The following is a 57,671-nucleotide window of genomic DNA, read 5'->3' as shown; positions in this document are numbered from 1 at the left end:
CAGGCGCAGCGTGCCCTGGTAGCCGAACGCCGGATTGTCCGGGGAGCGTTCCCAGGACGCGTACAAGTGGCGCTGGTACGGCGTCATCGCGTGGCGGCGGACGGCGCCGGGGGCCGGTGCGGGCGGCGCTTCGGCGCGGACGGGCGGGGTGGCGGGGGTCAGCAGCGGGGCGATGTCGCGCGGGGTCTGGCCGATCAGGATGTCCCGCAGCGCGACCCGGTACCCCGCGGCCCGCAGGTGCGCCGCGACCCGCATCCCGCGCAGTGAATCGCCGCCGAGCCGGACGAAGGACTCGTCCCGGCCCACCTCGCGCAGCCGCAGCGCCCCGGCCATCGCCGCCGCGACGGCGCGCTCGGGGGCGTCGACCGGGGCGTTGTAAGGCTGCCGGTCGGAGGCGGCTTCCGGGGCGGGCAGCGCCTCGTAGGCGACCTTGCCGTTCTGGTTCACCGGGATCTCCGGGAGGGTGACGAAGGCGCCCGGCACCATGGCGGCGGGGAGCCGACGGGCGCAGTGCGCCGTCAGTTCGGCGGGCAGCGGGCGGGCGGCGTCACCGCAGACGTAGGCCACGATCCGCGGTGCCGGGGACTCGCCCGTCAGCGCCGTCTCGCGGCCGATCAGCATCGCCTCGCCGCCCGGCCGCCACACGCGCACCGCGCACGCGGTCACCGCCGGGTGCGCGCGCACCACCGCCTCGATCTCCCCGAGTTCGACGCGGACGCCGCCGATCTTCACCTGCCGGTCGACCCGGCCCAGGTACTCCAGGCCGTCGTCCGGCGTGCGGCGCGCCCGGTCGCCGGTCCGGTACAGCCGCCCGTGGCCGGACGGGGCGGCCGGATGCCGGTCGTCCGAGGTGGATGGGCCCCGGCCATCCACGGCGAACGGGTCCCGGCCATCCACGGCGAATGGGTCTCGGTCGTCCGAGGTCAACGGGTCCCGGCGGTCCGGCGTGAACGGGTCCCGGAAGAAGGCGTCGCGGGTCCGTTCCGGGTCGCGCAGGTAGCCGCGGCCGACCCCGGCGCCGCCCACGAACAGTTCGCCGGGCTCTCCTGGCTCGCAGGCACGCCAGCCCTCTCCGTCCCGGGCCAGGACGTAGAGGGTGGTGTGCGCCACCGGGGAGCCGATGGGCAGGCGGAGGCCGGTGGTGTCCTCGGGGCGGACGATGTGGTGGGTGACGTCGTCGGAGCACTCGGTGGGCCCGTACGCGTTCATCAGGCGGCAGGTGGGCACCGCGGCGAGCCACCGGCGGGCGGTCGCCGGGGACAGTTCCTCGCCGGTGGCCAGCATCCAGCGCAGGGACGGGAGCCGGGGGGCCGTCCCCGTCAGTTCCTCGGCCATGAGTTGGAGGAGGGTGGGCACGGTCTCGGCGACGGTGATCTCCCGCCGGGCCAGTTCCTCGGCCAGCCGCACCGGGTCCCGGCTCACGTCGTCGGGGAACACCTCGGCGACGCCGCCCACGACGAGCGGGGCGAGCATCTGCCACACGGAGATGTCGAAGGCCAGGGGCGCGGTCTGGGCGACCCGGTCGGCGCGGGTGAGGGCGAGGTCCTCGATCTTGGCCCAGAGGTGGTTGAGCATCCCGCCCTGCTCGATGACGGCGCCTTTCGGGGCGCCGGTGGAGCCGGAGGTGTAGATGACGTAGCGGGGGTGGTGGGGGGTGGTCGGGGCGGTGGGGCGCCGCGTACCGGTCTCCGGATGCCCGGCGGCCGGGGCCACAGGAGCGAGAGCGGAGGGAACGGGGGCGGGGGTTCCGGGCCGGTCGTCGGTCCCCGCCGGGAAGCCGGCCGCGTCGGACCACGTCCGCAGCGGGCACCCCAACGCGTTCGCCGCCCGCGCCACCGGCGAACCCGTCCGCTGCGCGTCCGAGGTCAGGACGACGGCCGGGTCCGCCCGCCGCAGCACATCGCGCAGCCGCAGCTCCGGCCAGAGGTGGTCCAGAGGCAGGTAGACAGCGTCTACCAGCTCGCAGGCGAGGAAGGCGGCCAGGACGTCGGCGCCCCGCGGCGCGGCCACGGCGACCAGCTCTCCCCCGGCACCGGCGCCGTCGAGCAGCGCGGCCAGCCGTCCGGCCCGGTCCAGCAGGTCGGCGTACGACAACGGCCCCTGGTCATCGCGTACGGCCGGCCGGTCGGGGTCGGCGGCGGCATGCCGCCGGACCCAGGCCACGACGGGGACGGAGAGGTCGCGGCCGGGGAGCGGGACAGAGGCCGGTGTCGTTGCGGCGGCTGGTGCCGCACCCTGGGCCGGTTCCGCGCCGCGCAGGGCGAGCGCCGCGGCCCGGTCGCGTTCCCGGGCGGTGAGGGGCAGCTCGGGGAAGGCGTCGACGTCGAGCAGGGCGCCTGACAGCGACAGCGACACCTTGCGCTTGGGCTCCTCACCGTCCGGAGGCGCACGCCGCTCGTCCTGGGCGTTCCCGGCGCCGCCGTCGCTCCCGATGCCGCCCGCGTTCCCGAAGGCGTCCGCGCTCCCGACGTCGCCCGCGTTCCCGATGCCGCCGTCGTTCATCGTTTCCCCCTCGGTGTGTTCGGGTTGTGGGCCGCGCCGCCCGACCCGCGCCCCCTGGTGCGGGTCCGGCGCCGGTGACGGGCCGCCCAGGCGGGGCGGACGGGCGGGGCAGTGAGAGCGAGCGAGCCCCGGCTGCGTACGGCCGGAAGCGGAAGCGGATGACCCCCCGCGTGGGCCCCGGCCCCGCCGCCCCGAGAACGGCGATACGAAGGCCCCCGCCAAGCGCCACGAAGCGCTGCGCCCCGAGCACGGCGGCCCGCCTCCGCCCCGACGCGCACCCGCGTCACCCCGCGGCCGCGTCCTCCCCCGCCCCGTCCACGGCCTGCGGAAAGTGCTCCGCCACCCATGAATCCGAGTAGACGGTGTCCGTATAGCGGTCGCCCAGGTCCGGCGAGATGGCGACCATGCGGCTGCCCTCCGACAGCGAGGCGCCCGCGCGCTCCGCCGCGACCAGCACGGTGCCCGTCGAACCACCGACCAGCACCCCGTAGCGCCGGGCGACGCGGCGGCACATGCGGACCGTCTCCGCCTCGCCCACCACGACCTTCTCGAAGGTCCACGAGCTGTCGAGGATCTCCGGCGTCCGGCTCGCCCCGATCCCCGGGATGTACCGGGGCGCGGGCGGGCCGCCGAACAGGACCGAGCCCTCCGCGTCCGCGGCGATGATGCGGGTCGCCGGGCTGTGGGCGGCGAAGTACTCGACGCAGCCCATCAGCGTGCCGGCCGTGCCCACCCCGACCACCAGCGCGTCCGGCGAGCCCACCTCCTTGTAAAGGTGCTCGGCGGTGCCGTCCCGGTGGGCCGTGACATTGGCACGGTTCGCGTACTGGTTGAGCCAGATCAGCCGCGGATCGCAGGCGATCCGCCGGCGGATGTAGTCGATGCGGGTCTTGAGATAGCCGCCGTTGGAATCCCGGCGGGTCACTTTCACCACGTCCGTGCCCAGGGCCCGCATCATCTTCTCCGCCTGGGGGCTGACGTTCGGATCGGTGACGATGGTGAGCGGGTGGCCTTTCTGTGCGCAGACCATGCCCAGGGCGATGCCCAGATTGCCGGAGGAGGATTCGATGAGCCGGGCACCATCCCACAGCAGCCCGTCGGATTCCAGACTCTCGACGAGCCCGGACGCGGTCTTCATCTTGATCGATCCGGCCGGATTGACCCCTTCGATTTTCAGCAGCAACTGAATGCCAGGGACGAATCCTGGTAACTCCAGGAACACATCCTCCAGCACAATGTCCTGCACCTTGCGGTAAATCACACCAGCTCCCCCGTGGAGCTCGTCTCATCAGGGTTGTTACGCCTCGCCGTCCCGCGTCGGCGCGCCCGGCCGCGAAAGTCCCGTCACGCAGATCCCGTACGTACATCCCGTACGCCAGGGTTCCCGCTGCGTGCTGTCGTCCGTGTCGCCCGATGACACATGACCGACCCTCCGCCGCCGGTTCGAGCGGCGACCCGGCGGCGAGTACGAAATGCGGCTATTCCTTATATGGAAGCGTCGATTTCGGTAACGTAACACGACGTCCAATAAGTGGTCAATAGATGAATGAACAGGGCGTACAGGAACGCACGCGGAATGCCGAATGGGGCGCGAGAAACCCACGGGGAAGAATGGGAAACGAATCGACGACAGGTGTCCGATGCCGACGAAAAACAACGAAAAAGCCCCGCGTATCCCCTTCTCGGGAGACACGCGGGGCTTCTGCGAGCCTCACGCCCGGAACAGCTTCACGCCCGGTACGGCTTCACGCCCGGCATGGCTTCACATTCGGTATCCGGCGCCGACCGCGCTCACGGCTCCGACGCCGATCGCCGCACCCGCGACGCGCGTCGCACTCACTGCCGCGGCCGGTCCGCAATCATCCGCGGGCGGCCGGTCCGCAGTCACCCGCGGCAGCCGGTCCGCACTCACCGCGGCGGCCGGTCCGTCCTCAGCGCTGCCAGCTGCCCGCGCTCTGGAACCCGCGGACGCGCTCCAGGCGCCGCCAGCGGGCGGCCGTGGCGCGCGGCGCGGACGGGACCGCGGCCGGCTGGTGGGCGGCGCGGGCCAGGAGGACGGCGGTCAGGGCGGCCAGCTCCTCTTCGCTGGCCAGCCCCTTTTCCACGCGGATGGCGTCGGTGCGGACGGGGTTCACGGATGGTCTCCCTTACTGCGGCGGGTCGCCGGACGGTGGGTTGCTGGGACGGGTGCCGGACTGACGGGTCTCCGGGGCGGGGCCCCGGCTCCGGTCACTGCGGCGGGTTGCCGTGCTTGCGGGCGGGCAGGTCGGCGTGCTTGGCGCGGAGCATGGCCAGCGAGCGGATGAGCACCTGGCGGGTCTCGGTCGGGTCGATGACGTCGTCCACCAGGCCGCGCTCGGCGGCGTAGTAGGGGTGCATCAGCTCGGCCTTGTACTCCTTGACCATCGCCGCGCGCATCGCCTCGGGGTCGTCCGCCTCGGCGATCTGCTTGCGGAAGATGACGTTGGCCGCGCCCTCGGCGCCCATGACGGCGATCTCGTTGGTGGGCCAGGCGTAGGTCAGGTCGGCGCCGATGGACTGGGAGTCCATGACGATGTACGCGCCGCCGTACGCCTTGCGCAGCACGACCGAGATCCGCGGGACGGTGGCGTTGCAGTACGCGTAGAGCAGCTTGGCGCCGTGCCGGATGATGCCGCCGTGCTCCTGGTCGACGCCGGGCAGGAAGCCGGGGACGTCCAGCAGCGTGATGATCGGGATGTTGAACGCGTCGCACATCTGGACGAAGCGGGCGGCCTTCTCGGACGCCTCGATGTCCAGCACGCCGGCCAGCGACTGCGGCTGGTTGGCGACGATGCCCACGACCTGGCCGTCGAGCCGGGACAGCGCGCAGATGATGTTGGTGGCCCAGCGCTCGTGGACCTCCAGGTACTCGCCGTCGTCGACGATCTCCTCGATGACCTTGCGCATGTCGTACGGGCGGTTGCCGTCGGCCGGGACCAGGTCCAGCAGGACGTCGCCGGTGCGCTCCGCCGGGTCGTCGCACGGCACCGTCGGCGGGTTCTCGCGGTTGTTCTGCGGCAGCAGCGACAGCAGGTAGCGGACCTCTTCGAGGCAGGTCTGCTCGTCGTCGTAGGCGAAGTGGGCCACGCCGGAGGTCTCGGCGTGCACGTCGGCGCCGCCCAGGCCGTTCTGGGTGATCTCCTCGCCGGTCACCGCGCGGACCACGTCCGGGCCGGTGATGAACATCTGCGAGGTCTCGCGGACCATGAAGACGAAGTCGGTCAGCGCGGGGCTGTACGCGGCGCCGCCGGCGCACGGGCCCAGCATCACGGAGATCTGCGGGATGACCCCGGACGCCTTGGTGTTGCGCTGGAAGATGCCGCCGTAACCGGCGAGCGCCGAGACGCCCTCCTGGATGCGGGCGCCCGCGCCGTCGTTCAGGGAGACCAGCGGCGCACCGGCCTGGATGGCCATGTCCATGATCTTGTGGATCTTGGTGGCGTGCGCCTCGCCGAGCGCGCCGCCGAAGATCCGGAAGTCATGGGCGTACACGAAGACGGTGCGTCCGTGGACCGTGCCCCAGCCGGTGATCACGCCGTCCGTGTAGGGCTTCTTGTTCTCCAGCCCGAATCCGGTGGCGCGGTGCCGACGCAGCGGCTCGACCTCGTTGAAGGACCCCTCGTCCAGCAGCAGGTCGATCCGCTCGCGAGCGGTGAGCTTGCCCTTGGCGCGCTGCGCTTCGGTGGCCCGCTCGCTGGGGCCCCGCCGGGCCTGCTCGCGGATGGCGTGCAACTCGGCGACGCGCCCGCGGGCGTCGTTCGCCTCAGCGGGCGCATCTTCGACAGTGGTCATACATCGACGGTACGTGGATCAGCCCCCCGAAACCGATGTCGGTTCCGTACAACGTCGGAAGCGATTTGGTGGGCAGGCAAGACAGAACCGTCCAGCAAAATGCCAGTCCCCGCGCGTTCCACCGGGTGGCAGTGCGGTAGCGGTCTGTAGGGGCTCGACAAAGGAGACCCGGGTGATGTTGTCGCGGGTCGATGCTTGACCGTGCCCGCCGGCCGCGAGTTCCGGCCATCCCGCGACCTGCCACGCACCCCGGCGCTCCACGATACCCGCCGGTCAGAGGCTCCCCGCCGGGCCGTTCCGGACGTCGCGCACGCGCCCGTTCCGGACCATCCACGCGCCCGTTCCGGTCCGTCCGCGCACCCGTCCCGGACCGTCCGCGCGGACATTCCGAGCGATCCCGACGGAAAGGTTGAATATTGAACAAGATCTCGTTACGCTCGAACTCGTTGAAGGTTGAACGAATACCTCAACGGCACCACACGTCCCCAAGGAGCAGTCATGCCTCTGTTCACCCGCAAGCGCGCCGAAGCCCCGGTCACCACTCCCGCCACCCCGGCGATCGACCCCGCCCTCGCCGCGCTCACCGGCGACTACACCATCGACCCGGCGCACACCCAGATCGGCTTCACCGTCCGGCACGCCATGGTCACCAACGTCCGCGGCATCTTCGGTGACTTCGAGGGCACGCTGCACCTGGACGGCACCGAGCCGTCCCGGTCCACCGCCTCCCTCGACATCCGGATCGCCTCGGTCGACACCGGCGTGGCGGACCGGGACGCGCACCTGCGCAGCGCGGACTTCTTCGACGCCGCAGCCTTCCCCCTGATGTCCTTCCGCTCCACCTCCGCCGAGCGCGTGGGCGCGGACACCTACCGGATGACCGGCAGCCTGACCATCAAGGACGTCACCAAGCCGCTCACCATCGACCTGGAGTTCCTCGGCTCGGCCACCGACGTGTACGGCGCCGAGCGCGTCGGCTTCGCCGGCAGCGCCGAGATCCAGCGCTCGGAGTGGGGCATCACCTGGAACGCGGCGCTGGAGGCCGGCGGCGTGATGGTCAGCGACAAGGTGAAGCTCGGCTTCGACATCTCGGCGGTCAAGGCCGCCCCGCAGGGCTGACAGCACGCAGGGCCGACGACGCGCCCCGCGCGGCACGCCCGCCGTTCCTTACCGCGCCGCGACCCCGGTCGGGCCCTTGCGAGGGCCCGCGCCGAGGTCGCGGCGCATGTGTATGGGGGACGGGCGGCGGGTGCACGGGCCTTCCCCAAGGCCGACCGGCCCGCCCCGGGTCCTGCGAGTCCTACGAGACTTGCAAGACCTACGAGACCTGTAAGTCCTGCGAGACCCGCGAGTCCTGCAAGACCTACGAGACCTACGCGTCCTGTGAGCCCTGCGGCTCCTGCGGCTGAACCCCCGCCCGCATCAGCCCGTACACATACGCGTCGTCCAGCGCCTGCCAGGAGGCGGCGATCACGTTCTCCGCGACGCCGACCGTCGACCACTCGCCCTGCCCGTCGCTGGTGGACACCAGGACGCGCGTGATCGAGCCGGTGCCGAGCCGGCCCTCCAGGATGCGGACCTTGTAGTCCACCAGCTCCATCCCGGCGAGCTGTGGGTAGATCCGCTCCAGGCCCACCCGCAGCGCCCGGTCCAGCGCGTTGACCGGGCCGTTGCCCTCGGCGGTGGCGAGGATCCGCTCGCCCTTGGCCCACAGCTTCACGGTGGCCTCGTTGGCGTGCGTGCCGTCCGGGCGGTCCTCGACGATGGCCCGCCAGGACTCCACGCGGAAGTACCGCAGCGGCCGGCCCGCCGCCTCCTCGCGCAGCAGCAGTTCGAAGGACGCGTCGGCGGCCTCGTACGTGTAGCCCGCCAGCTCGCGTTCCTTGACGCGCTCCACGACCCGGCCGACGAGCTCGCGGTCGCCGCCGAGGTCGATGCCCAGCTCCCGGGCCTTGAGCTCGATCGAGGCGCGGCCGGCCATGTCGGAGACCAGCATCCGCATGCTGTTGCCGACCAGCGCCGGGTCGATGTGCTGGTAGAGGTCGGGGTCGACCTTGATCGCGGAGGCGTGCAGCCCCGCCTTGTGGGCGAACGCCGAGACGCCGACGTACGGCTGGTGGGTGGACGGGATGAGGTTGACGACCTCGGCGATGGCGTGCGAGATCCGGGTGGTCTCGGCGAGCTTGCCCTCGGGCAGCACCCGCCGCCCGTACTTCAGCTCCAGCGCGGCCACGACGGGGAAGAGGTTGGCGTTGCCCACCCGCTCCCCGTAGCCGTTGGCGGTGCACTGGACGTGCGTGGCGCCCGCGTCGACGGCGGCGAGGGTGTTGGCGACGGCGCACCCGGTGTCGTCCTGGGCGTGCACGCCCAGCCGGGCGCCGGTGTCGGCCAGCACGGTCCGCACGACGGCGGTGATCTGGGCGGGCACCATGCCGCCGTTGGTGTCGCACAGCACGACCACGTCGGCGCCGGCCTCGCTCGCGGTGCGCACCACGCGCTTGGCGTAGTCCGCGTCCAGGGCGTAGCCGTCGAAGAAGTGCTCGCAGTCCAGGAAGACGCGGCGGCCGTGCGCGCGCAGGTGGGCGACGGTGTCGCGGACCATCGCCAGGTTCTCCTCGGGCGTGGTGCGCAGCGCCAGTTCGACGTGCCGGACGTGGGACTTGGCCACGAGCGTGATCACCGGGGCGCCGGACTCCAGCAGCGCCGCGACCTGCGGGTCCTCCTCGACCCGTACACCGGCCTTGCGGGTGGCGCCGAACGCGACGAGCCGGGCGTGCCGCAGGTCCAGTTCGTCGCGGGCCCGCTGGAAGAACTCGGTGTCGCGGGGGTTGGCGCCGGGCCAGCCGCCCTCGATGAAGCCGACGCCGTAGTCGTCCAGGTGCCGGGCGATGGTGAGCTTGTCGGCGACGGTGAGGTTGATGCCCTCGCGCTGCGCGCCGTCGCGCAGCGTCGTGTCGAAGACGTGGAAGGCGTCGTCGGGGAAGCCGTCGCCGGGGAAGCTGTCGTCGGATGCGTCCGTCATGCTGGTCTGACTCCTGTCGGGATCTCGGTCTCCGGATGACCGGCTCCGCCGTCCCTCCATGATCCCCCGCGCTCCGCTCCCCGCATGGGGTGGGCCGGAAAACGAAAAGACCCCTCGCGGGTAGCGAGAGGTCTGCGCGCGGGTCTGGACGACGGTGGCCACGCCGTACTCGGTCGGTACGGGGCGGTCACTGCGGACCGGCGCGCCTGTTGCCAATAATCGTGGCGAACGAGTGCACGGGCGCAGTCTTCCACGCCGCCGTGCGCGGGGCGAACCGGTCTCACGATACGAACCCGCGCACGGCGCGAACCGGCCGCGCGGCGACGCCTCCTCAGGCACCCACCCCCGAAGCCGCCCGCCCCTCGTCCCGTCCGGAAGACCCGGACGTGCCCGCCGCGTCCTTGCCGATCCGGTTCAGGTCCAGCGACCGGGTCTCCCGCATCGTCACGTACACCACCAGGGAGACGGCGGCGCACCCCGCCACGTACCAGTAGTAGCCGGACTCGATGCCGCCGTTCTTGAACCACAGCGCCACGTACTCGGCGGTGCCGCCGAACAGCGCGTTGGCGATGGCGTACGGCAGCGCCACGCCCAGCGCGCGGACGCCGGTCGGGAACAGCTCGGCCTTCACGCACGCGTTGATCGAGGTGTAGCCGGTGACGACGACCAGCGCGAGCAGCGCGAGGCCGAACGCGGGCCAGAAGCTGCCGGCGTGCCGCAGCAGCGTCATGATCGGCACGGTGAGGAAGGTGGAGCCCACCGCGAAGGTGATCAGCAGCGGTCGGCGGCCGATCCGGTCCGACAGCTTTCCGGCCAGCGGCTGAAGGCACATGAACACGAACAGGGCACAGAAGCTCACCAGCGAGGCCGTGGACTTCGGCAGCCCGACGGTGTTCGACAGGTACTTCGTCAGGTAGGTCGTGTACGTGTAGTACGCCACCGTGCCGCCCATGGTGAGCGCGATGACCAGCAGCGCCTCGCGCTTGTGCGCCAGCAGCGCCTTGATGGTGCCGCGCGCCGGGTCGGTCTGCGCCGCGTCGTCCGCCGCGTACACCTCGGTCTCCAGCATGTTGCGGCGCAGGTAGAAGACGACGGCGGCGCCGCACGCGCCGATGATGAACGGGATGCGCCAGGCCCAGCTGTGCAGCGCGTCCTCGCTCATGGTGCGCTGGAGGACGATCTGCAGGCCCAGGCCCAGCAACTGGCCCGCCGTCATGGACACGTACTGGAAGCTGGAGGCGAACCCGCGCTGCCCGGGGGCGGACGCCTCCGTCAGGTACGTCGCGCTGGCCGCGTACTCACCGCCGACCGACAGTCCTTGCAGCATGCGGGCGATCAGCAGCACCGCGACGCCGCCGTAGCCCGCGACCGCGTAGGTGGGGGCGATCGCGATGAGGATCGCCGAGGCGGACATCAGCGTGACGGTGAGGGTGAGCGCCGCCTTGCGGCCCTTGCGGTCCCCGACGCGACCGAGCAGCCAGCCGCCGACCGGGCGCATGAAGAAACCGACGGCGAAGATCCCCATGGTGTTCATGAGGTTCGCGGTGTCGTTCCCCTTCGGGAAGAAGGAGTCCGCGAAATAGACGGCGAAACTGGCGTAAACGAACCAGTCGAACCACTCGACCATATTGCCGGCCGAGCCGACCCATATCTTCTTCCACTGCTGTCGTTCCATAGCCGATCACGGTCGCCGACGATCGGTCTGCGGACAAGGCCCGACGGACAACGATCGTGCGTCACTCGGACCGGTGCGGCCCGGACGGCGCGTCCGCGTGCGCCGGGATCGACGGCGTGCGCCCCCGCCCCGCCCCGTCAGCCCTCCCCCGCATCCGGAAGGACCGCCCCCACCGACTCGTCCAAGAACTCCCGCACGTGCTCCCGCACCCGCTCCCGATCGGTGCCCGGCAGCCCGACGACCAAATGGGTGCCGAACCCGTCCAGCAGCGCGCGCAACCGAGTGGCGAACCGTTCCGCGTCCACCGCCCGCAGCTCACCCCGCGACGCGCCCTCGACCAGCAGCGCCACCAGGTCGCGGTGCCAGGCCAGCTCCAGTTCGAGCTGGCGCTCGCGGGCGGGCGGCCCGGCGGACTGCGAGCGGTTCCACACCTCCAGCCACAGCGTCCAGCGCGGGTCGCGCGGCCCGTCGGGCAGGTAGAGGTCCACCAGGGCGTCCAGCCGCGCGCGCACCGGCAGCGGGCGCGCCAGCGCGGCCCGCCGCTCGGCGCCGAGCTGCTCCTCGCTCCACTGGAGGGTCTGGAGCAGCAGTTCGTCCTTCGTCCCGAAGTAGTACAGGAGGTGGCCGCTGCTCATGCCGACCTCCCGGCCCAGCCCGGCCATGGTCAGCCGCTCCAGGCCCGCTTCGGCGATGGTGGCCATCGCGGCGGCGAGCACCTGCTCGCGCGGCGCGGCGGGCCGCCGCCGGGGGCGGCGGGCGGGAGGGGACACGGGGACCTCCGGGGGCGGGCGGCGCCTGGCGAAAAGGCGGGCCGCCGATTCAGACGGTGGGCTGCTGCTGGGTGACGCAGTGGATGCCGCCACCCGCTGCGAAGATCGTACGGGCGTCCACCAGCGTCACCGTGCGGTCGGGGAAGAGCCGGCGGAAGATCCCGGCGGCGCGCTCGTCGCGCGGGTCGCCGAACGCGCACAGCACGACGCCCCGGTTGCACAGGTAGTGGTTGATGTAGGAGTAGTCGACCAGCTCGCCGTCCACCTCCGTGACGGTGGGCGCGGGCACCTCCACCACCTCCAGCCGCCGCCCGCGCGCGTCGGTGGCGGCGCGCAGCAGCTCGGCGATCTCCGCGCACACGGCGTGGTCCGGGTGCCCGGGGTCGGGCTGGGTGTGGACGAGGACGGTGCCGGGCCGGGCGAACGCGGCGACGATGTCCACGTGCCCGCGCGTGCCGAACTCCCCGTAGTCGGCGGTGAGCCCGCGCGGCAGCCAGATCGCCTTGGTGGTGCCCAGGTGCGCGTGCACCTCCGCCTCCACCTCCGCGCGGGTGAGCCCGGGGTTGCGGCCCGGGTCGAGCTGGACGGTCTCGGTGAGCAGGACGGTGCCCTGCCCGTCCACGTGCAACCCGCCGCCCTCGTTGACCAGCGACGACGCGTACGTACGGGCCCCGGCCAGCCCGGAGACGTAACGGCCGATCCGCGCGTCCCGCTCCCAGCGCGCCCACTCCTGACCACCCCACCCGTTGAACACCCAGTCGGCGGCGGCCAGTTCCCCGTTCCCGTCGGTGAGGAAGGTGGGCCCGATGTCCCGCATCCAGGCGTCGTCCAGCGGCTGCTCCACCACCTCGACGTCCGGCCCGAGCAGGGCGCGCGCCCCCTCCGCCTGCCCGGGAGAGGCGACGACGGTGACGGGCTCGAAGCGGCGCACCGCGCGCGCGACACCGGCCCAGGCCTGCCGGGCCGCCGCCAGCCGCGGGCCGCCCTCCTCGCCGAAGGTGGCGTTGGGGCCCGGCCACGCCATCCAGGTCCGGTCGTGCGGCGCCCACTCGGGGGGCATGCGGAAGCCGTCGGCGGCGGGGGTGCGGGGGGCGGGGGTGGTCATGGCGGGTCGGGTTTTCCTTTGCGGGGACGGGCGGAAAGAGGGGGAACATCGCGGGAACGGGCGGACGGAGGGCGGGCACAGGCCCACCCGGTCCGGATGAAAAGCCAGGTCACAGGAAGTACAACCGGGACAGCGACACCGAATCGGCCGGTTCGGAGCGCATCGGGTCGCCGTCCAGCGTCACCAGGCCGCTGTGCGCGTCCACCTGCACGTCGCCGATGCGGCTGTTGCGTACGAGGTCGGCGGGCCCGATGCCGCGCGTGCCGCGCACGGCGACCCGGCGCCGGCGGGTCGGCAGCCCGTCCCCGCCCGCCTCGACGGCGGCCCGCGCCACGAAGGCCACCGAGAGGTCGGCGGGTGCCGCGCCGTACCCGCCGAACTGCGGGCCGAGGACCAGCGGTTCGCAGGTGTCGGTGGCGGCGTTCGGGTCGCCGGTCACGCCGTACGCCGGGAAGCCCGACTTCAGGACGAGCTGCGGCTTGGCCCCGAAGAAGCGCGGCAGCCACAGCACGATGTCGGCCATCTTGCCGACCTCGATCGACCCGATCTCGTGCGCGAGGCCGTGGGCGATGGCGGGGTTGATGGTCAGCTTGGCGATGTAGCGCAGCACGCGGCCGTTGTCGTCGTGCGGGCCGTCGCCCTCGGTGGGGCCCAGCTCGGCCTTCATCTTCCCGGCCATCGCGAACGTGCGGCGCACGGTCTCGCCGGCCCGGCCCATCCCCTGCGCGTCCGAGGAGGTGATGCCGATCGCGCCCAGGTCATGCAGCACGTCCTCGGCGCCCATCGTCCCGGCGCGGATGCGGTCGCGCGCCATGGCGGCGTCACCGGGCAGGTCGGTCTTCAGGTCGTGGACGGAGACGATCATGCCGTAGTGCTCGGCGACCGCGTCCCGGCCGAAGGGCAGCGTGGGGTTGGTGGAGGACCCGATGACGTTCGGGACGCCCGCCATCTTCAGCACGTTCGGGACGTGGCCGCCGCCGCACCCCTCGATGTGGAAGGCGTGGATCGTCCTGCCGTCCAGGACGCGCAGGGTGTCCTCGACCGACAGGCACTCGTTCAGCCCGTCGCTGTGCAGCGCCACCTGCACGTCGTGCTCCTCGGCGACGCGCAGCGCGGTGTCCAGCGCGCGGGTGTGCGCGCCCATGTCCTCGTGCACCTTGAACCCGCAGGCCCCGCCCTCCGCCAGCGCCTCCACCAGGGGCGCGGACGAGGACGAGGAACCCCGCCCCAGGAACCCGATGTTCACCGGCCACGCGTCGAACGCCCCGAAGGCGTGCCCCAGCGCCCACGGCGAGTTGACCCCGACCCCCCACACCGGCCCGAACTCCTGCCCGATGATGGTCGTCACCCCGGACGCGAGCGACGCCTCCATCACCCGGGGCGAGAGCAGGTGCACGTGCGTGTCCACGGCACCGGCCGTCGCGATCATCCCCTCCCCGGAGACGATCGTCGTCCCCGTCCCGACGACCACGTCCACCCCGTCCAGCGTGTCCGGGTTCCCGGCCCGCCCGATGCCGCTGATCCGGCCCTCCCGGATGCCGATGGACACCTTCCGGATGCCCTGGATCGCGTCGATCACCAGGACGTTGCTGATGACCAGGTCACAGGTCTCGCGGACCGCCGCGGCCTTGAGGTGCAGCCCGTCCCTGGCCGTCTTCCCGAAGCCCGCCAGGAACTCGTCCCCCGGCTTCTGCGCGTCCGACTCCACCCGCACCACGAGCCCGGAGTCCCCCAGCACCACCCGGTCCCCGGCCCGCGGGCCGTGCACGGAGGCGTATTCCCGGGGATCGATGCTCGCGCTGCTCATGAGTGGGCCTCCTCTTCGGCGGGGTGGGGTGTGGTGACGGGGGCTTCGTCCGGAGCCGGGGGCCGCCGCGCGTCCGGGAACGGGCGGCTCCGCGCCTCCGCCCCCAGATATCCGCACGCCACCGCCCGCCGCAGCGCCTCCTCCTTGGCCCCGGGCGCGTCCAGCGGCCCGTCCACCAGCCCGGCGAACCCGATGGCGACCCGCTCACCGCCGATCGGCAGCAGCCCGACCACCACCTCCCCACCCGGATCGAACCGCACCGACGACCCGGCCGGCACGCACAGCCGCATCCCATAGGCAGCGGCCCGGTCGAACTCCAGCCGCGGATTGGCCTCGAAGAAGTGGAAGTGCGAGGTGACGCTGACCGGCACGGCGGCGGTGTTGCGCACCCGCAGCGTCAGCGCGGGCTCCGGCTCCCGGTCGGCCGGGCCGGGCAGCACCGCCCCGGGCGCCCGCTCCCCCAGCGACCCGCCCCGGATCGGCTCCGGGACCACCGCCAGCCGCGAGCCGTCCTCGAAGACGGCCTCGACGTGCACCTCGGTGACCACGTCGGCCACCCCCGGCAGCACGTCGTCCGGCCCCAGCACCGCCCGGGCCGCCTCGATGGCGGAAGCGAGGCGGCCCCCGTCCCGGGCCACCTCGCAGACCGTGTCCGCGATGATCGCGGTTGCCTCGGGCACGTTCAGCTTCAGCCCGCGCGCCCGGCGCGCCCGCGCCAGCTCGGCCGCGCCGAACAACAGCAGCCGGTCACGTTCGGTGGGGGTCAGCCGCATCCCGTGTTACCTCCCGGTCGGTTTTGAGTGGCACTCTAACCATGGGAGGCATGTAAACGGAAGCATTGACTTCCCGATCCGGCACACGCTATTGAGCAGCACTCAAACCGACGGGCCGACGAAAGGCGCGCACGCAAACGGCCCGCCCCCAAGACCTCGAAAGATCTCGGCGGCGGGCCGTGGTGCGAGCGGGAGCCGGTGAGCCCGGCCCCGCCCGAAGAACGGGGAGAGCGCGGGCTCAGCCCAGCGGGTGCATCCACCCGTGCGTGTCCTGCGCCGCACCGGTCTGGATGTCCAGGAGGGCCTTGCGGAGCTTCATCGTCACCTCACCCGGCTGGCCGTCGGCGACCGTCCAGTTGGCGCGGGTGGACTTCACCGAGCCGACCGGGGTGATGACGGCGGCGGTGCCGCAGGCGAAGACCTCGGTCAGGGAGCCGTCCTCGGTGGCGGCCTTCCAGTCCTCGACCGAGATGCGGCCCTCGGCGACCTCGTAGCCCATGTCGGCGGCGATGGACAGCAGCGAGTCACGGGTGATGCCGGGCAGCAGGGAGCCGCTCAGCTCGGGGGTGACGATGCGGTTGCCGTACACGAAGTACAGGTTCATGCCGCCCATCTCCTCGATCCAGCGGCGCTCGATGGCGTCCAGCCAGACGACCTGGTCGCAGCCGTGCTCGATGGCCTGGGCCTGGGCGACCAGGGAGGCGGCGTAGTTGCCGCCGGTCTTGGCGGCGCCGGTGCCGCCGGGGCAGGCGCGCACGTACTCCTCGGAGAGCCAGACCGAGACCGGCTTGACGCCGCCGGAGAAGTACGCGCCGACCGGGGAGGCGATGACGACGAAGAGGTACTCGTTCGCCGGGCGCACGCCGAGGCCGACCTCAGTGGCGATCATGAAGGGGCGCAGGTAGAGGGACTCCTCGCCGGTCTGCGGGACCCAGTCCTTGTCCTGCTTGACCAGCGCGTCGCAGGCCGCGATGAACATCTCGACGGGCAGCTCGGGCATGCTCAGCCGGCGGGCGGACGCCTGGAAGCGGCGGGCGTTGGCGTCCGGGCGGAAGGTGGCGACCGTGCCGTCGGGCTGGCGGTACGCCTTCAGGCCCTCGAAGATCGTCTGCGCGTAGTGCAGCGTCATGTTCGCCGGGTCCATCGACAGCGGCGCGTACGGCGTCAGCTCCGCGTCGTGCCACCCGCGGCCCTCGGTCCACTTGATCGTCACCATGTGGTCGGTGAAGTGCCGTCCGAAACCCGGCCGGGTCAGGATGCGCTCCCGCTCCGCGGCGGCCGTCGGGTTCGAGGAGGGCTTGAGCTCGATCGTGGGCGTCGTCATGACTGCGTCCTTCACTACGTGTTCCGGCACCGGTGGCCACCGGGCCGGCGTCCGGCCGGGGACCGGGGCCGCCTTGGAAGGCGCGGTACCGGGGGTGTTCCGGTGGCCGCGTTCACGAGGTCCCTGTCGGTGCAGAACGCCTGCGGAATTTCCCTGTTCACGACGGCCCCACGTTCGATTATCGCTCCCGTGTGACCGAATAGGGAACCGTCGATACGGCGGTCAGAGGTCGATGGTCGCACCCAACCGGGCGGTAGCCCAGCCGCGGGAAGGGAGGGAACGCGCCGGCGGAAGGGCGGAAACACGCCACCGGCACCGCTGGAACGGTCCCCGCCCCACCCCCGGAAAACCGCCCGGCGTGAGAACGCGCACAGCGCCGGATCGGTGACCCGGCGCCGCACGTACGGGAACCCTCGGTGACGAATCCGGGCCCTCAGGCCCCCGCCACCCGGGCCGCCAGCGCGTCCCCGATCTCGTCCGTCGTGCGCGCGGTGTCGCCGCGCGCCTCCAGGTCCGCCGCCACGGCCTCCTCGACGCGCGCGGCCTCCGCCTCCAGGCCGAGGTGGCGCAGCATGAGGGCGACCGAGAGGACGGTGGCCGTGGGATCGGCCTTGCCGGTGCCGGCGATGTCCGGGGCCGAGCCGTGCACCGGCTCGAACATGGACGGGAAGGCGCCGGAGGGGTTGATGTTGCCGGAGGCCGCCAGACCGATGCCGCCGGTCACCGCCGCGGCGAGGTCGGTGAGGATGTCGCCGAAGAGGTTGTCGGTGACGATGACATCGAACCGCTCCGGCTGCGTGACGAAGAAGATCGTCGCGGCGTCGACGTGCAGGTAGTCGGTGGTGACCTCGGGGTATTCCGTGCCCACCGCGTCGAAGATGCGCTTCCACATGTGGCCGGCGTGCACCAGCACGTTGTTCTTGTGCACCAGCGTGAGCTTCTTGCGCGGCCGGGCCTTGGCCCGCTCGTACGCGTCCCGCACCACCCGCTCGACGCCGTAGGCGGTGTTCACGCTGACCTCGGTGGCGACCTCCGCCGGAGTGCCGGTCCGCAGCGCGCCGCCGTTGCCGGTGTACGGTCCTTCGGTGCCCTCGCGGACGACGACGAAGTCGATGTCGGGGCGGCCGGCCAGCGGCGACGCGGTGCGCGGGAACAGCTTGGCCGGGCGCAGGTTGACGTAGTGGTCGAAGGCGAACCGGAGCTTGAGCAGCAGCCCGCGCTCCAGGACGCCGGAGGGCACGGAGGGGTCGCCGATGGCCCCGAGCAGGATCGCGTCGTGCTCCTTGAGCGCGTCGAGTTCCGCGTCGGGCAGCGTCTCGCCGGTGGCGTGCCACCGCCTGGCGCCGAGGTCGTACTCCTTGGCTTCGAGCTTGACGTCCTGCGGGAGGACGGCGCCGAGGACCTTGAGCCCTTGGGCCACGACCTCCTGGCCGATGCCGTCACCGGGGATCACTGCGAGGCGAATGCTGCGAGACATGAGGGGACCCTACTGCGCGTCCCACGCCATGACACCGGGGGTCCGGCATACGGACACATGGGCAGCCGGTCAACCGGAGTTCACCTGCCATCCCCCCTCCCGTCGTCTGCCGCTGGGAACTTCGGCCGCATGACAGCTCTTCCCCCTGGTTCCGCCCCCGGTTCGTCCGACCTCCCCCGCGTCGGGATACCGGAACGGCTCGCGAGCCGGATGAGCATGGCCGAGCAGCACGAGTACCTGCGCGCCAAGTTCACCCGCCGCGGCCTGCTGCGCACCTCCGCCGTCACCGCGGGCGCCGTCGCGGCCGGCGGCCTGCTGCCGGGCGCCGCCCAGGCCGCCTCCGCCTCCCCCACCCTGCTGACCTCGCACGCGACCACGCGGGTGGACGGTTCCCTCGTCGCGCCCTTCGGCCGCCACCTCGCCTTCGGCGCCGACCCGCGCACACAGATGCGCGTCTCCTGGCAGGTGCCCCTCCCCGTCAGGCGGCCCTTCCTGCGGATCGGCCGCACGCCGTGGGACCTCAGCCACCGCATCCCGGCGGAGGTCCGCGACCTGCACACACCCGCGCTGACGGCCAAACTCCCGGCCGTCGACCAGTACTACCTGCACGCCGCGCTGGACGGGCTGCGCCCGGGCACCACGTACTACTACGGCGTCGGCCACGACGGCTTCGACCCGGCCGACGCCCGCCACGTCTCCACCATCGGCTCGTTCCGCACCGCCCCGGCCCGCCCGGAGAGCTTCGTCTTCACCGCCTTCGGCGACCAGGGCGTCAGCTACCACGCCCTCGCCAACGACCAGCTCATCCTGGGCCAGAACCCCTCCTTCCACCTGCACGCCGGCGACATCTGCTACGCCGACCCCAGCGGCACGGGCTCCACGCAGGACGCGTACGACGCACGCGTATGGGACCAGTTCCTGGCGCAGACGGAATCGGTGGCCAAGTCCGTCCCGTGGATGGTGACCACCGGCAACCACGACATGGAGGCCTGGTACTCCCCCAACGGCTACGGCGGCCAGAACGCCCGCTGGACGCTGCCCGAGACCGGCCCGGACGCGAAGAACGCCCCCGGCGTCTACTCCTTCACCTACGGCAACGTCGGCGTCGTCGCCCTGGACGCCAACGACGTCTCGTACGAGATCCCCGCCAACCAGGGCTACACCGACGGCGCCCAGACCCGATGGCTGGACCGCCGCCTCGGCGAACTGCGCGCCTCCCGGGACATCGACTTCGTCGTCGTCTTCTTCCACCACTGCGCCTTCTCCACCACCAACGCCCACGCCTCCGAAGGCGGGGTCCGCGACGCCTGGGTCCCGCTGTTCGAGAAGCACCAGGTGGACCTGGTGATCAACGGCCACAACCACGTCTATGAGCGGACCGACGCCCTCAAGGGCGGCCGGGTCGGCAAGAAGATGCCGATCGGCCAGACCGTGGACGCCGCCCGCGAGGGAATCGTGTACGTCACGGCCGGCGGCGCGGGCCGCGCGCTGTACGACTTCCCGGTACCGGACAGCTACGAGGGCCACGTCCACGACCTCGACGAGGTCTCCACCTACCACTGGACGAAGGAGCGCGGGAAGGCGCCCGAGAAGGTCGAGTGGTCCCGGGTGCGCTACACCGGCTTCTCCTTCCTCGCCGTGGAGGTAAGCGCCGGGCACCGGCCGCGCATGAAGGTGACCGCGCTGGCCGAGTCGGGCGAGCGGATCGACCACTTCGAGGTGACGCGGTCCCGGAAGCGCTGAGAGGGGACGGGGACGGGCCCCTCACTCCTGCGGCAGGATCACCGCCCGCCCCTTGACCTTCCCGGCGTGCAGCCGCTCGTACGCCTTGGGCGCCTCGTCGATGCCGTACGTCTCCACGTGCACCTCGACCGCGCCCGCGTGCGCCAGTGCCAGCACCTCACCCAGCTCCGCCCGGCTCCCCCAGTACGGCGCGGTGACGGTGGCCTCGTACGCCAGGGAACCGAAACCCACCGGCAGCGCGCCACCGCCGATGCCCACGATGGTGACGTCCGCCTCGACCGCCGCCATGGCACCCGCGAGGGCCACCGTGGGCTTCGCGCCGACGAAGTCCAGCACCAGCTCGGCACCCACGCCACCGGTCATCCTCCGGACGGCCTCGGGCGCCTCGTCGTTCGACAGCACGGCATGGTGCGCGCCGACCTGGCGGGCCAGCTCCAGTTTCTCCTCGCTGACGTCGAGGGCCACCACCCGGGCGGCGGTCATCGCCCGCAGGATCTGGATCGCCACGTGCCCCAAACCACCGGTGCCGATGACGACCGCGGTGGAGCCGGGCAACAGCTTGGGCAGCGAGCGTTTGACGGCGTGGTACGGCGTCAAACCGGCGTCCGTCAGCGGAACCGTCCGCACCGGATCGAGGTCACCCAGCGGCACCAGGTGGCGCGGGTCGTCCACGACCATGTACGGGGCCATCGCGCCCGGAGCACCGAGGCCCGGCGGAAAGATGCCGAGCCGGGAGGCGCGCAGGCAGTAGTTCTCCTTGCCCTCCGCGCACTTGGCACACGCCCCGCAGCCCCAGGGCCCGTACACGGCGACCGCGTCACCCACCTCGAACCCGGTGGTACCGGCACCCAGCTCGGCCACGACGCCGACGCCCTCATGGCCGAGCGTGAGCGGCAGCGGAAAACGGAGCTGCTCGGCAGGCATGCTCATGACGGCGAAGTCGGAGTGGCAAACACCCGCCGCGGTCACCTTCAGCAGAACCTCACCCGGCCCCACCTCGGGCTCCGGGATGCCGACAACCTCGGGAGCCGCACCGACCTCCCGATACTGGACTGCCTTCATGGCCCTGCTCCCTTCCGTCCCCGGGTCACCGCCCCGGGCCCGTACCCGTAAGCGTCACCCAAGGCGAGAAACCCCCACCGGCGATCAGCCGCCAAACGGACGAAAGGGGACGTCCCGGGGTGCCCCCGCAGCGGACTGGGGCGCGGCGGCCGGTGACTACATCGCGTCGTGCGAGGCGGCGAACCCCCACCGGCGATCAGCCGCCAAACCGACGAAAGGGGACGTCCCGGGGTGCCCCCGCAGCGGACTGGGGCGCGGCGGCCGGTGACCTACATCGCGTCGGGGAGGCGCAACTGCCGCGAGGAGGTATCCCGGGGCGGCCCCGACCCCGTAAAAACAGAAGGCGTACGACCCACCGTGCAGCACCCGCGACAGACACCGCCCCCGCACGAAAGCCAAGGCGCACACAACGCCGGTGCAACCGCACTCCCATCGTCCCCCGGCAGCCCCCGAACCGCATCGGGAACGAACCGGAGGGACGAACCGGGAGCGTACGGACCGGAAGCGCACGCGGACCGCCCCCGGAAAGAGCGAGGACCGGGACTCAGTGCCCCGTCGCGCCCCCGTTGTCCCGCCGGTCCAGCGCCCGCTGGAGCGCGGCGGCGGCCTTCTTGCGGGTGGCGTCCTTGCCGGCCTCGGCGGTACGGGAGGAGTGACGGGTCCTGCGGACAGCGGTAACGGCCATGATGCACGTCTCCAATACGGAAGCCCCGATAGGAAGGATTCGTCGGTGCGCGAACGACCGGGATCGGCGGGGGCCGGGATGCCGCAGGGATCACCTGCGCTCGCGCACCGGGCCTTCGTCCGCCATCGCTGGTGGAACGGTACGTTCAGCTCCTACAAACGTAGACCCGTTACGCCGTGATGTCTGCACAACTACTTGGGCTTCCTACTATCTGAGACGGCCGCGCCCCCACCTCGCCAAAACGGCGGACCGCCCCTGGCCGCGATGGCCAGGGGCGGTCCGCCGTTCACGCGGGCGTGCGCGGAGGTCAGCCCATGTGCGGGTAGCGGTAGTCCGTCGGCGGGACCAGCGTCTCCTTGATGGAGCGGGTGGAGGTCCAGCGCATCAGGTTCTGCTTGGCGCCCGCCTTGTCGTTGGTGCCGGACGCGCGGCCACCGCCGAAGGGCTGCTGGCCGACGACGGCGCCGGTGGGCTTGTCGTTGATGTAGAAGTTGCCGGCCGCGAAGCGCAGCTTCTCGCAGGTGCGGGCGGCGGCGGCACGGTCCTGCGCGATGACGCAACCGGTCAGGCCGTAGGCCGAGGCCGACTCCATCTGGTCCAGCATCGCCTCGTACTCGTCGTCCTCGTACACGAAGACGCCCAGGATGGGACCGAAGTACTCGTCCTTGAAGATCTCGTTCTCCGGGTCGGTGGAGACCAGGACCGTCGGACGGACGAAGTAGCCCTCGCTGTCGTCGTAGGTGCCACCGGCCACGACCTCTATGGTCGGGTCGTTCTTGGCGCGGTCGATCGCGGCCTTGTTCTTGGCGAAGGAGCGCTCGTCGATGACGGCGGACATGAAGTTGTCCAGGTTCGTCACGTCGCCCATGGACAGGCCCTCGACCTCGGCCGCGAACTCCTCCTTGAAACCGGAGTTCCAGATGGAGGCCGGGATGTAGGCGCGCGAGGCGGCGGAACACTTCTGACCCTGGAACTCGAAGGCGCCACGGGTCATCGCCGTCTTCAGGACCGCGCGGTCCGCCGACGGGTGGGCGACGATGAAGTCCTTGCCGCCGGTCTCGCCGACCAGACGCGGGTAGGTCTTGTACTTCTCGATGTTCATGCCGACCGTCTTCCACAGGTACTGGAAGGTCTTGGTCGAACCCGTGAAGTGGATGCCCGCCAGGTCGGGGTGGTTCAGCGCGACCTCGGAGACGTCCTTGCCGTCACCGGTCACCAGGTTGATGACGCCCTTGGGCAGCCCGGCCTCCTCCAGGAGCTGCATCAGCAGCACGGCGGAGAACGTCTGCGTCGGGGACGGCTTCCAGACCACGACGTTGCCCATCAGCGCCGGGGCGGTGGGCAGGTTGCCCGCGATGGCCGTGAAGTTGAACGGCGTGATCGCGTAGACGAAGCCCTCCAGCGGGCGGTGGTCCGAGCGGTTCCACACGCCGGGGGCGTTGACCGGCGGCTGCTCCGCCAGGATCTGCCGCGCGAAGTGCACGTTGAACCGCCAGAAGTCGACCAGCTCGCACGGCGTGTCGATCTCGGCCTGCTGCGCGGTCTTGGACTGGCCGAGCATGGTCGCGGCGGCCATCGTCTCGCGCCACGGGCCGGCGAGCAGGTCCGCGGCCTTCAGGATGATCGCGGCGCGGTCGTCGAAGGACATCGCGCGCCACGCCGGGGCGGCGGCGAGCGCGGCGTCCACCGCGTCCTGCGCGTCCTGGACGGTGGCGTTGGCGTACGTGCCGAGCTTGGCCGAGTGACGGTGCGGCTGCACGACGTCGAACCGCTCGCCGCCGCCCATGCGGCGCTCGCCGCCGATGGTCATCGGCAGGTCGATCGGGTTCTCGGCAAGCTCCTTGAGCTTGGCCTCCAGGCGGGCGCGCTCCGGGGTGCCGGGGGCGTAGGTGTGAACCGGCTCGTTAACCGGCACGGGGACCTGGGTCACAGCATCCATGGTGGCCGTGTCTCCTTCGATCGTCGGTGCGTACGGGAAGTGGTGGGGGGCCGGCCGGGGGTCACCCGGCCGGACAACCGCGCGCGGGCGGCCGGCCGCGGTCGATCAGCCGCGGGAGACCAGCGACCGCAGGAAGAACGCCAGGTTCGCCGGGCGCTCCGCGAGCCGCCGCATGAAGTATCCGTACCAGTCCGTCCCGTAGGGGACGTACACCCGCATACGGTGTCCCTCCGCGACCAGGCGCTCCTGCTCGGCCTCCCGGATGCCGAACAGCATCTGGAACTCGTACTCGTCCAGCTTCCGGCCGTACCGGGTGGCGAGCTCCTGCGCGATGGCCACCATGCGCGGGTCGTGCGACCCGATCATCGGGTAGCCCTGGCCCGCCATCAGGATCTTCAGACAGCGTACATACGCCTTGTCGACCTCCCGCTTGTCCTGGAAGGCGACGGTCGCGGGCTCCTTGTACGCGCCCTTCACCAGCCGCACCCGGGAGCCCTCGCCCGCCAGGGCGTGGCAGTCGTCCTCGGTGCGGAACAGGTACGACTGCACCACCGCGCCGGTCTGCGGGAAGCGCTTGCGCAGCTCGCCCAGGATGGCCAGCGTGGAGTCGACCGTGGTGTGGTCCTCCATGTCCAGCGTCACCGTCGTGCCCGCCTCGGCGGCGGCCTCCACGACCGGGGTGACGTTCTTCAGCGCCAGGTCGTGCCCGCCCGCCAGCGCCTGCCCGAAGGCGGACAGCTTCACGGACATCTCGGCGCGCACGCCCAGGCCCTCGGCGTTCAGCGTCTCGGCGAGCTGGAGGTAGGCGTCGCGGTTGCGCAGCGCCTCGGCCGGGTCGGTGATGTCCTCGCCGAGGTGGTCGAGGGTGACCTCAAGACCGCGCTCGGCCAGCGACCGCACGGCCGCCATGGACTGGTCCAGGCGCTCGCCGGCGACGAAACGATCCACCACGGGGCGGGTGACCGGAGCGGCCGAAACTATCCGGCGGATGCTGCCGCTGCGGGCTGCGGCGAGGAGCACGGGACCCAGCATGGGGCACCTCCACGATTCACGATGACAACGCCGGGTGCGCCGGGTTACGGCCGCACAACGGCAAGATGAGCCACCTGAAACTTAAGGATCTCGCAGGGCGGCGACCATCGACAGGTGTCACGGGTTCGTGGCCGGGATCTCAGACGGATGTATGAGAAAGGGTGACCCCGGTGGCGGAAGCGGGTTTTCCCGGACCGTCACCCTCCGGTCCCGGGCCGTCTCGGACCGCCCGGGGCGAGGCCGGGCCCGGCGGAGCGGGCGTCGTCGGCGGACCCCACCGCGCCCAGGTTCGCGGCTCCCGGTGGAGCGGACGGATACGGAAGGCGAACCACCACTGACCGGTGGACGCCGAAGAGACGGCCCCCGGTTGCACCCCCGCCCCGCATCCCCACGACCACCGAGCCCCACGACCACCGCACCCCACGACCACCGCACCCCACGGCCACCGCGTCCGCACGACCGCACCGCGTCCCACGCCCACCCCGCCACGCCGCACCCCGCGCCACCCCCGCACCAGGCGTCCCCCAGGCCCCCGAGACAGGACAATGGTCGATGCCCACCATGACCGCTGTGACCGGAGAGGAGCTAGGGGCCGATGCGAGGCGCTTATCAACAGCTCGTGGACGAGATCTCGGCCACGCTCAAGGCCCCCGCGACCCTGGAAGACCGGGACTTCGCCCTGATCGCCTTCGGCGCGCACGAGAGCGACGACGACCTGGTCATGGACCCGGTCCGCACCCGGTCGATCCTCCAGCGCCGGTCCACCGCGGCCGTCCGCGCGTGGTTCGAGGGGTTCGGCATCGCCCGCGCCACCTCGGCCCTGCGCATCCCGCCCGACCCGGCGGCCGGCGTCTTCACCGGCCGGATCTGCCTGCCCGTCCGCCACCGCGGCGTGGTGCACGGCTACGTGTGGCTGCTGGACGACGGCCACCTCGCCGACCTGGAACTCGGCGCGCCCGGCACACCCCCCGACCCGAGCATCGAGCAGGCCATGGAGACCGCCGACCGCATCGGCATCCTCCTGGCGGCCGAAGCCCGGACCGGCGCCGAGATCAGCGACCTGCTGCGGGAACTGCTGCTCTCCCGCCCCGCCGGCCGCGCCACCGCCGCCGACGCGCTGCGCGAGGCCCTGCGCCTGGAGCGCGAGGTCCCCGTGACGGTCGTCGCGGTGACGCCGTGGGACGCGTCCGACACGGACACCGCCCCGCTCCCCAACCTCCCCGGCCTCCTCACCACCTGCACCCTGCCCCCGACGGCCCCGGACCGCCCCGACACCACCGACCCCGAGCCCCCCGGACCCACCGGCTCCCCGTCACCCGCCGCACCCCCGGCGCTCGCCGCCCTCGTCCGGCTGCGCTCCCCCACCTCCCTGGCCACCGCCCAGGCCGTGGCCGAACACCTGCTGCGCTCGCCCCGCGCGGGCGGGGCGACGGCCAACCGCGCCCGGCCGGGATCCGGTCCCGCGTCCGGTTCCGGGTCGCCGCCCGGCCCCGGCACCCCCGCCGGATCCACCGCCCGCCCCGGGATCGGCTCCTCCCCCCGGCACGCCGGGCCACCGCCGAGCGCCGCCGGGCTCGCCGCTCCCCTGCGGGACCTGGCCGACCTGCCGAGGGGCTGGCGGACGGCGCTGGCCGCGGCGCGCGCCGCCCGCGCCGAACCGCACCTGGGCCCGGTGGCCCAGTGGGACGCCATCGGCGCGTACCGTCTCCTGGCCGAACTGCCCACGGCGGAGCCCGACGCGACGGTGCGCCCCCTCCTGGCCCCGGCCCACGCCGAGCTCGCCCGCACGGCCGAGGTGTTCCTCGACTGCGCCGGTCAGGCGAGCCGCACCGCCCAGGCGCTCGGCATCCACCGCCAGACCCTCTACTACCGCCTGTCCCGCGTCGAGAAGCTGACGGGCCTCGACCTGGACGCCGGCGAGGACCGGCTCCTGCTCCACATGGCCCTGAAGACGGCACGACTGCGGCGGGGGTGACGGCCCGGGCTGACGACCACGGTGACGAGCCAGGCGCCCCCGGGACACAGCAACCGCCCCACCCGACAGGCCCAACGAGGCACCCGCCCCCGACCCCACACCCCCGCGGCACCCACCCACAAGACGGCAACACCACCCGGCCCGACCGCACATGCGGCCGGGCCGGGCTTCGCGTTGGTCGTCGTGGGACGGTGGCCGCTCAGTGGGGCTGTCCCATAGGGCGCCGGGGGCGCCCGTCAGCGGGGAACGTCAGACGTCGTCGGCCGGGTCACCGTTTCTCGTCCGGGCCGCCGCGCTGACCGCGTTGGCCCTGGAACTTCCCGGTGCCGTCGTCGTAGTCCACCTCTTCCCTGCGCACGTCCGCGGAGACCTCCCTCTGCTCGGTCACCCGCTCGGTCTGCAGCCGCACCCGTTCGACCGGGACGGCCTCCTTGCTGACGACCGGCCGCTCCTCGTGCAGCACGACCTCCACCTCGCCGTTGCCGAGGCGGGGTGCCGTCCTGCCCTGGCGCCGCTCGTCGTCCGTGATCCTCTCTCGGGTCACCCGGACCTCCTCGTGACTCACCGGCACGGTACGGCTGACCTTCTCGGTCTCCACGTGCTTGCGCAGGCGGGCCCGGCCGGTCTCGTGCTCCTCGGTGCCGATGTGCAGGCGCTCCTCGGAGACGAGCATCTCCGGGTTCTGCTCCTTGGTCCGCCCGGCCTCGGTGTCGGCCCGGCCGCGGAACATGCCCGTTCCGGCCTTCGGCTGCTCGCTCTGGGCCGCCATCCGCTCGCGTTCACCGGTGGAACGCTCCTGGGCGCTCTCCTTGCCGGCCGCGGCGGTACCCGGACGGGTCATCCCGTAGTGGCGGTACAGCTGTTCCTCTTCCGACGGTTCCAGGTGGCCGTCGGCGTCGATGCGCGGGGCGTCGTTGACCCGCTTCTTGGCGTGCGGGACGTGCAGTTCGTCGCCGACCCGCCGGGCCCCGGTCAGCGGTACGAAGGTCTCCTTCGAACCGAAGAGCCCCGTGCGCACGGTGACCCACTCGGGGGCGTTGGTGGTGTCGTCCCGGTAGATCTGCTGGACCGAGCCCACCTTGGTGCCCTCCGCGTCGACCACGTTCAGGCCCGTCAGGTCCTGAGGGGTGTCACCCAGGGGTGCATTCATGGTGTCTCTCTCCTTTCGCACGCGTCCGCAGAGAACACGCGCACCATCCATTGCGCGACGGTGACGGCCGTGCGTCGAGTCGGAGAGGAGGGGGCGGCGCGGGGCCGCCCGGCGTTCGCGGGCGTGGGCGCGGGCACGTCCGGAACGGGCCCCGTTAGGCCGTACGGGTGAACTGCCGCCACATCAGGCATAACGGCGCCCGAAACGGCCCGCCCCCTCCCCCGCACGACAACGGGCCCGGCCCCCCTCACAGGGGACCGGGCCCGAAGCACACCACACAAGCGAAGGAAGCGAACACAAGCGAAGGAAGCGAGCGGAAGGGATCAGCGGTCACGCGGCGCACCCGGCGGCGCCCCTGCGTACGCGACGGAACCCCGCCCCCGCCCCACCTCAATCGCTGAGGTTCACCGCCCGCGCCGACGTCGCGCCGAGTTCCTCGGCGATCTCGGCGAGCACCGGCGCCGGGATCGTGTCGTCCACGGTGAGGGCGACCAGCGCCTCGCCGCCCGCCGCCGCGCGCGAGACCTGCATACCGGCGATGTTGATGCCCGCCTCGCCCAGGACGCGGCCGATCGTGCCGACCATGCCGGGGCGGTCCGCGTACCGCAGGAAGGCCATGTGGTCGGCGAGCGCCAGGTCCACGGAGTGGTCGCCGACCGCGACGATCTTCTGCTGGTTCCGGTGCCCGGCCAGCGTGCCGGAGACGGACACCTCGGCGCCGTCGGACAGCGTGCCGCGCACGGTGACGACGTTGCGGTGCTCGGGCGACTCGCTGCTGGTGGTCAGCCGCACCTCCACGCCGCGCTCCTGCGCGAACAGCGGGGCGTTGACGTAGCTGACGGTCTCGTCCACCACGTCCTCGAACACGCCCTTGAGCGCGGAGAGTTCGAGCACCTTGACGTCGTGCTGGGTGATCTCGCCGTACACCTCGACGTCGAGCCGGACGGCGACCTCGCCCGCCAGCGCGGTGAAGATCCGGCCCAGCCGCTCGGCCAGCGGCAGCCCCGGCTTGACGTCCTCGGCGATCACGCCGCCCTGGACGTTGACCGCGTCCGGCACCAGCTCGCCCGCCAGCGCCAGCCGCACCGACTTGGCGACCGCGATGCCCGCCTTCTCCTGCGCCTCTCCGGTGGAGGCGCCCAGGTGCGGGGTGGCGACGACCTGGTCGAACTCGAACAGCGGCGAGTCCGTGCAGGGCTCCTGCGCGTACACGTCCAGACCCGCGCCCGCGACCCGGCCCTCCTTGAGGGCGCTGGCCAGCGCCTCCTCGTCCACGATGCCGCCGCGCGCGGCGTTGACGATCCGGACGGACGGCTTGACCTTGTGCAGCGCGTCGTCCCCGATGAGACCGAGGGTCTCGGGGGTCTTGGGGAGGTGGACGGTGATGAAGTCGGCGACCTCCAGCAGCTCGTCCAGCGTCAGCAGCTTGACGCCCATCTGCGCGGCCCGCGCGGGCTGCACGTAGGGGTCGTAGGCGACGATCTTCATGCCGAAGGCCGACATCCGCTGCGCGACCAGGACGCCGATCCGGCCGAGGCCGACCACGCCGAGGGTCTTCTCGCTCAGCTCGACGCCGGTGTACTTGCTGCGCTTCCACTCGCCGTTCTTCAGCGCGGTGTTGGCCTGCGGGATGTTCCGGGCGGTGGCGATCAGCAGGCCGCAGGCGAGCTCGGCGGCGGTGACGATGTTGGAGGTGGGGGCGTTGACGACCATCACGCCGGCCTTGGTGGCGGCGGAGACGTCGACGTTGTCCAGGCCGACGCCCGCGCGGGCGATGACCTTCAGCCGCTTGGCGGCGGCGATGGCCTCGGCGTCGACCTTGGTCGCGCTGCGCACGAGGATGGCGTCCACATCGGCGACGGCGGGGATCAGCTCGGCGCGGTCCGCGCCGTTGCAGTGCCGGATCTCGAAGTCCGGGCCGAGGGCGTCGACGGTGGCGGGCGAGAGTTCTTCGGCGATCAGTACGACGGGTTTCGAGCTCACGTGGTCTTCAGTCCTCACTAGTCCTTCGCGGACGGCCGTCCCGCGGCCGAAGGCGGTGAAGGGGGCAGCCGCGTGGAAGACGCACGACGCTGTGAGCCTGACGCGCTTGTGTGCAGTGTAGTGGCGGATCGGGCTCGATATTCGCCGTTCCGTAAGGAACACCCATGCGGGCCACTACAGGGTGGACAACGATGAAAGGGAACGCCCGTACGAACGAGCCTCCGGGACGGGCCTACAGGGTGAACCGGACCGCCCTCCAAGGCGGGCCTTCAGTGCGACCCGGACCGGCCTTCAGGGCGAACCTCCCGAACGCTCCGAACGGACGTCCAGGTCCGACCGGACCGGCCTTCGCACAGCCCAGCGGAAAACCGGGCCCACCGCCCGGCCGGGAAACCCGCCGGGCGCCGCCCCTCCACAGGACGCGGCGCCCGGCGGAACGCGGCTCACGCCTCGTCGTCGACCCAGCTCATCAGCTTGCGCAGCTTCTTGCCGGTGGTCTCCAGCAGGTGCTCCTCGTCGGCCTTCTTGTACTCGTTGTACTTCGGCAGACCGGCGTTGTACTCCTTCATCCAGTTGTTGGCGAAGGTGCCGTCCTGGATCTCGGCGAGGACCTTCCTCATCTCGGCCTTGGTGGCGTCGGTGACGATCCGCGGGCCGGTGACGTAGTCGCCCCACTCGGCGGTCTCGGAGACCGACCAGCGCATCTTCTCCAGGCCGCCCTCGTACATGAGGTCCACGATCAGCTTCAGCTCGTGCAGGCACTCGAAGTAGGCGATCTCCGGCTGGTAACCGGCCTCCACCAGCGTCTCGAACCCGGCCTTGACCAGCGCGGACGCGCCGCCGCAGAGCACCGCCTGCTCACCGAACAGGTCGGTCTCGGTCTCCTCGGTGAACGTCGTCTTGATGACGCCCGCCCGGGTCCCGCCGATCGCCTTGGCATAGGAGAGCGCCAGAGCGAATGCGCTGCCGGAGGCGTCCTGCTCCACGGCCGCGATGCACGGGACGCCGCGGCCCTCCTCGTACTGACGGCGCACCAGGTGACCGGGGCCCTTGGGGGCGACCATGCAGACGTCCACGCCGGCCGGGGGCTTGATGAAGCCGTAGCGGATGTTCAGGCCGTGGCCGAAGAACAGCGCGTCGCCGTCCTTGAGGTGCTCCTTGATGGACTCCTCGTACACCTTGGCCTGGATCGGGTCCGGGACCAGGATCATGATCACGTCGGCCTCGGCGGCGGCCTCGGCGGGGGTGACCACGCGCAGGCCCTGCTCCTCGGCCTTCACCTTGGACTTCGAGCCCTCGTGCAGACCCACGCGGACGTCGACGCCCGAGTCGCGCAGCGACAGCGCGTGGGCGTGGCCCTGGCTTCCGTAGCCGATGACCGCGACCTTGCGGCCCTGGATGATGGACAGGTCGGCATCGTCGTCGTAGAACAGCTCGGCCACTTGGGGTATCTCCTTGGAACTAGCTGGGTGCCGACACAGTACGTCGGGCTCGGAAGGGAACGTCGGGGGGTCTCGCGATACGGGCCGGCCGGCGCGACGGACGCCGGCCCGGCCACTCGTACGGCCGTACGACCGCAGGGATCCGTACGACCGCACGGAGGGAACGCGGACGGCCCGGGGCGGACCGGCGGCACCGGCTCACCGGCACCGCCCTGCGGACAGCGCCGCGAGCAGCGGTCCACCGGCGACCGTAGGACCACGTCGGGCCGCACGGCCCGCATCAGGCCATGAAGGGACGGCTCAGGCCGACCGGTCCAGCGCGCGCAGCGAGCGGTCCGTGATGGACCGGGCGCCGCGCCCTATGGCGATGGTGCCGGACTGCACCAACTCCTTGATGCCGAAGGGCTCCAGCATCTTCAGCATCGCGTCGAGCTTGTCGCTGCTGCCGGTGGCCTCGATGGTGACGGCGTCCGGGGACACGTCCACCGTCTTGGCGCGGAAGAGCTGGACGATCTCCACGATCTGGGAGCGGGTCTCGTTGTCCGCGCGCACCTTGGCGAGGACGAGTTCGCGCTGGACCGCGGCGCCCGGCTCCAGCTCCACGATCTTCAGGACGTTGACGAGCTTGTTGAGCTGCTTGGTGACCTGCTCCAGCGGCAGCGACTCGACGCTGACGACGATGGTGATGCGGGAGATGTCGGGGTGCTCGGTGACGCCGACGGCGAGCGAGTCGATGTTGAAGCCGCGGCGGGAGAACAGGGCGGCGATCCGGGCCAGGATGCCGGGGGTGTTCTCCACCAGGACGGAGAGCGTGTGCTTGGACATGTCTGCCTTCTCTTCTTCTTTCCGCGTCGTCCGGTCCTGGGTCAGTCGTCTTGGCTGTCGCCGAAGTCCGGGCGGACCCCGCGGGCGGCCATGACCTCGTCGTTGGAGGTGCCGGCCGCGACCATCGGCCAGACCATGGCGTCCTCGTGGACGATGAAGTCGACGACCACCGGGCGGTCGTTGATGGCGTTGGCCTCTTCGATGACCTTGTCCAGCTCGGCCGGGTCCTCGCAGCGCATCGCCACGCACCCCATCGCCTCGGCCAGCTTGACGAAGTCGGGGACGCGGGTGCCGGCGCTGGGCTGCTTGCCATCCGCCTCGGGGCCGGAGTGCAGCACCGTGTTGGAGTAGCGCTGGTTGTAGAACAGCGTCTGCCACTGGCGGACCATGCCCAGGGCGCCGTTGTTGATGATGGCGACCTTGATCGGGATGTTGTTCAGGGCGCAGGTGACGAGTTCCTGGTTGGTCATCTGGAAGCAGCCGTCGCCGTCGATCGCCCAGACGGTGCGGTCGGGCTTGCCGGCCTTGGCGCCCATGGCGGCCGGGACGGCGTAGCCCATGGTCCCGGCGCCACCGGAGTTGAGCCAGGTGGCGGGCCGGTCGTAGTCGATGAAGTGGGCGGCCCACATCTGGTGCTGGCCCACGCCCGCGGCGTAGATGGTGCCTTCGGGGGCGAGCTGCCCGATGCGCTGGATGACCTGCTGCGGGGAGAGGCTGCCGTCCGCGGGCTGGTCGTAGCCCAGCGGGTAGGTCTCCCGCCAGCGCTTGAGGTCCTTCCACCAGTCGGCGTAGTCGCCGGGGTGGCCGGCCTCGTGCTCGGCCTGGACCGCGACGATCAGGTCGGCGATGACCTCGCGGGCGTCGCCCACGATCGGCACGTCGGCGGCGCGGTTCTTGCCGATCTCGGCGGGGTCGATGTCCGCGTGGACGATCTTGGCGAACGGGGCGAAGGAGTCCAGCTTGCCGGTCACCCGGTCGTCGAACCGGGCGCCCAGCGCGACGATCAGGTCCGCCTTCTGCAGTGCGGTGACGGCCGCGACGGTGCCGTGCATCCCGGGCATGCCCAGGTGCTGCGGGTGGGTGTCGGGGAACGCGCCGAGCGCCATCAGGGTGGTGGTGACGGGCGCGCCGGTCAGCTCGGCCAGCACCTTCAGTTCGGCGGTGGCACCCGCCTTGAGGACCCCGCCGCCCACGTACAGCACCGGCCGCTTGGCCTCGGCCATGAGGCGCGCGGCCTCGCGGATCTGCTTGGCGTGCGGCTTGGTCACCGGGCGGTAGCCGGGCAGGTCGGTGACCGGCGGCCACACGAAGGTGGTGTTCGCCTGGAGCGCGTCCTTGGCGATGTCCACCAGGACGGGGCCGGGGCGGCCGGTGGAGGCGATGTGGAACGCCTCGGCGATGGTGCGCGGGATCTGCGCGGCGTCGGTGACCAGGAAGTTGTGCTTGGTGATCGGCATGGTGATGCCGCAGATGTCCGCCTCCTGGAAGGCGTCCGTCCCGATCGCCTTGGAGGCGACCTGCCCGGTGATGGCCACCAGCGGCACGGAGTCCATGTGCGCGTCGGCGATCGGGGTGACGAGGTTGGTGGCGCCGGGGCCGCTCGTCGCCATGCAGACGCCGACCTTGCCGGTGGCCTGCGCGTATCCGGTGGCGGCGTGCCCCGCGCCCTGCTCGTGGCGGACGAGGACGTGCCGGACCTTCGAGGAGTCCATCATCGGGTCGTACGCGGGAAGGATCGCGCCGCCCGGGATGCCGAATACCGTGTCCGCCCCGATCTCCTCAAGAGAACGGATGAGGGACTGCGCGCCCGTCACGTGCTCGACGAGGGCGGGCTGCTGCGTTCCGCCGGAGTTGCGGGCCCGCGGCTGCGGATGGTGGGCCCCGGTGGCCTGCTCGGTCATCTGCGTCTCTTCTCGAAGGTGAGGGTTTGGACGGATATGCGAGGTGGTGATGCAACAAAAAACCCCTCGTGCCGTGAGGCAAGCGAGGGGAGCGCGCCGGTGGGAAGTGCCGGGTTCGTCACTGACCCGGCATCAGCCGACGCGCTGTCCGAGTACGAGAATTCGGGTGCGCATGGCACTGACCCTCCCCCCGCCGCACCACGAGTGTCAAGTGGGTGGGACGGGGGTCTCATTATTCGGACGGAGCGGTGGGTGCACGATGGCGTCCGGACCCGCCGCTCCCCCATGCCGTACGGGCAGACCGCTGCCGGTCAGCACCGCCGGGCGGTCCTCGTTCACCGGACCCGGCACCGGGAACTCGCCCAGGGCCAGCACCCGGCGCAGCCGGTGTTCGTCCAGCGGCCCGGCGAACGCCATGCCCTGGCCGTGCGTGCAGCCCATGGACCGCAGCGCGACGACCTGTTCGGGCAGGTCCACGCCGTCGGCGACGGACTGCATCCCCAGGTCGCCGGCGATCCGCAGCAGCCCGCTGGTGATCTTGTGCAGCCGGGTGGACTCCACCACCCCGTCCACCAGGCCGCGGTCCAGCCGCAGGATGTCGGCGGGCAGGCGCCGCAGGACGCCGATGGCCGCCGCGCCGCTGCCGAACCCGTCCAGGGCGATCCGTACGCCCAGACGGCGCAACGCCACCAGCCGCCGTTCCAACTCCTCCAGGGGAAGCCGCGGATCGCAGTCGGGCACCTCCAGGACCAGCGCGCCCGAGGGCAGCCCGTGGCGGGACAGCAGCGCCTCGACGCCCTCCGGCGGCAGCGCCCGGTCCAGCAGCCGGTGGGCGGAGAGCCGGACGGCGACCGGCACGGGGTGGCCCGCGCGATGCCGGGCGGCGGCCTGCTCGACGGCCTCCTCCAACTGCCAGCGGCCCAGCTCGGCGGTGCGGTCGCCCTCCTCCGTCAACTGGCCGCGGTCCCCGACCCGCAGGAACTCCGCCGGGGTGAACAGGATGCCCTGCGCCGAGCGCCAGCGCGGCTGGGCCGCGACCGCGGTGACCTTGCCACTGGACAGCTCCACCACCGGCTGGTGCAGCAGCGCGAACTCCCCGTCGTGCAGCGCCGTGCGCAGCTTCGTCGCCAGCTCGGCGCGGCGCACCACCTCGGCCTGCATCTGCGGCGCGTACAGCTCCACCCGGCCCTTGCCGGCCTGCTTGGCGCGGTACATCGCCAGGTCGGCGTTGCGCATCAGGGCGGCGGGGGTGATGCCGGGCTCGGCGAAGGCCACGCCGATGCTGGCGGCGACCCGTACGTCCCGGCCGTCGATGCGGTACGGCTCGGAGAGCTTCATGCGCAGCCGGTCGGCGATCTCCTGGACGCGGCGCTCGCGCGCGAGCCGGTCGCGGGTGCCGTCACCCATGATCAGCGCGGCGAACTCGTCACCGCCCAGCCGGGCCGGAGTGTCCCCCGACCGCACCGACTCGGCCAGCCTGCGGGCGGCCTGCACCAGCAGCTCGTCCCCGGCCTGGTGGCCGATGGTGTCGTTGACCTGCTTGAAGCCGTCGAGGTCGATGTAGAGCACGGCGGTGTCGTGATCCGAGGCCCGGCGTCCGGTCAGCGCCTTGCCGACGCGCTCGGTGAACAGCGCGCGGTTGGGCAGGTCGGTGAGCGCGTCGTGGGAGGCGTTGTGCTGGAGCTGCGCCTGGAGCCGGACGCGCTCGGTGACGTCGCGGGAGTTGAAGATCAGGCCGCCGTGATGGCGGTTGACCGTGGACTCCACGTTCAGCCACTCCTCCCCGCCGACCTCGTGGCCACCGGCCCGGAAGCGGCACTCGATCCGGGTGGTCGGCTCCGCCTCGGGCGAGGCGGCGAGGAACCGGCGCACCTCGTGCACCACCCGTCCCAGGTCCTCGGGATGGATGAGCGCGGCCAGCTCGGAGCCGACGAGATCCTCCGCCTCTCTGCCGTAGACGCCCGACGCCGCGGGGCTGACGTAGCGCAGTATCCCGGTCGGCGCGGCGATCATGATGACGTCGCTGGAACCCTGCACCAGGGAGCGGAAGTGGTTCTCCTTCTCCGCCAGTTCGTGCGCGAGCGAGATGTTGTCGATGAGCATGATGCCCTGGCGCACGACCAGGGCGAGGACGACCGTGCAGCCGGTGAAGAGCACCACGCGGTCGATGCGCCGGCCGTCCAGCACGTTGTACAGGATGCCCAGCGTGCACACGGCGGCGGCCAGATACGGGGTGAGCGCGGCCAGCGAACCGGAGATCGGCCGGGTGCCGACCGGCTGGACCCGGCGCGGCGTGCGCACGAAGTCCTCGGCGGGCCCCTCGGCCGCGGCGCGCCGGGCCACCCAGGGAGCGTACGCCAGCAGCATGGACCCGGCGAACCAGCCGGCGTCCAGGATCTGGCCGGAGCGGTAGTGCTCGCGCAGCAGCGGCGAGCTGAACAGCGCGTCGCACAGCACCGTCAGCGCCAGCGCGGCGATCGCGGTGTTGATGGCCGAGCGGTGCGCCGAGGAGCGCTTGAAGTGCAGCGCCAGCACCATGCTCACCAGCACGATGTCCAGCAGCGGGTACGCCAGGGCCAGCGCTCCCTGCGGAACGCTCTGGCCCTGGAAGTGCGCGGTGTGCGCGAGCGCCAGGCTCCAGGACAGCGTCAGCAGCGAGCCGCCGATCAGCCAGGCGTCCAGGCCCAGGCACACCCAGCCGGCGCGGGTCACCGGCCGCTTGGCGAGCACCAGCAGCCCGACGATGGCGGGCGGCGCGAAGAGCAGGAAGCAGAAGTCGGCGAGGGACGGGCTGGGCACTGGTTGGCGCAGCACGACCTCGTACCATCCCCAGACGCCGTTGCCGAACCCCGCCATCGCGGACGAGGCCGCGAACAGCAGCCAGGCCGGTCGAAAGCGGCCGTGGTGCCTGCGGGAGTACAGGAAGCAGGACACCGCCGCGGCGAACGCGGCCAGGCTCAGCCCGAAGTCGCCCATGAACTTGGCGAGTTCGGACGAACCCCAGCCGAACGCGGCGCCGATGGCGTACCCGCCACAGACCACGGCGAGGACCACCTGCGGCAGCACCCCGGGTGCCCCGCCGGCCTGGGCCGGCGGCCGGGCGAGCACCGCGCTCGTGGCGCTCACCACTCGCTCCCGCCGACCGCCGCCCGACCTCGTCGTGGACGGTGCTTCCAGGGCTCCGGAGGTGATCCCCCGGGAGATCGCGGACTCCGCTTTTCGTGAATCGTCCATCGGCCGTACATCGCCCGTCGCCCCCCTCGATTTCCGGTCTTCCGCACCGCGCCGTGTGGATCCCGGCGCCGTCCCCGGTCCGGACAATACACCAGAGTCGTCACTCAGCGACATAGCCTCTATACGTAGCGTGACGAACAATGGGAAACCGCACACGCTGCGGAGTCATATCGTCTCGTTGTGCTACGCGCCCGCGGAGCCGCCGGCCGTGGCGACGATGTTCCTCAAAGGCTTCCCCGCCGCGAAACGCGTCAATTGTTCCTTCAGGAGGCGCTTCGCCCGGGGCAGGTAGGCAGAGCTGGGACCGCCGACATGGGGTGTGACGAGCACGCCGGGCGCGCTCCACAGCGGATGCCCGGCGGGCAGCGGCTCGGGATCGGTCACGTCCAGTGCCGCCCGGAGGCGTCCGGATTCCAGTTCGGTGAGCAGGGCCTTGGTGTCGACGATCGCACCGCGCGCGACGTTGACGAGCAGTGCGCCGTCCCTCATCCGGGCCAGGAAATCGGCTCCGACCAGGCCACGCGTCGTTTCGGCGAGCGGCGTCGCGATGATCACGACGTCCGCAGCGGGCAGCAGGGCGCTCAGCTCGGCGATCGGGTGCACAGGGCCGCGCACGGTGTCACGCGCGGTGCGCGCAATGCGTATCACCCGCGCACACTCGAAGGGCGTGAGCCGGTCCTCGATGGCACTGCCGATCGAGCCATAACCCAGGATGAGTACGGATTTGTCGGCCAACGCCGGACGGAAGTCCGTCCGCCACTCCTGGGCGTCCTGTTGCCGGACGAAGTCCGGGATGCCGCGCAGGGCCGCGAGGGTGAGGGTGAGCGCGAGCTCGGCGGTGCTGGCGTCGTGCAGGCCGCGCGCGTTGCACAGCTGCGCACCCGGGGGCAGCAGGGGCACCGAGGGCAGCAGGTGCTCCACGCCCGCGGTCAGGGCCTGGACGACGCGCAGCCCGGTCATCCGGGACAGCGGGCGCAGGCAGGTCTCGGTGTCCTTCATGTACGGCACCGCGTAGAAGGCACAGCGGGCCGGGTCGGCCGGATAGTCGGCGTCGGCGTCCCAGTGGACGTACCGCAGCCCTTCCGGCAGCCCCTCGATCCGCCCCGGCGGGATCGGGAGCCACACGTCGCGCACGTCCGCACGCTCATCTGTAGATGCCATGGTCAGAGGCTATGCGAAGGGGTCCGGACCCAGACGTTAGTTTGGACTGGCCCTTGATCGGGGGCGAGGGGACGGAGGCACGACCAGGTGGAGCGCAGGACAATCGGTGCGGCAGCGCTCGAAGTGGGGGCTATCGGACTCGGCTGTATGCCGATGAGCTGGGGATACAGCGAGTCGCAACGGAACGGGGAGAGCTCGCTGCGCACCGTCCACACCGCCCTCGACCAGGGCTGCTCCCTGCTGGACACCGCCGACATGTACGGGCCCTTCACCAACGAGCTGCTGATCGGACGAGCCCTCAAGGAACGGCGCGCGGACGCCTTCGTCTCCACCAAGGTCGGGCTGCTGGTCGGCGAGCAGCACATCGTCGCCAACGGCCGCCCCGGCTACGTCAAGCGCGCCTGCGACGCCTCGCTGCGGCGGCTGCAGACCGACCACATCGACCTCTACCAGCTCCACCGGCCCGACCCCGAAGTACCGATCGAGGAGACCTGGGGGGCGATGGCCGAGCTGGTGGCGGCCGGCAAGGTGCGGTCGCTGGGGCTGTGCGCCGTCGGCGCCCGCGCCGGGCGCCGCTGGAGGTCGGCGGGCCGCCTCGGGCGAGGCCGCGGCCCGACCGCGACCGGCCGGCGGGAAGGACTGCACGCCGGGACGCTGCGCCTGCTGGAACGCGTCCAGCAGGTCTTCCCGGTCAGCGGGGTGCAGGCCGAACTGTCGGTGTGGTCCCCGGAGGCGCTGGACGAGCTGCTGCCCTGGTGCGTCTCGCGCGGCGTGGGGCTGCTGGCGGCGATGCCCCTGGGGAACGGTTTCCTCACCGGCACCCTCACCCCCGGCCAGGGCTTCGAACCGGAGGACCTTCGGGCCCGGCACCCGCGCTTCACCGCCGAGATGATGGCCGCCAACCAGCCGGTGGTCGCGGGCCTGCGCCGGGTCGCGGCACGGTACGGGGCCACGCCCGGGCAGGTGGCCCTCGCCTGGGTCCTGGCGCAGGGCCCGCACGTGGTGCCGGTGCCGGGCACGAAGAAGGAACGTTGGGCCGTCCAGAACGCCCAGGCCGCGCGGCTGCGGCTGGACCACCACGACCTCGCCGAGATCGCGGCGCTGCCGCGGGCGCGGGAGTCGTGGGACTGAGGGGTGCCGGGGCTGGAGCCACGGGGCTGAGGGGCGCGGCACTGCGGGGCTCGGGACTGCGGGGCGCGGCACTGCGGGGCGACAAGGAAGCAGGAGCGGGCCGGACGGATCGCCAGCTTCCCGGGCCGGACGGCTCACGGGTTTCCCGGGCCGAAGGGATCGGCAACGACCGGGCCGTACAGCTCACAGGCTTCCCGGGCCGAAGGGAACACCAGCGACCGGCCGTACGACTCACCCGCTTCCCGGGCCGGACGGCTCACCGCCACGGCCGGATCGGGCTCCCCGGGAACCCCGTGGGCGTAGGCCGCGTGCCCGCCCGTGTGGTGGGCTGTGGCCACGCACCCCGACGAGAGGACCCCAGCCATGCAACGTCGTTCTCTGACCGCCGTGTTGGCCGCCGCCTCGCTGCTCCTGGCCGCGGGGTGTTCCTCCGGGGGCGGGGACGACGGGCCGGAGCGGCCTTCCGTCCCGTCCTCCGCTTCCGGCGCCCCGTCCCCGCACGCCGGCCGCACCGGGGCGGCACCACCCGCCAAGGGCACGGCGGAGGTCGTGGGCACGGTCACCACCGACCTGAACACCCCGTGGGGGCTGGCTCCGCTGCCCGGCGGCGACCTGCTGGTCTCCTCCCGGGACACCGGGAAGCTCGTCCGGGTCGCGGCGGACGGCGGGAAGCGCACGGAGGTGGGCGAGGTGCCCGGGGTGGCGCCCAAGGGCGAGGGCGGGCTGCTGGGACTCGCGCTCTCGCCGTCGTTCGCCACCGATCATTGGGTGTACGCGTACTTCACCAGCGCGTCCGACAACCGCGTCGTCCGCATGACGTACGACGACACGAAGCCCGCGGGGAAGCAACTCGGCGTCCCCGACACCGTGTTCCGGGGCCTGCCGAAGGGCTTCGTCCACAACGGCGGCCGGATCGCCTTCGGCCCGGACAAGATGCTGTACGTCGGTACCGGCGAGACCGGTGACACCGGCCTGGCCCAGGACAAGGCGTCTCCCGGCGGAAAGATCCTGCGGATGACCCCGGACGGTGATCCGGCGCCCGGCAACCCCGACGCCGGCTCGGTCGTCTACTCCTACGGGCACCGCAACGTCCAGGGCCTGGCCTGGGACGACGCCAAACGGCTGTGGGCCTCGGAGTTCGGCCAGGACACCTGGGACGAGCTGAACCTCATCCGGCCGGACGGCAACTACGGCTGGCCGGAGGTCGAGGGCATCGGCCGGGGCGGCGGGACGCGGTACGTGAACCCGGTCGCCCAGTGGAGGACCGCGGACGCCTCCCCGAGCGGGATCGCGTACGCCAAGGGGTCCATCTGGATGGCCGGATTGCGCGGCGAGCGGCTGTGGCGCATCCCGCTGGACGGCACGAAGCCGGTGGCCGCGCCCCAGGCGTTCTTCCAGGGGAAGTACGGGCGGCTGCGCACGGTTGTGGCCACCGGGGACGGCGGGCTGCTGCTCGTCACCAGCAACACGGACGGCCGCGGCAGCCCGTCGCGCGGTGACGACCGCGTCCTGCGGCTGAAGGTGTCCTGAGTCGGACGGCCGACGGCACCGGCTTCGTACGAGGGGCAGGACGGAACCTCCACCGGGCACGCGCCTGCTCCCTGAAGGCCCCGGAAGAGCCCGTGAGCACACCCCGGAAACAGCCCGCGAGCAGCCCCCGGAACGACCCCGCACCCACCCCTCTTCAGCCACCGGACATCCCCCCGCACCGGAATCCGGCCGAAAGAACCCACCCGGCCCCCAAGCGCCCCATTTGCGCCAGACGTGTGCCTAGACTCGACGGCGGGCCACGGCACGCGACGCGGGAAGGGCGGGACGATGAACATCGCCGGAGAACTGTTCATGCCCAGCGGCAAGCACACCGAGGACGAGCGCCGACGCCTCACGCTCATGGTCGACGACGCGGGCGACGCCGACCCCGGCAAGGGGCCGATAGACCTCTCCTCCGGCGTGGTGCTGATCAGGCCGCCCCGTGTGCCGTCTCCCGAGGAACCGGACCGTCCGGACCCGTCCCGCTGAACAAGCGCAGCCGGTGCGCCAGCGCGCCGGCCTCGCCGCGGCCCGAGACGCCCAGCTTGGCCAGGATGTTGGAGACGTGGACGCTGGCGGTCTTGGGTGAGATGAACAGTTCGTCGGCTATGCGGCGGTTGCTGTGGCCTGCCGCCACCAGGCGGAGCACGTCCTTCTCGCGCGGGGTCAGGCCGAGGGCGTCGGCGGTCCGCTCCCCGGCCGGTTCGTCGGCCGGGTCGTCCTTCTCCGCGGGTGCCAGGGAGAGCCGGGCCCGTCGGCCGAGCAGTTCCACCTCGTCGATCAGCGGCCGGGCGCCCAGCCGGACGGCGGCGGCGTGGGCCTGGGACAGCAGCAGCGCGGCGGCCTCCCGGGGCGTGCGGCCGTCCAGCCCGGCCGTCGCCTCGTCCCCGGCGTGCAGCAGCGCCTCGGCCCAGCGCAGGCACGCCCAGGCCAGTTCGTAGGGCCGCTCCACCGACCGGAAGGCGGCCACCGTCTCGGCCCACCGGTCGGGTATCTCCCGGCCCCGCGCACGGAGCAGTTCGGCCTCCACCGCGCTCGCGAACGCGTCCCAGACCGGGGCCAACCGCGGCGTGACCTTGGCCGCGTCGCGGATACGGGCCAGCGCCACGGCCCGGTCCGGCGCGGCGGCGGGCAGCCCGCGGGCGTCGGCCTCGGCGGACGCGGCGGCCCACAGCAGCGGCCAGACGTAGCGCTGCGTCCCCGGCGGGAAGCCCGCCTCCACGGCCCCGCGCAGGATCGTCCGCGCGTCCAGGACGCGGCCCTGGCGGGCGGCGGTCTCCAGGGCGTACCGCGCCATGGGGATCATGTGCTGGGGCTGCGGGTCGTGCGTGCCGTACCGCTCCACGGCCGCGGCCATCTCCCGTTCCGCGCGCGGCAGGTCGCCCCGCTTCAGGGCGAGGTCGGTGAGCCGGTTGGCGACCAGCGCCTGGGCGCGGCGGCTGGTGGCCAGCCGGCGGGCCTCCAGCGCCGCCGCCTCGGCCTCGTCCCAGCGTCCGAGCCACTGCAGCGACTCGGCGCGGTTGCTGCCGACCCAGCTCGCGCTGTCCTTCAGGCCGTAGTCCTCGGTGCGGGCGAGCCCCTCGTCGGCGACCGCGATCGCCTCGCGGGAACGCCCGACGCCTTCCAGGGAGGAGGAGAGGTTGATGAACCCGCGCGAGGCCACGGCCGAGAACCCGCGAGCCACCGCCCGGTCCCGCGCCTCCCGCAGGGCGGCAAGGCCCTCCTCCACGTCGCCGGAGTCGACGCGCAGCGACGCCACCGTCAGGCGGGAGTTCAGCTCGGCCTCCTCGTCGCCGACGAGCTGGGCCAGTTCCACGGCGCGCTCGGCGGTCTCGAAACTGTCCGGGCCCGGTTCGTGCAGCGCGGCCCAGTTGGCGGCCTGGGCGAGGACGGCCGCGTGGACCCGCGACGGCGGCAGCCCGCGGACCAGTTCCTGGGCGCGGCCCAGGTCCTCCCAGCCGTCGCCGCGGCCGGTGCTCTGGACCAGCCGGGAGCGCTGGATCAGGAACCACGCCGTGCGCAACGGCTCCTTCTCCGCGTCCAGCGACCGCAGCGCCCGCTTGGTGATCGTGAAGGCGCGCTCGTGGTCGCCGGAGAGCCGCGCGGCCACCGCGATCTCGGCGAGCAGGTCGAGGAAGCGCAGCGCCTCGGCCTCGCACCGGTAGAAGGGGTACGCCTCGGCGTAGTCCCCCGGGCGCACCTCGCGGCGGACCTCCTCCGGCACGTCGTCCCACAGCTCCAGTGCCCGGTCCAGCAGGCCCAGTTGCTCGGCGTAGGCGTGCCGGCGGCGGGCCTCCACCGAGGCGGCGAGCACGGCCGGCAGCGCCTTGGCGGGGACGTGGGCGTGGTACCAGTAGCTGGCCAGCCGGGTGGCGCAGGCGTCGGAGGCCACCAAGGAGGGGTCGGCCTCCAGCGCCTCGGCGTAGCGGCGGTTCAGGCGGGTGCGCTCGCCGGGGAGCAGGTCGTCCCCCACGGCCTCGCGCACCAGGGCGTGCCGGAAGCGGTAGCCCGCGCCGTCACGGGTGGGCAGCAGGGTGTTGGACCCGACGGCGGCCCGCAGCGCCTCGATGAGCTCGTCCTCGGGCAGGCCGCAGACGGCGGCGAGCAGTTCGTGCTCGACGGTGGAACCGCCCTCGGCGGCGGTGCGCACCACCCGCTGGGCGTCCTCGGGCAGCGCCTCCACCCGGACCAGCAGCAGATCGCGCAGCGGATCGCTGAGGCCTTGCAGGCAGTCGCCCTCCTGGATGCTGCGGGTCAGCTCCTCGACGAAGAAGGCGTTGCCCCCGGAACGTTCGAAGACGCGGTCCACCAGGCCGTCCTCGGGCTCGCTGCCGTGGATGCCGGCCATCTGGGAACGGACCTCGGCCCGGGTGAACCGCTCCAACTCGACGCGCTGGACCGAGCGCACGCGATCGATCTCGGCCAGGAACGGGCGCAGCGGGTGCCGTCGGTGGATGTCGTCGGAGCGGTAGGTGGCGACGAGCAGGACGTGCGCGTCGTGCAGGGCCCGCAGCAGGTAGGCGAACAGCTCGCGGGTGGAGCGGTCCGCCCAGTGCAGGTCCTCGATGACGACGACGAGGGTGCGCCGGGCGGCCAGCCGCACCAGGAGCCGCCCGGTCAGCTCGAAGAGACGCGCCCGGCCGTACTCCTCGTCGTGCGCCCCGCTCGACGTCTCGCCGAGCTCGGGGAAGATGCGGGCCAGCTCCCCCTCCTGCCCGGCGACGGCGGCGGCCAGTTCGTCCCGCAGGTGCCAGTGCAGCGTGTGCAGGATCGCGGAGAACGGGGCGTACGGCAGCCCCTCGGAGCCGATCTCGATGCAGCCCCCGAGCGCGACGAGCACCCCCTCGGCCCGCGCCGACTCCACGAACTCCTCGATGAGCCGCGTCTTCCCGACCCCCGCCTCACCCCCTATGAGCAGCGCTTCGGGCTCCCCCGTCGCGACGACACGGGCGAGTGCGCCGCGCAGCGAGCCGAGCTCATTCGCGCGACCGACGAACACCGGACTGACGGACCTGGTCTCCACGCCGCAGAGCATCGCACAGGGGTCTGACAATCCCGCTGTGACAGCTGTCACCTGCGACGATGCGACGAACGCCGCCGCGCGGACGGCCGATGATCCGCAGGCCCGGACGGCACCCGCGGCCAACTCCCCGCCCGTCTCCCGTCCCCCGCGCGCTCGCTCCCCGCGTGCCGGTTCCCCGCGCACTCGCTCCCCGCGTGCCGCTTCCCCTCGTGCCCGTTCCCCGCGTGTTGGTCCCCCGCTCCCCCGGCCCGGCCCCGCCGCCCCGTCCGCACCGCGCACCCTAGGCTCCGCCCCGATTCAGACCGCTGCCCGCCGTACCCGCCCCCACCAGGACCGGCCGCGTCTCACCCGCCCCTCTGCTTCGTTCCGCCCGCTGCCGACCGCGCGGCCCCCGTCCGCCTGCCCCTCCATGGCCTCCCGCACCACCCGGTAGAAGTCGGCCTCCCGCCGCAGCTCCTCGTGCCGAATCCGCTGCTGCAGCTCGTAGTAGTACATCGTGTTCCTCCCCTTTTCGGGCCTGACGACCCTGTGGGCCCGTCCGACGGCCTGCGGGCCTGATGACCCGCGGGCCTCGTCGGCCTGTTGACGGCCGCCGCGCCGATCGCCGGCGGCCTGCCGGCAGTACGACGAGGAACGCTCTTCAGCGCCTGCGGGACCGCTGCGGCCCCACCCCGTCGACATGCCTCAAGCTTCGCCGCCCAGGGGTGCCCGCCACATGGGGAGAGTTCCCGATCTTCCAGGTCAGGGGGCCTTAGGAGGGGGTGGGGTGGGGCTTAGGGGGGTGCTTCGTGGGGGCTTAGGGACCCGCATCGGGGCTTAGGGAGTGCGTCATAAGCACTCAGGGGCGCGCCCGGCTCCGGGTGCGCGTACGGACGACGAGCAGGCGTCAGAACCGCTGCTGCCGCGCACCGGGCGGCAGGAAGCACGGCGTCCTGACGGATAGGCGCAGCGTGTCCGAAGGTCCGGCGGAGCCGACCACCAGGTCCATCGCCTTGCCGTCACGTTCCTCAGACCGTCCGAACAGCAAGGACTGCGGCTGTTCCTGGTAGGACGTGACCTTCGCGCCGTCGTCCTTCTCCAGCGCCGTCCGGAGCCTCCGCAACGCCGCGGCGTGCTCCTTGCCCGGGAGCTGCGCGTACACGGTGTAGGCCAGGGTGTACCGGCCGTCGTCCGCCACCTCCCCGTTACGGCCGATGCAGTTCTCGAAACGCGTGTGGGGACCGTACTTCCCGCCGATCGTGACGTCCGCGTGGCGGGCCATGGTCGCGGTGTAGCTCTTCGCCCAGGCCAGCGATTCCTCACGGCTCTTACGGGGCAGCGCCTTGTTGGAGTCGGAGGACTCCGAGGACGCGCAGGCTCCGGCGAGCAGGGCGATCGAGAGAGAGCAGACGGCCGCGCGTATCCATCGCCCGGGGCTCCGCGTCAGCCCCACGCGGAATTCCTCGGCGCCTGCGGGTGGCGGCCCTTCGGGACACCCGCTCCGGCAGGCGTGCTGATGGCAGTCATGCTGATGGCTCGGCACCGAGCGTCCTTCCCCCGTACGTACGTGCGAAGGGACGCTATCAAGCGCTCCGCCCACCCCGCCCGGCGCGCCACCAACGTCTCACCTGCCGCGACGCGCCCGCCGAACCCGGTTACCGGGCTCAGGCGTCAGTCCCTCACACCCCCACCAACCGCTCCCCCTCCCCCTCCCGCTCCGCCGACACCACGGCCTCCCGCTCCTCCGGCGGCTCGATGCTGATGCGGGGCAGGCGGCGTTCCAGCCAGCGGGGGAGCCACCAGTTCGCGCCGCCCAGGAGGTGCATGAGGGCGGGGACCAGGAGGGTGCGCAGGACGAAGGCGTCGAGGGCTACGGCGGCGGCGAGGCCGATGCCGAACATGGCGATGATGCGGTCGCCGCTCAGGACGAAGGCCGTGAACACCGCGATCATGATGACCGCCGCGGAGTTGATCACTCTGCTGGTCTCGGCCAGGCCGACCCGGACCGAGCGGCAGTTGTCGCCGGTGCGCCGCCACTCCTCGTACATCCGGCTGACCAGGAACACCTGGTAGTCCATGGACAGTCCGAAGAGGACGGAGACCATGATCACGGGCAGGAAGGGTTCGATGGGGCCGGCGCTGCCCAGGCCCATCAGTTCGCTGCCCCACCCCCATTGGAAGATCGCGACGACGACGCCGAAGGAGGAGGCGACGGCGGCGATGTTCATGGCGGCGGCCTTCAGGGGGATGCCGATGCTGCGGAAGGCGAGCAGCAGCAGGACGCACCCCAACCCGATGATCATGCCGACGAACAGCGGGAGTTTGCCGACGATGACGGCGGCGAAGTCGTCGTAGCTGGCGGTGACCCCGCCGACGTGCACCTTCATGGTGGTGCCGGACGCGGCCTTCGGGAGCGTCCGTTCGCGCAGCCGCTCGACGAGGTCGGAGGTCTGCCGGGACTGCGGCGAGGTGGTCGGCTGCACCGTGATCACGCCGGTGTCGCCGTTGCCGGCGAACTCCGGGCCGCCGACCCGGGCGACGCCGGGGGTGGCGCGCAGCTTGGCCGGGAGTTTGTCGAAGGCGAGCCGGTCCGCGGCCCCGTCCAGTTCGCCGACCAGCGTCAGCGGCCCGTTGGAGCCGGGCCCGAAGCCGCGGGCCAGCAGGTCGTACGCCTGCCGGGTGGTGCTGGTGGCGGGGTTGTTGCCCTGGTCGGAGGTGCCCAGGTGGAGGCCCAGGGTGGGCAGTGCGAGGACGAGCATCACCGTGGCGGCCAGCAGGCCCAGCAGCTTGGGGTGGCGCTCCACGAAGCCGGACCAGCGGACGGCGAACCCGGTGGGGCGCTCGGGGACGCAGCCGTCCGCGGCCAGCTTCCGGCGTTCGCGGCGGCCCAGCGCCCGGATGCCGATCATGCCGAGGAGGGCGGGCAGCAGGGTGACGGACGCGGCCACGGTCAGGACGACGGTCAGTGAGGCGGCGACCGCCACCCCGTTCAGGAAGCTCAGCCGCAGGACGAACATGCCGAGCAGGGCTATGCAGACGGTCGCCCCCGCGAAGATCACCGCCCGCCCGGAGACGGTGACGGCCCGCTCGGCGGCCTCGTGAACCGGGAGCCCGGCCCGCAGGCCCTTGCGGTGCCGGGTGAGGATGAACAGCGCGTAGTCGATGCCCACGCCCAGGCCGACGAGCATGCCCAGCATGGGCGCGAAGTCCGCGACGGTCATGACGTGGCTCAGCAGCGCCACCGCCGCCGAGGCCAGGCCGACGCTCACCACGGCCGTGACGATCGGCAGCAGCGTCGCGAGCAGCGACCCGAAGACGAGGAAGAGCACCACGGCCGCCGCGACCAGCCCGATGACCTCCGCCAATTGGGCCCGCGGCGCCTCGGTGAGGGCGATGCCCGGCCCGCCCAGGGCCACTTGGAGCCCGTCCGTAGAGGCCGCGCGGGCGGTGTCCACCACCTTTTGGACCTGCGCCTTGTCCAGGTCGTCGGTGGGGGCGTCGAACGACAGGGCCGCGTAGGCGGTGTGGCCGTCGGCGCTGACGCGCTGCTCGGCCCGGGGCTGGTTGGGGCCGCCGGAACCCGTTCCGGGCTTCTCGTGCGGGGCCGCGGCGTACGGGCTCTGGACGGAGCCGACGCCGGGGAGTTCGGCGATCTCCTCCAGCGTGCGGGTCATCGTCCGCTCGACGGCGGCGGCCCGCACGCTGCCGCTCTCGGTGTGCCACACGATGGTGTCGCCGTCCCCGGACTGCTCGGGGAACGCCTCGGCCATCAGGGCGCCGGCCCGCCCTGCCTCCGTGCCCGGTACGTCGTAGTGGTCGGAGTACGCGGATCCCGTCGCGCCCGCCGCCGCCACGACGCCCGCGAGGGCGGCGAGCCACAGCACGATCACGACGACGCGGCGCCTGAGGCACCAGCGGGTCAGTGCGGTCATGAAGCTGTTCGTCTGCTTCCCGGGTCATGCGTCGATATCTCCCGGGTGGTACGGGTGGTGCCGAACGCGAGAACAGTGGGGGGAGAGAACGGGCCCACCGCGTCCCGCGAGGGGGCGCCGGGCCCGTGCCTTCTTGCAGAGTGACAGCAAGAAAAGATCATTTGACCTTTTTGTGGACTTCCCCACATTCCAGGGACGAAGGGTTATTCGGTCCGGTCGGAATATGCCGGTCCGGGGGTCGTTCACGATCGGCCGGGGCCGTTCGTGATCGGCCGGGATCGGGTGGGTGATCGGCTGCCCGTAGCGGTCGCTCCGGCCCGCCCGACGGTCGATGGGCCAGCGAATTCGAGCCCGCCCGACGCTCGTCGGGCCCGTCAAATCCCAGCCCGCCCGACGGTCGGCGGCCCGGCAACTTCCAGCCCGTCCGGCGCTTGAGGACAACGCCCCCGGCGTTCACCGGCACCGAAGACCACCCGCCACCCGCCCACGAGCCCGTACACGCGCTCACCGGAGTCTCCTCAAACGCCGGACAGGCTGGAAGTGACGGGCACAGCCCCCAGCCTCCTCCGGCCCCCGTCACCACGTCCTCAAACGCCGGACGGGCTGAAAATGGCGAGCTCACCCCTCACCAAAGGACGGCGACCCGCCAAAATCCAGCCCGTCCGGCGCTTGAGGACAACGCCCCCGGCGTTCACCGGTGCCCCAGGAATCACCCGCGGCCCACCGCCACCGCGCCCCGGATCACCCGGTGACCGACTCCCTCCCGTTCTCGATGTGCCCCATCAACCGGCGCCGGAAAGAGTCGTCCTCGGCCACGGTCAGCTCCAGGTCGTACCACCCGTGCGCGGAAGCAGCCGCGTGGGCGACGGTGCGGGTCGCCCCCGCCCGGACCTTGATCACCCGAGGCGACACCGAGGCGTACGCCAGCGGCTTGAGCGCCAGCGTCAGATCGGTGTCGCCCTCGTTGACCACCGTCAGGTGGATCTCCCGGCGCCGCGCGTCCAGCCGCGTCGTGACCTCGGTCGCCGCCGCCACCCCCTGCGCGCTCCCGGCGAACTCGCGGCGGAAACCGTTCGGCCCGGTGACGGTGAAGCGGTAGGCGCCGCCCTTGACCGGCACCTCCCAGTCGTCCTCGTCGTGGACGTGCACGTCCCTGTGCTGCGGGCGGTCGTACTCACGGGCGTACGGGTACAGCGCGAGGTGCGCACTGGCCTCCCCGTCGTTGCGGGCGGCGAGCCGGAAGACCTCGGCCTCCGGATCGTAGACACCGTCTACGTCCGGCTGGTACGGCAGCGCCCGGGCGGGCCGCGTGCCGCGCTCCTGCTCCGGCATGGCCTGGTTCAGCGGCGGCTTGGGCCGCCAGCGCCCGGTGAACGGCGGGATGGCCCCGACCGGCTCGGTCTTCGGCTGCCTACGGGCGCGCGAGAAGTCGAAGGCGCTGGTCAGGTCGCCGCTCACGGTCCGGCGCCAGGCGCTGATGTTGGGCTCGCGCACGCCCGTCCAGCGCTCCAGGAAGCGGACGATGGAGGTGTGGTCGAAGACCTGGGAGCAGGCGTAGCCGCCCACCGACCAGGGCGAGATGACGAGCATCGGGACGCGCATCCCCAGGCCGGTCGGCTTCCCGTCCCAGTACTCCTCCTCGGTACCGGCGGGCGGCACCGGCGGCGGGACGTGGTCGAAGAACCCGTCGTTCTCGTCGTAGGTGAGGAAGAGCGCGGTGTGCCGCCACACCTCGGGGTTGCTGCCCAGCGCGTCCAGGATCTTGTAGACGAGGGTGGCGCTGGCGACCGGGGAGGACGCCCCGGGGTGCTCGGAGTCGGCGGCCGAGGGGACGATGTACGACACCTCGGGGAGCTTCCCGGCGGCCACGTCGGCGGCGAAGGCGGCGGCCGTGCTGCCCGGCTCGCCACGCCGCAGCGCGCGCTCGAACAGGCTGCGGTCCGCTGGGGACAGCGCCTTCACGCCCTCTTCCAGCAGGCCCCGGAGGCGCGTGCGCTCGGCGGCGGAGGCGCCGGCGACCTTCGTGTAGAAGGCCGTCATGTTGCGCACGCCGTCCACCTTGCGGAGCGCCTTGGCCATGACCTTCTTGAAGGTGGCGTAGAACTCCAGGTTGTTGTCGGTGAAGTTGTCCCACTCCTGGTAGACCCGCCAGCTGTGCCCGGCCTTTTCCAGGCGCTCGGCGTAGGTGGGCCAGGTGTAGCCGGGGTGCGAGTCCTCCGCGTACGCGTCGTTGCCCACCGCCCGGTTGCCGGTGTGCGGCTCGAAGCCGGTCCAGCCGCTGACCAGGTGGTTGCGGTTGGGGCTGGTGGAGGAGTGGATCGAGGAGTGGTAGGCGTCGCAGACGGTGAAGGTGTCCGCCAGCTCGTAGTGCAGCGGCACGTCCTGCCGGTCGTAGTGGGCCATCGTGGCGGCCGTCTTGGCGGGGACCCAGTTGTTCATCCAGCCGTCGTTCCAGGCCCGGGCGCCGCCGGTCCACCCGTGGTCCAGGTCGCCGATGTACTGGAGGTCCTTGTTCTGCGTCTTTGCCGCCTCGCGGACGGAGAACGGCAGGGTGGAGCCGAAGCCCATGACGCCCGGCTGCGCGAACACGCTGCGCGCGCCGGGCAGTTCTATGGCGTTGCGGTCGGCGTAGCCGCGGACGCCGCGCAGGGTGCCGAAGTAGTGGTCGAACGAACGGTTCTCCTGCATGAGGACGACGACGTGCCGGATGGCGCCGAGCCCGCCGCGCCCGGCCGCCCGCGCGGGGGCGGGCTGCTGGGCCAGCGCCTCCTGGAGGGACGGCGGCAGCAGGGAGCCGCCGACGGCCAACCCGGCCGCCGCCGCTCCCAGTTCCAGCACACGTCTCCGTGAAACCTCGGATGCCACGCTCGCCTCCCAGTCACTCGTCAATGGTTCGGGGTTGACCCATTGCTGCGATGCGACGGGGACGCTAGTCGACGGCTGTGGCTCACGACAGGTCCTGAGATGACGCCCACGCGAACAGTTGGCCGGTGCATCACGAACCTTCAGGTAATCCGGTGGGCTCCGGGCCTGGTGGTGCCCTCGTGAGCGAGCGGGGACGGGGATCCGGCGGCGCGTTATCTGACCGGAAACAGAGCGGCCCGGCCGCCACCCCAAAGGCCGCCCGGCGAACCAAAAGCCGGGGCCCGGATGCCCCTGTGACGCCCGGTCGAACGGCCGGTGTCCGGACCCTTGACAACGATATTGGTCTGAACCATTTTGTTTTCCCGGAGGTTCCCCAAAGGTTCCCCGCAGCATTTCCGCACCGGTGGCCACCGTCTCGCGCACCCTTCTGCCGCGTCCCCCTCACGTACCGGAGTCCCCCATGTCCCGCACCGCGCACACCCCACCACCCGCAGCCCGGCACAGACGCCGGCCCGCCGCCGTGCTCGCCGTCCTAGCCTCCGCCGCGCTCGCCGCCACCGCACTCCCGGCCGCGGCCACCGCGGCCCCGGCCCCCACCGAGCGGGCGGCAGCCGCGGACGTGAACGTCGCCAAGAACCCCGGCTTCGAGTCCGGGCTCGACAACTGGACCTGTTCCTCGGGCAGCGGCAGCGTCGTCTCCTCCCCGGTCCGCACCGGCTCGGGCGCGCTCAAGGCCGAGCCCGCCGGCCAGGACAACGCCCGCTGCTCGCAGATCGTCGCGGTCAAGCCCAACTCGACGTACCAGCTCAGCGCCTACGTCCAGGGCTCGTACACCTATATCGGCGCCTCCGGCACCGGCACCACCGACGTCTCCACCTGGACGGCCGGCGGCTCCTCCTGGCAGCCGATCAAGACGAGCTTCACCACCGGCCCCAACACCACCTCGGTCACCGTCTACACCCACGGCTGGTACGGCCAGAGCGCCTATTACGTGGACGACGTGAACGTCTTCGGCCCGGACGCGGGCGGCGGCAACCCCGACCCGGGTGAGCCCGAGCCGGACCCCGGCGCCCCCGGTGCCCCGAGCGGCCTGACCGTCGGCTCGGTGTCCGCCAACTCCGTCGCCCTGTCCTGGAGCACCACCAAGAACGCCACCGGCTACACCGTCTACCAGGACGGCACCAAGGTGCAGGCGGTCAGCGGAACCTCGGCGATCATCAAGAACCTGAAGCCCTCGACCTCGTACCGCTTCGCGGTCACCGCGAGCAACAAGGCCGGCGAGTCCCCCAAGTCCGCCGAGGTCACCGCCACCACCGCCTCCGACGGCAACGGCAACGAGAATCCGCTGCCCAAGCACGCGGTGACCGGCTACTGGCAGAACTTCAACAACGGCGCGACCGTCCAGAAGCTCTCCGACGTCCAGAGCCACTACGACATCATCGCGGTCTCCTTCGCGGACGCCACCAACAAGCCGGGCGCGGTGACCTTCAACCTCGACACGGCGGGCCTCGGCGGCTACACCGTCGAGCAGTTCAAGGCCGACCTGAAGGCCAAGCAGGCCGCGGGCAAGAAGGTCATCATCTCCGTCGGCGGCGAGAAGGGCACCGTCTCGGTCAACGACGCAACCTCCGCGAGCAACTTCGCCAACAGCGTGTACGCGCTGATGCGGGAGTACGGCTTCGACGGCGTCGACATCGACCTGGAGAACGGCCTCAACCCGACCTACATGACGCAGGCGCTGCGGTCGCTGTCCCAGCTCGCGGGCAGCAAGCTCATCATCACGATGGCCCCGCAGACCATCGACATGCAGTCCACCCAGGGCGGCTACTTCAAGACGGCGCTGAACATCAAGGACATCCTCACCGTCGTCAACATGCAGTACTACAACAGCGGTTCGATGCTCGGCTGCGACGGCAAGGTCTACTCGCAGGGCACGGTGGACTTCCTCACCGCCCTGGCCTGCATCCAGCTCGAAGGCGGCCTCGACCCGTCCCAGGTGGGCCTCGGCGTGCCCGCCTCCACCCGTGCGGCGGGCGGCGGCTACGTCGCCCCCAGCGTCGTCAACAACGCGCTGGACTGCCTCACCAAGGGCACGGGCTGCGGCACCTTCAAGCCCGCCAAGACCTACCCGTCCCTGCGCGGTGCGATGACCTGGTCCACGAACTGGGACGCGGCGTCCGGGAGCGCGTGGTCCAACGCCGTGGGGCCGCACGTGCACGGGCTGCCGTAGGGCTTTCGGGGCGGCCGGTCCTCGGGCGGGCCGCCCTTGTGGGGCTCACGACGGGTTGGTGGGCCGCCCCTGTGGGCTCACGACGGGGGCGGCCCGCCCCGCGCCGGCCGCACGGGACCCGTACGTGATCCGTTCGGGAAACCCCGAGGCGGTGGTGGGTGATCTGTTTGGGAAACCCTCCCGGGTTCCATTCGGGAAACCCGCCCGGGTTCCGCCGGGGAAGCCCGTAGGTGATCCGTACGAGGTCCAGCCCCACCCCGCACACACAAGGGCGGCGCACCGGTACGAAACCGGTGCGCCGCCCTCGTCGCGTCTACGGCGCGGGCCTCAGCCCTCCACGCCCAGCCGCTCCAGGATCAGCTCGCGCACCCGGGCGGCGTCCGCCTGGCCGCGCGTGGCCTTCATGACGGCGCCGACCAGCGCGCCCGCCGCCGCGACCTTGCCACCGCGGATCTTGTCCGCGATGGCGGCGTTGGCGGCGATCGCCTCGTCCACGGCCGCGCCGAGCGCGCCCTCGTCCGAGACGACCTTCAGGCCGCGCTTCTCGACGACCGCGTCCGGGTCACCCTCGCCCGCGAGCACGCCCTCGATGACCTGGCGGGCCAGCTTGTCGTTGAGCGAACCCTCGGTGACCAGCGCCGCGACCCGCGCGACCTGCGCCGGGGTGATCTCCAGCGCGGCCAGCTCCGTGCCGGCCTCGTTGGCGCGGCGGGCCAGCTCGCCCATCCACCACTTGCGGGCCGCGGCGGCGTCCGCCCCGGCGTCGATGGTGGCGGTGATCAGGTCGATCGCGCCCGCGTTGAGGACGGACTGCATCTCGTGCTCGGAGATGCCCCACTCCTCGCGCAGCCGGTTGCGGCGCACCCGCGGCAGCTCGGGCAGCGTGCCCCGCAGCTCCTCGACCCACTCGCGCGAGGGGGCCACCGGGACCAGGTCCGGCTCGGGGAAGTAGCGGTAGTCCTCCGCCTCCTCCTTGACCCGGCCGGAGGTGGTGGACCCGTCCTCCTCGTGGAAGTGGCGGGTCTCCTGCACGATGGTGCCGCCCGCGTCCAGGACGGCGGCGTGCCGCTGGATCTCGAAGCGGACCGCGCGCTCGACCGACCGCAGCGAGTTGACGTTCTTCGTCTCCGAGCGCGTGCCGAACTTCTCGCGGCCCTTCGGGCGCAGCGAGAGGTTCACGTCGCAGCGCATCTGGCCCATCTCCATGCGGGCCTCGGACACGCCGAGCGCCTTGATGAGCTCGCGCAGCTCGGCCACGTACGCCTTGGCGACCTCGGGGGCCCGCTCGCCCGCGCCCTCGATGGGCTTGGTGACGATCTCGATGAGCGGGATGCCGGCGCGGTTGTAGTCCAGCAGGGAGTGCGAGGCGCCATGGATGCGGCCGGTCGCGCCACCGACGTGGGTGGACTTGCCGGTGTCCTCCTCCATGTGGGCGCGCTCGATCTCCACGCGGAAGACCTCGCCGTCCTCCAGCTGCACGTCGAGGTAGCCGTCGAAGGCGATCGGCTCGTCGTACTGGGAGGTCTGGAAGTTCTTCGGCATGTCCGGATAGAAGTAGTTCTTCCGGGCGAAGCGGCACCATTCGGCGATGGAGCAGTTCAGCGCCAGGCCGATCTTGATGGCCGACTCGACGCCGACGGCGTTGACGACCGGCAGCGAGCCGGGCATACCGAGGCAGGTGGGGCAGGTCTGCGAGTTGGGCTCGGCGCCCAGGGCGGTGGAGCACCCGCAGAACATCTTGGTCTTGGTGCCGAGCTCGACGTGCACCTCCAGACCCATCACGGGGTCATAGGTGGCCAGCGCGTCCTCGTACGACACCAGTTCAGTGACGGTCACGGAAAACTAACCTCTCAGTCCCGCTCAGCCCGCGAGAACGTCGTCGTCGTTCAGCCGGCGCAGTTCGCGCACCAGCAGGGCGACGCCGGTGACGATGGCGGCGGCGGAGACCACGGCGTCGACGAGCTGGAGGGTGTCCTTCTCGCCTCGGGCCTGCTTCGCCTGCTTGACGACGCTCACCGCACCGAACAGCGTCGTGCCGATGGACAGGTACGTGCCGGTCCGGGACTTCTTGAACTTCTTCGCCTTGGCGAGCTTTCCACTCACAGGGACGGTGCCTCCTCAAGCAGCGGGTGGCCCCAGCGGGCGGTGAACGCGGCCTCGACCGCGGCACCGACCTTGTAGAGCCGGTCGTCGGCCATGGCAGGGGCGATGATCTGCAGGCCCACCGGCAGCCCGTCCTCGGGCGCCAGGCCGCAGGGCAGCGACATGGCCGCGTTGCCTGCCAGGTTCGTGGGGATCGTGCACAGGTCGGCGAGGTACATCGCCATCGGGTCGTCGGCGCGCTCGCCGATCGGGAAGGCGGTGGTGGGCGTGGTCGGCGACACCAGCACGTCGACCTGCTCGAAGGCCTTCTCGAAGTCCCGCTTGATCAGGGTCCGCACCTTCTGGGCGGAGCCGTAGTACGCGTCGTAGTAGCCGGAGCTGAGGGCGTAGGTGCCCAGCATGACGCGGCGCTTGACCTCGGGGCCGAAGCCGGCCTCGCGGGTCAGGGCGGTGACCTCCTCGGCCGACTTCGTGCCGTCGTCGCCGACCCGCAGGCCGTAGCGCATGGCGTCGAAGCGGGCCAGGTTGGAGGAGCACTCGGAGGGCGCGATCAGGTAGTACGCGGACAGGCCCAGGTCGAAGGACGGGCAGGAGATCTCCACAACCTCCGCGCCCAGCTCGCGCAGCAGCTCCACGGACTCGTTGAAGCGCTGCATGACGCCGGCCTGGTAGTGCTCGCCGGAGAACTCCTTGACGACGCCGATCCGCATGCCCTTGACGTCGCCGTTGCGGGCCGCCTCGACGACCGGCGGGACCGGGGCGTCGATGGAGGTGGAGTCCAGCTCGTCGTGACCGGCGATGACCTCGTGCAGCAGCGCCGCGTCCAGCACCGTGCGGGCGCACGGGCCGCCCTGGTCCAGCGAGGACGAGAAGGCGACCATGCCGTAGCGGGAGACCGCGCCGTAGGTGGGCTTGACGCCGACGGTGCCGGTGACGGCGGCGGGCTGGCGGATCGAGCCGCCGGTGTCCGTGCCGATCGCGAGCGGCGCCTCGTAGGCGGCCAGCGCGGCGGAGGAGCCGCCGCCGGAGCCGCCGGGGATGCGGGTGAGGTCCCAGGGGTTGCCGGTCGGGCCGTAGGCGCTGTTCTCCGTGGACGAGCCCATGGCGAACTCGTCCATGTTGGTCTTGCCCAGAATGACGACGTCGGCGGCCTTGAGCTTCTTGGTCAGCGTCGCGTCGTACGGCGGGATCCAGCCCTCAAGGATCTTCGAGCCGACGGTGGTGGGGATGCCCTCGGTGGTGAAGATGTCCTTCAGCGCCAGCGGGACGCCGGCCAGCGGGCCGAGCTTCTCGCCGCGCTCGCGCTTCTCGTCCACGGCGCGGGCCTGGGCGAGGGCGCCCTCGCGGTCCACGTACAGGAAGGCGTGCACCTTCTCGTCGACGGCCTCGATGCGGGCCAGGTGCGCCTCGGTCACCTCGACGGCGGTGACCTCGCCGGACGCGATCTTCTCCGCGATCTCGGCGGCGGTGAGCTTCGTCAGGTCTGCCATGTCGGTCACTCCTCCCCCAGGATCTGCGGCACCTTGAAACGCTGCTGCTCCTGGGCGGGGGCGCCGGACAGCGCCTGCTCCGGGGTCAGCGACGGACGGACCTCGTCCGCCCGCATGACGTTCGTCAGGGGCAGCGGGTGGGAGGTCGGCGGGACGTCCTGCTCGGCGACCTCGGAGACGCGGGCGACCGCGCCGATGATGTCGTCGAGCTGCTCGGCGAAGTGCTCCAGCTCTTCGTCCTTGAGCTCCAGACGTGCCAGCCGGGCGAGGTGGGCGACCTCCTCGCGCGTGATGCCAGGCATGCGGCGATCCTCAGGGTGAGTGACTTGGTTGATCTTGCTTTGCGTATGTCTGCGGGGCCAATCCTATGGCGTCGGCAAACGCGCTCGCGAAACAGTTGTACGTGGCGCCGGGCCGCGGGGGGCGGCCCCGCCCGCGGGGTTGTGTGGGGGGGGGGGGGGTTTGGGGGGGGGGGCCGGGGGGGGTTG

39 protein-coding genes (1 of these 39 running past the window's edge) are annotated in these 57,671 nt (G+C 72.0%); 7 read left to right on the top strand and 32 right to left on the bottom strand.

The genetic code is table 11. The annotated features are described in order from the left end of the window. The 4 genes from ABZX96_RS25635 to ABZX96_RS25620 all read right to left on the bottom strand — a co-directional run. Positions 1-2,502: the 5' portion of an amino acid adenylation domain-containing protein gene (locus ABZX96_RS25635; RefSeq protein ID WP_355548846.1), read on the bottom strand. 1,407 nt of this gene lie to the left of the window's left edge; 2,502 of the gene's 3,909 nt are visible here — the first part of the coding sequence; it begins with the start codon at positions 2,500-2,502; the stop codon falls past the left edge of the window. Positions 2,503-2,785: 283 nt separating this feature from the next. Continuing rightward, complete coding sequence (gene sbnA, locus ABZX96_RS25630) at positions 2,786-3,763, bottom strand: 2,3-diaminopropionate biosynthesis protein SbnA (protein WP_355548843.1); 978 nt, start codon at positions 3,761-3,763, stop codon at positions 2,786-2,788. A 670-nt stretch (positions 3,764-4,433) separates the two neighbouring features. Next, on the bottom strand, positions 4,434-4,637 hold the full coding sequence (locus ABZX96_RS25625) for an acyl-CoA carboxylase epsilon subunit (RefSeq protein ID WP_355548840.1): 204 nt from the start codon (positions 4,635-4,637) through the stop codon (positions 4,434-4,436). 94 nt (positions 4,638-4,731) lie between these two features. Beyond that, the gene (locus ABZX96_RS25620; protein ID WP_355548837.1) at positions 4,732-6,315 is read right to left on the bottom strand and encodes an acyl-CoA carboxylase subunit beta; all 1,584 of its coding nucleotides are present in this window, start codon (positions 6,313-6,315) and stop codon (positions 4,732-4,734) included. A gap of 498 nt (positions 6,316-6,813) precedes the next feature. Here ABZX96_RS25620 and ABZX96_RS25615 point away from each other — a divergent pair, with 498 nt between their 5' ends. Next, a complete protein-coding gene (locus ABZX96_RS25615) occupies positions 6,814-7,434 on the top strand; it encodes a YceI family protein (RefSeq protein WP_355548835.1) in 621 nt (206 codons plus the stop codon). A 253-nt stretch (positions 7,435-7,687) separates the two neighbouring features. On the opposite strand, the gene cimA is transcribed toward ABZX96_RS25615, so the two are convergent. From cimA to ABZX96_RS25575, 8 genes are all read right to left on the bottom strand, one after another. Continuing rightward, positions 7,688-9,337, bottom strand: coding sequence for a citramalate synthase (gene cimA / locus ABZX96_RS25610; protein WP_355548832.1), 1,650 nt, complete (start codon positions 9,335-9,337; stop codon positions 7,688-7,690). A 331-nt stretch (positions 9,338-9,668) separates the two neighbouring features. Beyond that, a complete protein-coding gene (locus ABZX96_RS25605; protein ID WP_355548829.1) occupies positions 9,669-11,012 on the bottom strand; it encodes an MFS transporter in 1,344 nt (447 codons plus the stop codon). Positions 11,013-11,149: 137 nt separating this feature from the next. After that, the gene (locus ABZX96_RS25600; RefSeq protein WP_355548827.1) at positions 11,150-11,782 is read right to left on the bottom strand and encodes a TetR/AcrR family transcriptional regulator; all 633 of its coding nucleotides are present in this window, start codon (positions 11,780-11,782) and stop codon (positions 11,150-11,152) included. 49 nt (positions 11,783-11,831) lie between these two features. Further along, on the bottom strand, positions 11,832-12,887 hold the full coding sequence (locus tag ABZX96_RS25595) for an agmatine deiminase family protein (RefSeq protein WP_355548824.1): 1,056 nt from the start codon (positions 12,885-12,887) through the stop codon (positions 11,832-11,834). A gap of 109 nt (positions 12,888-12,996) precedes the next feature. Then, a complete protein-coding gene (locus tag ABZX96_RS25590) occupies positions 12,997-14,694 on the bottom strand; it encodes an urease subunit alpha (protein WP_355548821.1) in 1,698 nt (565 codons plus the stop codon). After that, complete coding sequence (ureA, locus tag ABZX96_RS25585) at positions 14,691-15,467, bottom strand: urease subunit gamma (protein ID WP_355548818.1); 777 nt, start codon at positions 15,465-15,467, stop codon at positions 14,691-14,693. The genes ABZX96_RS25590 and ureA overlap by 4 nt, the downstream gene beginning before the upstream one ends. 238 nt (positions 15,468-15,705) lie before the next feature. Beyond that, positions 15,706-16,791, bottom strand: a complete 1,086-nt coding sequence (locus ABZX96_RS25580; protein WP_355548815.1) for a branched-chain amino acid aminotransferase — start codon at positions 16,789-16,791, stop codon at positions 15,706-15,708. 433 nt (positions 16,792-17,224) lie between these two features. After that, entirely contained in the window at positions 17,225-18,268 is a 1,044-nt protein-coding gene (locus ABZX96_RS25575) for a 3-isopropylmalate dehydrogenase (RefSeq protein ID WP_355548812.1), read from the bottom strand. Positions 18,269-18,397: 129 nt separating this feature from the next. Here ABZX96_RS25575 and ABZX96_RS25570 point away from each other — a divergent pair, with 129 nt between their 5' ends. Beyond that, the gene (locus tag ABZX96_RS25570) at positions 18,398-20,011 is read left to right on the top strand and encodes a metallophosphoesterase family protein (RefSeq protein WP_355548809.1); all 1,614 of its coding nucleotides are present in this window, start codon (positions 18,398-18,400) and stop codon (positions 20,009-20,011) included. A gap of 21 nt (positions 20,012-20,032) precedes the next feature. Here ABZX96_RS25570 and ABZX96_RS25565 read toward each other — a convergent pair whose 3' ends face one another. The 4 genes from ABZX96_RS25565 to ABZX96_RS25550 all read right to left on the bottom strand — a co-directional run bounded on the left by ABZX96_RS25565 (position 20,033) and on the right by ABZX96_RS25550 (position 24,729). Further along, positions 20,033-21,073, bottom strand: a complete 1,041-nt coding sequence (locus tag ABZX96_RS25565; RefSeq protein ID WP_355548806.1) for an NAD(P)-dependent alcohol dehydrogenase — start codon at positions 21,071-21,073, stop codon at positions 20,033-20,035. Positions 21,074-21,617: 544 nt separating this feature from the next. Beyond that, on the bottom strand, positions 21,618-21,758 hold the full coding sequence (locus ABZX96_RS25560) for a hypothetical protein (RefSeq protein WP_355548803.1): 141 nt from the start codon (positions 21,756-21,758) through the stop codon (positions 21,618-21,620). 307 nt (positions 21,759-22,065) lie between these two features. Then, a complete protein-coding gene (gene pruA, locus ABZX96_RS25555; protein ID WP_355548800.1) occupies positions 22,066-23,697 on the bottom strand; it encodes an L-glutamate gamma-semialdehyde dehydrogenase in 1,632 nt (543 codons plus the stop codon). Positions 23,698-23,802: 105 nt separating this feature from the next. Continuing rightward, positions 23,803-24,729 carry a proline dehydrogenase family protein gene (locus ABZX96_RS25550; RefSeq protein WP_355548797.1) on the bottom strand — a complete coding sequence of 309 codons (927 nt, stop codon included), beginning with the start codon at positions 24,727-24,729 and terminating at the stop codon, positions 23,803-23,805. A 595-nt stretch (positions 24,730-25,324) separates the two neighbouring features. On the opposite strand from ABZX96_RS25550, the gene ABZX96_RS25545 reads away from it, so the two are divergent. Next, positions 25,325-26,704: a helix-turn-helix domain-containing protein gene (locus ABZX96_RS25545; protein ID WP_355548794.1), complete on the top strand. Its 1,380-nt coding sequence runs from the start codon at positions 25,325-25,327 to the stop codon at positions 26,702-26,704. A gap of 268 nt (positions 26,705-26,972) precedes the next feature. Here the strand turns inward: ABZX96_RS25545 and ABZX96_RS25540 are convergent, their stop codons facing one another. The 7 genes from ABZX96_RS25540 to ABZX96_RS25510 form a co-directional block, all read right to left on the bottom strand. Further along, the gene (locus tag ABZX96_RS25540; protein ID WP_355548791.1) at positions 26,973-27,854 is read right to left on the bottom strand and encodes a PRC and DUF2382 domain-containing protein; all 882 of its coding nucleotides are present in this window, start codon (positions 27,852-27,854) and stop codon (positions 26,973-26,975) included. Between the two features lie 390 nt (positions 27,855-28,244). Further along, a complete protein-coding gene (gene serA, locus ABZX96_RS25535; RefSeq protein WP_355548788.1) occupies positions 28,245-29,837 on the bottom strand; it encodes a phosphoglycerate dehydrogenase in 1,593 nt (530 codons plus the stop codon). 443 nt (positions 29,838-30,280) lie between these two features. Continuing rightward, positions 30,281-31,279: a ketol-acid reductoisomerase gene (gene ilvC / locus ABZX96_RS25530; protein ID WP_355548785.1), complete on the bottom strand. Its 999-nt coding sequence runs from the start codon at positions 31,277-31,279 to the stop codon at positions 30,281-30,283. 300 nt (positions 31,280-31,579) lie between these two features. Beyond that, a complete protein-coding gene (gene ilvN, locus ABZX96_RS25525; protein WP_355548782.1) occupies positions 31,580-32,104 on the bottom strand; it encodes an acetolactate synthase small subunit in 525 nt (174 codons plus the stop codon). A gap of 41 nt (positions 32,105-32,145) precedes the next feature. Then, positions 32,146-34,005, bottom strand: coding sequence for an acetolactate synthase large subunit (locus ABZX96_RS25520; protein WP_355548779.1), 1,860 nt, complete (start codon positions 34,003-34,005; stop codon positions 32,146-32,148). Between the two features lie 207 nt (positions 34,006-34,212). Beyond that, complete coding sequence (locus ABZX96_RS25515) at positions 34,213-37,131, bottom strand: EAL domain-containing protein (protein ID WP_355548776.1); 2,919 nt, start codon at positions 37,129-37,131, stop codon at positions 34,213-34,215. A 291-nt stretch (positions 37,132-37,422) separates the two neighbouring features. Further along, entirely contained in the window at positions 37,423-38,400 is a 978-nt protein-coding gene (locus ABZX96_RS25510) for a 2-hydroxyacid dehydrogenase (protein ID WP_355548773.1), read from the bottom strand. 87 nt (positions 38,401-38,487) lie between these two features. On the opposite strand from ABZX96_RS25510, the gene ABZX96_RS25505 reads away from it, so the two are divergent. The 3 genes from ABZX96_RS25505 to ABZX96_RS25495 all read left to right on the top strand — a co-directional run bounded on the left by ABZX96_RS25505 (position 38,488) and on the right by ABZX96_RS25495 (position 41,550). Then, the gene (locus ABZX96_RS25505) at positions 38,488-39,531 is read left to right on the top strand and encodes an aldo/keto reductase (RefSeq protein WP_355548770.1); all 1,044 of its coding nucleotides are present in this window, start codon (positions 38,488-38,490) and stop codon (positions 39,529-39,531) included. Positions 39,532-39,894: 363 nt separating this feature from the next. Then, complete coding sequence (locus tag ABZX96_RS25500) at positions 39,895-41,061, top strand: PQQ-dependent sugar dehydrogenase (RefSeq protein ID WP_355548767.1); 1,167 nt, start codon at positions 39,895-39,897, stop codon at positions 41,059-41,061. 288 nt (positions 41,062-41,349) lie between these two features. Next, the gene (locus tag ABZX96_RS25495) at positions 41,350-41,550 is read left to right on the top strand and encodes a DUF6191 domain-containing protein (RefSeq protein ID WP_355548764.1); all 201 of its coding nucleotides are present in this window, start codon (positions 41,350-41,352) and stop codon (positions 41,548-41,550) included. On the opposite strand, the gene ABZX96_RS25490 is transcribed toward ABZX96_RS25495, so the two are convergent. The 5 genes from ABZX96_RS25490 to ABZX96_RS25470 form a co-directional block, all read right to left on the bottom strand. Then, positions 41,492-44,596: an AAA family ATPase gene (locus tag ABZX96_RS25490; RefSeq protein ID WP_355548761.1), complete on the bottom strand. Its 3,105-nt coding sequence runs from the start codon at positions 44,594-44,596 to the stop codon at positions 41,492-41,494. The genes ABZX96_RS25495 and ABZX96_RS25490 overlap by 59 nt on opposite strands. Positions 44,597-44,881: 285 nt before the next feature. Beyond that, a complete protein-coding gene (locus ABZX96_RS25485) occupies positions 44,882-45,079 on the bottom strand; it encodes a hypothetical protein (RefSeq protein WP_355548758.1) in 198 nt (65 codons plus the stop codon). Between the two features lie 391 nt (positions 45,080-45,470). Next, complete coding sequence (locus ABZX96_RS25480; protein WP_355548755.1) at positions 45,471-46,016, bottom strand: hypothetical protein; 546 nt, start codon at positions 46,014-46,016, stop codon at positions 45,471-45,473. Between the two features lie 226 nt (positions 46,017-46,242). Then, on the bottom strand, positions 46,243-48,495 hold the full coding sequence (locus tag ABZX96_RS25475; RefSeq protein WP_355548752.1) for an MMPL family transporter: 2,253 nt from the start codon (positions 48,493-48,495) through the stop codon (positions 46,243-46,245). A gap of 741 nt (positions 48,496-49,236) precedes the next feature. Next, the gene (locus tag ABZX96_RS25470; protein WP_355548749.1) at positions 49,237-51,360 is read right to left on the bottom strand and encodes a phosphocholine-specific phospholipase C; all 2,124 of its coding nucleotides are present in this window, start codon (positions 51,358-51,360) and stop codon (positions 49,237-49,239) included. Between the two features lie 460 nt (positions 51,361-51,820). On the opposite strand from ABZX96_RS25470, the gene ABZX96_RS25465 reads away from it, so the two are divergent. Continuing rightward, positions 51,821-53,590: a glycoside hydrolase family 18 protein gene (locus ABZX96_RS25465; protein WP_355548746.1), complete on the top strand. Its 1,770-nt coding sequence runs from the start codon at positions 51,821-51,823 to the stop codon at positions 53,588-53,590. A 327-nt stretch (positions 53,591-53,917) separates the two neighbouring features. On the opposite strand, the gene gatB is transcribed toward ABZX96_RS25465, so the two are convergent. The 4 genes from gatB to gatC are packed head-to-tail and all read right to left on the bottom strand — an operon-like array spanning position 53,918 to position 57,485. Next, on the bottom strand, positions 53,918-55,426 hold the full coding sequence (gene gatB, locus ABZX96_RS25460; RefSeq protein ID WP_355548743.1) for an Asp-tRNA(Asn)/Glu-tRNA(Gln) amidotransferase subunit GatB: 1,509 nt from the start codon (positions 55,424-55,426) through the stop codon (positions 53,918-53,920). 24 nt (positions 55,427-55,450) lie between these two features. After that, positions 55,451-55,693 carry a hypothetical protein gene (locus ABZX96_RS25455; protein WP_355548740.1) on the bottom strand — a complete coding sequence of 81 codons (243 nt, stop codon included), beginning with the start codon at positions 55,691-55,693 and terminating at the stop codon, positions 55,451-55,453. After that, positions 55,690-57,192: an Asp-tRNA(Asn)/Glu-tRNA(Gln) amidotransferase subunit GatA gene (gene gatA / locus ABZX96_RS25450; protein WP_355548737.1), complete on the bottom strand. Its 1,503-nt coding sequence runs from the start codon at positions 57,190-57,192 to the stop codon at positions 55,690-55,692. Before gatA ends, ABZX96_RS25455 begins: the two co-directional genes overlap by 4 nt. Further along, complete coding sequence (gene gatC, locus ABZX96_RS25445; RefSeq protein ID WP_355548734.1) at positions 57,189-57,485, bottom strand: Asp-tRNA(Asn)/Glu-tRNA(Gln) amidotransferase subunit GatC; 297 nt, start codon at positions 57,483-57,485, stop codon at positions 57,189-57,191. The genes gatA and gatC overlap by 4 nt, the downstream gene beginning before the upstream one ends. Positions 57,486-57,671: the final 186 nt, after the last annotated feature.

This window comes from Streptomyces sp. NPDC003077 (assembly GCF_040611095.1).
Taxonomy (GTDB): domain Bacteria; phylum Actinomycetota; class Actinomycetes; order Streptomycetales; family Streptomycetaceae; genus Streptomyces.
This window is presented reverse-complemented; position numbering and strand designations above follow the sequence as displayed.

What these genes read in the sequence shown, in the direction of transcription:
- ABZX96_RS25615 (WP_355548835.1), top strand. Translation starts at nt 6,814, where the DNA reads ATGCCTCTGTTCACCCGCAAGCGCGCCGAAGCCCCGGTCACCACTCCC.
- ABZX96_RS25580 (WP_355548815.1), bottom strand. Translation starts at nt 16,791, where the DNA reads ATGACGACGCCCACGATCGAGCTCAAGCCCTCCTCGAACCCGACGGCC.
- ilvN (WP_355548782.1), bottom strand. Translation starts at nt 32,104, where the DNA reads ATGTCCAAGCACACGCTCTCCGTCCTGGTGGAGAACACCCCCGGCATC.
- ABZX96_RS25500 (WP_355548767.1), top strand. Translation starts at nt 39,895, where the DNA reads ATGCAACGTCGTTCTCTGACCGCCGTGTTGGCCGCCGCCTCGCTGCTC.
- ABZX96_RS25465 (WP_355548746.1), top strand. Translation starts at nt 51,821, where the DNA reads ATGTCCCGCACCGCGCACACCCCACCACCCGCAGCCCGGCACAGACGC.
- ABZX96_RS25550 (WP_355548797.1), bottom strand. Translation starts at nt 24,729, where the DNA reads ATGCTGGGTCCCGTGCTCCTCGCCGCAGCCCGCAGCGGCAGCATCCGC.
- ureA (WP_355548818.1), bottom strand. Translation starts at nt 15,467, where the DNA reads ATGCGGCTGACCCCCACCGAACGTGACCGGCTGCTGTTGTTCGGCGCG.
- ABZX96_RS25575 (WP_355548812.1), bottom strand. Translation starts at nt 18,268, where the DNA reads ATGTCTCGCAGCATTCGCCTCGCAGTGATCCCCGGTGACGGCATCGGC.
- ABZX96_RS25570 (WP_355548809.1), top strand. Translation starts at nt 18,398, where the DNA reads ATGACAGCTCTTCCCCCTGGTTCCGCCCCCGGTTCGTCCGACCTCCCC.
- ABZX96_RS25595 (WP_355548824.1), bottom strand. Translation starts at nt 12,887, where the DNA reads ATGACCACCCCCGCCCCCCGCACCCCCGCCGCCGACGGCTTCCGCATG.
- ABZX96_RS25560 (WP_355548803.1), bottom strand. Translation starts at nt 21,758, where the DNA reads ATGGCCGTTACCGCTGTCCGCAGGACCCGTCACTCCTCCCGTACCGCC.
- ABZX96_RS25545 (WP_355548794.1), top strand. Translation starts at nt 25,325, where the DNA reads ATGCGAGGCGCTTATCAACAGCTCGTGGACGAGATCTCGGCCACGCTC.
- ABZX96_RS25485 (WP_355548758.1), bottom strand. Translation starts at nt 45,079, where the DNA reads ATGTACTACTACGAGCTGCAGCAGCGGATTCGGCACGAGGAGCTGCGG.
- ABZX96_RS25540 (WP_355548791.1), bottom strand. Translation starts at nt 27,854, where the DNA reads ATGAATGCACCCCTGGGTGACACCCCTCAGGACCTGACGGGCCTGAAC.
- ABZX96_RS25590 (WP_355548821.1), bottom strand. Translation starts at nt 14,694, where the DNA reads ATGAGCAGCGCGAGCATCGATCCCCGGGAATACGCCTCCGTGCACGGC.
- ABZX96_RS25605 (WP_355548829.1), bottom strand. Translation starts at nt 11,012, where the DNA reads ATGGAACGACAGCAGTGGAAGAAGATATGGGTCGGCTCGGCCGGCAAT.
- ABZX96_RS25620 (WP_355548837.1), bottom strand. Translation starts at nt 6,315, where the DNA reads ATGACCACTGTCGAAGATGCGCCCGCTGAGGCGAACGACGCCCGCGGG.
- gatC (WP_355548734.1), bottom strand. Translation starts at nt 57,485, where the DNA reads ATGCCTGGCATCACGCGCGAGGAGGTCGCCCACCTCGCCCGGCTGGCA.
- ABZX96_RS25520 (WP_355548779.1), bottom strand. Translation starts at nt 34,005, where the DNA reads ATGACCGAGCAGGCCACCGGGGCCCACCATCCGCAGCCGCGGGCCCGC.
- ABZX96_RS25510 (WP_355548773.1), bottom strand. Translation starts at nt 38,400, where the DNA reads ATGGCATCTACAGATGAGCGTGCGGACGTGCGCGACGTGTGGCTCCCG.
- ABZX96_RS25475 (WP_355548752.1), bottom strand. Translation starts at nt 48,495, where the DNA reads ATGACCGCACTGACCCGCTGGTGCCTCAGGCGCCGCGTCGTCGTGATC.
- ABZX96_RS25565 (WP_355548806.1), bottom strand. Translation starts at nt 21,073, where the DNA reads ATGAAGGCAGTCCAGTATCGGGAGGTCGGTGCGGCTCCCGAGGTTGTC.
- cimA (WP_355548832.1), bottom strand. Translation starts at nt 9,337, where the DNA reads ATGACGGACGCATCCGACGACAGCTTCCCCGGCGACGGCTTCCCCGAC.
- pruA (WP_355548800.1), bottom strand. Translation starts at nt 23,697, where the DNA reads ATGGATGCTGTGACCCAGGTCCCCGTGCCGGTTAACGAGCCGGTTCAC.
- ABZX96_RS25495 (WP_355548764.1), top strand. Translation starts at nt 41,350, where the DNA reads ATGAACATCGCCGGAGAACTGTTCATGCCCAGCGGCAAGCACACCGAG.
- ABZX96_RS25490 (WP_355548761.1), bottom strand. Translation starts at nt 44,596, where the DNA reads ATGCTCTGCGGCGTGGAGACCAGGTCCGTCAGTCCGGTGTTCGTCGGT.